The 56,596-nt window shown below is 62.0% G+C and carries 55 protein-coding genes (2 of these 55 only partly in view); 32 read left to right on the forward strand and 23 right to left on the reverse strand.

What is annotated here, in order from left to right; genetic code table 11:
* Positions 1-426, reverse strand: the 5' portion of a protein-coding gene (locus tag ACR0BA_RS12980; RefSeq protein WP_480728306.1) for an SDR family NAD(P)-dependent oxidoreductase. The gene continues 240 nt to the left of window position 1, outside the view; 426 of the gene's 666 nt are visible here — the first part of the coding sequence; its start codon is at positions 424-426; the stop codon falls past the left edge of the window.
* A 287-nt stretch (positions 427-713) separates the two neighbouring features.
* On the opposite strand from ACR0BA_RS12980, the gene ACR0BA_RS12985 reads away from it, so the two are divergent.
* The gene (locus ACR0BA_RS12985; RefSeq protein ID WP_480728308.1) at positions 714-2,285 is read left to right on the forward strand and encodes a 2-isopropylmalate synthase; all 1,572 of its coding nucleotides are present in this window, start codon (positions 714-716) and stop codon (positions 2,283-2,285) included.
* Between the two features lie 170 nt (positions 2,286-2,455).
* Here the strand turns inward: ACR0BA_RS12985 and ACR0BA_RS12990 are convergent, their stop codons facing one another.
* On the reverse strand, positions 2,456-3,241 hold the full coding sequence (locus ACR0BA_RS12990) for a 23S rRNA (adenine(2030)-N(6))-methyltransferase RlmJ (protein WP_170360211.1): 786 nt from the start codon (positions 3,239-3,241) through the stop codon (positions 2,456-2,458).
* A 156-nt stretch (positions 3,242-3,397) separates the two neighbouring features.
* Between ACR0BA_RS12990 and ACR0BA_RS12995 the strand changes: the two genes are divergently transcribed.
* The 6 genes from ACR0BA_RS12995 (at position 3,398) to ACR0BA_RS13020 (ending at position 9,964) form a co-directional block, all read left to right on the forward strand.
* Complete coding sequence (locus ACR0BA_RS12995) at positions 3,398-4,444, forward strand: rod shape-determining protein (RefSeq protein WP_093963423.1); 1,047 nt, start codon at positions 3,398-3,400, stop codon at positions 4,442-4,444.
* Between the two features lie 61 nt (positions 4,445-4,505).
* The gene (gene mreC / locus ACR0BA_RS13000; protein ID WP_093963424.1) at positions 4,506-5,408 is read left to right on the forward strand and encodes a rod shape-determining protein MreC; all 903 of its coding nucleotides are present in this window, start codon (positions 4,506-4,508) and stop codon (positions 5,406-5,408) included.
* Positions 5,401-5,937, forward strand: a complete 537-nt coding sequence (locus ACR0BA_RS13005) for a rod shape-determining protein MreD (RefSeq protein WP_480728311.1) — start codon at positions 5,401-5,403, stop codon at positions 5,935-5,937. Before mreC ends, ACR0BA_RS13005 begins: the two co-directional genes overlap by 8 nt.
* Positions 5,934-7,880 carry a penicillin-binding protein 2 gene (mrdA, locus tag ACR0BA_RS13010; RefSeq protein ID WP_170391925.1) on the forward strand — a complete coding sequence of 649 codons (1,947 nt, stop codon included), beginning with the start codon at positions 5,934-5,936 and terminating at the stop codon, positions 7,878-7,880. The genes ACR0BA_RS13005 and mrdA overlap by 4 nt, the downstream gene beginning before the upstream one ends.
* The gene (rodA, locus tag ACR0BA_RS13015; RefSeq protein ID WP_170343283.1) at positions 7,877-9,016 is read left to right on the forward strand and encodes a rod shape-determining protein RodA; all 1,140 of its coding nucleotides are present in this window, start codon (positions 7,877-7,879) and stop codon (positions 9,014-9,016) included. The genes mrdA and rodA overlap by 4 nt, the downstream gene beginning before the upstream one ends.
* A 15-nt stretch (positions 9,017-9,031) precedes the next feature.
* Positions 9,032-9,964 carry a 2-hydroxyacid dehydrogenase gene (locus ACR0BA_RS13020; RefSeq protein ID WP_480728313.1) on the forward strand — a complete coding sequence of 311 codons (933 nt, stop codon included), beginning with the start codon at positions 9,032-9,034 and terminating at the stop codon, positions 9,962-9,964.
* Between the two features lie 47 nt (positions 9,965-10,011).
* Here ACR0BA_RS13020 and ACR0BA_RS13025 read toward each other — a convergent pair whose 3' ends face one another.
* From ACR0BA_RS13025 to ACR0BA_RS13050, 6 genes are all read right to left on the reverse strand, one after another.
* The gene (locus ACR0BA_RS13025; protein WP_480728315.1) at positions 10,012-12,027 is read right to left on the reverse strand and encodes a M3 family metallopeptidase; all 2,016 of its coding nucleotides are present in this window, start codon (positions 12,025-12,027) and stop codon (positions 10,012-10,014) included.
* A gap of 59 nt (positions 12,028-12,086) precedes the next feature.
* Positions 12,087-13,133, reverse strand: a complete 1,047-nt coding sequence (locus ACR0BA_RS13030; protein WP_170373056.1) for a HesA/MoeB/ThiF family protein — start codon at positions 13,131-13,133, stop codon at positions 12,087-12,089.
* Positions 13,133-13,588 (reverse strand): dUTP diphosphatase, encoded by a 456-nt coding sequence (gene dut / locus ACR0BA_RS13035; protein ID WP_170373125.1) that lies wholly within the window; start codon positions 13,586-13,588, stop codon positions 13,133-13,135. Before dut ends, ACR0BA_RS13030 begins: the two co-directional genes overlap by 1 nt.
* 39 nt (positions 13,589-13,627) lie before the next feature.
* Positions 13,628-14,824 (reverse strand): bifunctional phosphopantothenoylcysteine decarboxylase/phosphopantothenate--cysteine ligase CoaBC, encoded by a 1,197-nt coding sequence (gene coaBC, locus ACR0BA_RS13040; protein ID WP_480728629.1) that lies wholly within the window; start codon positions 14,822-14,824, stop codon positions 13,628-13,630.
* Positions 14,825-14,888: 64 nt separating this feature from the next.
* Positions 14,889-15,713, reverse strand: a complete 825-nt coding sequence (locus ACR0BA_RS13045) for a ChaN family lipoprotein (RefSeq protein ID WP_170360199.1) — start codon at positions 15,711-15,713, stop codon at positions 14,889-14,891.
* Entirely contained in the window at positions 15,710-16,588 is an 879-nt protein-coding gene (locus tag ACR0BA_RS13050; RefSeq protein WP_093963433.1) for an RNA polymerase factor sigma-32, read from the reverse strand. Before ACR0BA_RS13050 ends, ACR0BA_RS13045 begins: the two co-directional genes overlap by 4 nt.
* A 101-nt stretch (positions 16,589-16,689) precedes the next feature.
* On the opposite strand from ACR0BA_RS13050, the gene cobU reads away from it, so the two are divergent.
* The 4 genes from cobU to ACR0BA_RS13070 all read left to right on the forward strand — a co-directional run bounded on the left by cobU (position 16,690) and on the right by ACR0BA_RS13070 (position 20,302).
* Entirely contained in the window at positions 16,690-17,211 is a 522-nt protein-coding gene (gene cobU, locus ACR0BA_RS13055) for a bifunctional adenosylcobinamide kinase/adenosylcobinamide-phosphate guanylyltransferase (protein WP_170360197.1), read from the forward strand.
* Positions 17,208-17,786, forward strand: a complete 579-nt coding sequence (locus ACR0BA_RS13060) for a histidine phosphatase family protein (RefSeq protein WP_170391915.1) — start codon at positions 17,208-17,210, stop codon at positions 17,784-17,786. The genes cobU and ACR0BA_RS13060 overlap by 4 nt, the downstream gene beginning before the upstream one ends.
* 58 nt (positions 17,787-17,844) lie before the next feature.
* Entirely contained in the window at positions 17,845-18,723 is an 879-nt protein-coding gene (locus tag ACR0BA_RS13065; RefSeq protein ID WP_480728318.1) for a glutathione S-transferase N-terminal domain-containing protein, read from the forward strand.
* A gap of 64 nt (positions 18,724-18,787) precedes the next feature.
* Positions 18,788-20,302, forward strand: a complete 1,515-nt coding sequence (locus ACR0BA_RS13070; RefSeq protein ID WP_480728319.1) for a YifB family Mg chelatase-like AAA ATPase — start codon at positions 18,788-18,790, stop codon at positions 20,300-20,302.
* On the opposite strand, the gene gshB is transcribed toward ACR0BA_RS13070, so the two are convergent.
* The 3 genes from gshB to rsmI form a co-directional block, all read right to left on the reverse strand.
* Complete coding sequence (gene gshB, locus ACR0BA_RS13075; RefSeq protein WP_480728321.1) at positions 20,299-21,231, reverse strand: glutathione synthase; 933 nt, start codon at positions 21,229-21,231, stop codon at positions 20,299-20,301. The genes ACR0BA_RS13070 and gshB overlap by 4 nt on opposite strands.
* Before the next feature lie 61 nt (positions 21,232-21,292).
* Positions 21,293-21,664 (reverse strand): YraN family protein, encoded by a 372-nt coding sequence (locus ACR0BA_RS13080; protein WP_480728323.1) that lies wholly within the window; start codon positions 21,662-21,664, stop codon positions 21,293-21,295.
* A gap of 1 nt (position 21,665) precedes the next feature.
* Positions 21,666-22,523, reverse strand: a complete 858-nt coding sequence (gene rsmI, locus ACR0BA_RS13085) for a 16S rRNA (cytidine(1402)-2'-O)-methyltransferase (protein ID WP_170360185.1) — start codon at positions 22,521-22,523, stop codon at positions 21,666-21,668.
* Positions 22,524-22,611: 88 nt separating this feature from the next.
* Between rsmI and ACR0BA_RS13090 the strand changes: the two genes are divergently transcribed.
* Genes ACR0BA_RS13090 through murJ form a run of 3 tightly spaced genes read left to right on the forward strand, consistent with a single transcriptional unit; the run spans position 22,612 to position 28,089 of the window.
* Positions 22,612-23,772 carry a penicillin-binding protein activator gene (locus tag ACR0BA_RS13090; protein WP_170360183.1) on the forward strand — a complete coding sequence of 387 codons (1,161 nt, stop codon included), beginning with the start codon at positions 22,612-22,614 and terminating at the stop codon, positions 23,770-23,772.
* Positions 23,732-26,551 carry a [protein-PII] uridylyltransferase gene (locus ACR0BA_RS13095; protein ID WP_480728325.1) on the forward strand — a complete coding sequence of 940 codons (2,820 nt, stop codon included), beginning with the start codon at positions 23,732-23,734 and terminating at the stop codon, positions 26,549-26,551. Before ACR0BA_RS13090 ends, ACR0BA_RS13095 begins: the two co-directional genes overlap by 41 nt.
* Entirely contained in the window at positions 26,548-28,089 is a 1,542-nt protein-coding gene (gene murJ / locus ACR0BA_RS13100) for a murein biosynthesis integral membrane protein MurJ (protein ID WP_480728326.1), read from the forward strand. The genes ACR0BA_RS13095 and murJ overlap by 4 nt, the downstream gene beginning before the upstream one ends.
* A gap of 5 nt (positions 28,090-28,094) precedes the next feature.
* On the opposite strand, the gene ACR0BA_RS13105 is transcribed toward murJ, so the two are convergent.
* Positions 28,095-28,781: a rhomboid family intramembrane serine protease gene (locus tag ACR0BA_RS13105; RefSeq protein ID WP_260064150.1), complete on the reverse strand. Its 687-nt coding sequence runs from the start codon at positions 28,779-28,781 to the stop codon at positions 28,095-28,097.
* A gap of 86 nt (positions 28,782-28,867) precedes the next feature.
* On the opposite strand from ACR0BA_RS13105, the gene trpS reads away from it, so the two are divergent.
* Entirely contained in the window at positions 28,868-29,896 is a 1,029-nt protein-coding gene (gene trpS / locus ACR0BA_RS13110) for a tryptophan--tRNA ligase (RefSeq protein ID WP_480728329.1), read from the forward strand.
* A 58-nt stretch (positions 29,897-29,954) separates the two neighbouring features.
* Here the strand turns inward: trpS and ACR0BA_RS13115 are convergent, their stop codons facing one another.
* Positions 29,955-31,004 (reverse strand): Glu/Leu/Phe/Val family dehydrogenase, encoded by a 1,050-nt coding sequence (locus ACR0BA_RS13115; RefSeq protein ID WP_170365352.1) that lies wholly within the window; start codon positions 31,002-31,004, stop codon positions 29,955-29,957.
* A gap of 129 nt (positions 31,005-31,133) precedes the next feature.
* Between ACR0BA_RS13115 and ACR0BA_RS13120 the strand changes: the two genes are divergently transcribed.
* From ACR0BA_RS13120 to ACR0BA_RS13185, 14 genes are all read left to right on the forward strand, one after another.
* Positions 31,134-31,595, forward strand: a complete 462-nt coding sequence (locus tag ACR0BA_RS13120) for an Lrp/AsnC family transcriptional regulator (protein WP_170360173.1) — start codon at positions 31,134-31,136, stop codon at positions 31,593-31,595.
* Positions 31,596-31,653: 58 nt separating this feature from the next.
* A complete protein-coding gene (locus ACR0BA_RS13125; RefSeq protein WP_170360171.1) occupies positions 31,654-32,517 on the forward strand; it encodes a branched-chain amino acid aminotransferase in 864 nt (287 codons plus the stop codon).
* Between the two features lie 75 nt (positions 32,518-32,592).
* The gene (locus ACR0BA_RS13130; protein ID WP_170342153.1) at positions 32,593-33,048 is read left to right on the forward strand and encodes a universal stress protein; all 456 of its coding nucleotides are present in this window, start codon (positions 32,593-32,595) and stop codon (positions 33,046-33,048) included.
* Positions 33,048-33,641 (forward strand): 2-hydroxychromene-2-carboxylate isomerase, encoded by a 594-nt coding sequence (locus ACR0BA_RS13135; protein WP_170373067.1) that lies wholly within the window; start codon positions 33,048-33,050, stop codon positions 33,639-33,641. The genes ACR0BA_RS13130 and ACR0BA_RS13135 overlap by 1 nt, the downstream gene beginning before the upstream one ends.
* Before the next feature lie 68 nt (positions 33,642-33,709).
* Positions 33,710-34,273 (forward strand): NifU family protein, encoded by a 564-nt coding sequence (locus ACR0BA_RS13140; protein WP_093963451.1) that lies wholly within the window; start codon positions 33,710-33,712, stop codon positions 34,271-34,273.
* Positions 34,263-34,853: a tRNA (adenosine(37)-N6)-threonylcarbamoyltransferase complex dimerization subunit type 1 TsaB gene (gene tsaB / locus ACR0BA_RS13145; RefSeq protein WP_480728331.1), complete on the forward strand. Its 591-nt coding sequence runs from the start codon at positions 34,263-34,265 to the stop codon at positions 34,851-34,853. Before ACR0BA_RS13140 ends, tsaB begins: the two co-directional genes overlap by 11 nt.
* Entirely contained in the window at positions 34,850-35,263 is a 414-nt protein-coding gene (locus ACR0BA_RS13150; protein ID WP_480728332.1) for a GNAT family N-acetyltransferase, read from the forward strand. Before tsaB ends, ACR0BA_RS13150 begins: the two co-directional genes overlap by 4 nt.
* Positions 35,264-35,422: 159 nt before the next feature.
* Positions 35,423-36,421: a BMP family lipoprotein gene (locus ACR0BA_RS13155; RefSeq protein WP_093963454.1), complete on the forward strand. Its 999-nt coding sequence runs from the start codon at positions 35,423-35,425 to the stop codon at positions 36,419-36,421.
* A gap of 112 nt (positions 36,422-36,533) precedes the next feature.
* Entirely contained in the window at positions 36,534-38,063 is a 1,530-nt protein-coding gene (locus tag ACR0BA_RS13160) for an ABC transporter ATP-binding protein (RefSeq protein ID WP_480728334.1), read from the forward strand.
* Position 38,064: 1 nt separating this feature from the next.
* Entirely contained in the window at positions 38,065-39,159 is a 1,095-nt protein-coding gene (locus tag ACR0BA_RS13165) for an ABC transporter permease (RefSeq protein WP_480728335.1), read from the forward strand.
* Positions 39,159-40,127: an ABC transporter permease gene (locus ACR0BA_RS13170; protein ID WP_170367643.1), complete on the forward strand. Its 969-nt coding sequence runs from the start codon at positions 39,159-39,161 to the stop codon at positions 40,125-40,127. Before ACR0BA_RS13165 ends, ACR0BA_RS13170 begins: the two co-directional genes overlap by 1 nt.
* Positions 40,128-40,217: 90 nt before the next feature.
* The gene (locus ACR0BA_RS13175) at positions 40,218-41,141 is read left to right on the forward strand and encodes a sulfite exporter TauE/SafE family protein (RefSeq protein ID WP_480728337.1); all 924 of its coding nucleotides are present in this window, start codon (positions 40,218-40,220) and stop codon (positions 41,139-41,141) included.
* A 121-nt stretch (positions 41,142-41,262) separates the two neighbouring features.
* Entirely contained in the window at positions 41,263-42,183 is a 921-nt protein-coding gene (locus tag ACR0BA_RS13180) for a sulfite exporter TauE/SafE family protein (protein WP_170343309.1), read from the forward strand.
* A 1-nt stretch (position 42,184) separates the two neighbouring features.
* Positions 42,185-42,949 (forward strand): TIGR02186 family protein, encoded by a 765-nt coding sequence (locus ACR0BA_RS13185; RefSeq protein WP_480728339.1) that lies wholly within the window; start codon positions 42,185-42,187, stop codon positions 42,947-42,949.
* A gap of 3 nt (positions 42,950-42,952) precedes the next feature.
* On the opposite strand, the gene ACR0BA_RS13190 is transcribed toward ACR0BA_RS13185, so the two are convergent.
* The 6 genes from ACR0BA_RS13190 to ACR0BA_RS13215 form a co-directional block, all read right to left on the reverse strand.
* Positions 42,953-43,681: an SDR family oxidoreductase gene (locus ACR0BA_RS13190; RefSeq protein WP_480728341.1), complete on the reverse strand. Its 729-nt coding sequence runs from the start codon at positions 43,679-43,681 to the stop codon at positions 42,953-42,955.
* Positions 43,678-45,210, reverse strand: coding sequence for an ATP-dependent DNA helicase (locus ACR0BA_RS13195; RefSeq protein WP_170406718.1), 1,533 nt, complete (start codon positions 45,208-45,210; stop codon positions 43,678-43,680). Before ACR0BA_RS13195 ends, ACR0BA_RS13190 begins: the two co-directional genes overlap by 4 nt.
* Before the next feature lie 51 nt (positions 45,211-45,261).
* The gene (locus ACR0BA_RS13200; RefSeq protein ID WP_480728342.1) at positions 45,262-45,900 is read right to left on the reverse strand and encodes an acyl-homoserine-lactone synthase; all 639 of its coding nucleotides are present in this window, start codon (positions 45,898-45,900) and stop codon (positions 45,262-45,264) included.
* 82 nt (positions 45,901-45,982) lie between these two features.
* Positions 45,983-46,702 (reverse strand): helix-turn-helix transcriptional regulator, encoded by a 720-nt coding sequence (locus ACR0BA_RS13205; protein WP_170342173.1) that lies wholly within the window; start codon positions 46,700-46,702, stop codon positions 45,983-45,985.
* Positions 46,703-47,064: 362 nt separating this feature from the next.
* On the reverse strand, positions 47,065-48,351 hold the full coding sequence (ccrA, locus tag ACR0BA_RS13210) for a crotonyl-CoA carboxylase/reductase (protein WP_093963466.1): 1,287 nt from the start codon (positions 48,349-48,351) through the stop codon (positions 47,065-47,067).
* A gap of 112 nt (positions 48,352-48,463) precedes the next feature.
* On the reverse strand, positions 48,464-49,849 hold the full coding sequence (locus ACR0BA_RS13215) for a 1-acyl-sn-glycerol-3-phosphate acyltransferase (RefSeq protein ID WP_480728344.1): 1,386 nt from the start codon (positions 49,847-49,849) through the stop codon (positions 48,464-48,466).
* Positions 49,850-49,995: 146 nt separating this feature from the next.
* On the opposite strand from ACR0BA_RS13215, the gene ACR0BA_RS13220 reads away from it, so the two are divergent.
* The 3 genes from ACR0BA_RS13220 (at position 49,996) to deoD (ending at position 53,123) form a co-directional block, all read left to right on the forward strand.
* Positions 49,996-51,963, forward strand: coding sequence for a protein meaA (locus ACR0BA_RS13220; RefSeq protein ID WP_480728345.1), 1,968 nt, complete (start codon positions 49,996-49,998; stop codon positions 51,961-51,963).
* A 114-nt stretch (positions 51,964-52,077) separates the two neighbouring features.
* A complete protein-coding gene (locus ACR0BA_RS13225) occupies positions 52,078-52,395 on the forward strand; it encodes an H-NS histone family protein (RefSeq protein WP_170342178.1) in 318 nt (105 codons plus the stop codon).
* Between the two features lie 17 nt (positions 52,396-52,412).
* Positions 52,413-53,123, forward strand: coding sequence for a purine-nucleoside phosphorylase (gene deoD, locus ACR0BA_RS13230; protein WP_093963470.1), 711 nt, complete (start codon positions 52,413-52,415; stop codon positions 53,121-53,123).
* A gap of 29 nt (positions 53,124-53,152) precedes the next feature.
* On the opposite strand, the gene ACR0BA_RS13235 is transcribed toward deoD, so the two are convergent.
* The 4 genes from ACR0BA_RS13235 to sdhA form a co-directional block, all read right to left on the reverse strand.
* The gene (locus ACR0BA_RS13235; protein WP_480728346.1) at positions 53,153-53,998 is read right to left on the reverse strand and encodes an urea carboxylase-associated family protein; all 846 of its coding nucleotides are present in this window, start codon (positions 53,996-53,998) and stop codon (positions 53,153-53,155) included.
* Positions 53,999-54,314: 316 nt separating this feature from the next.
* A complete protein-coding gene (locus ACR0BA_RS13240; RefSeq protein ID WP_170343320.1) occupies positions 54,315-54,455 on the reverse strand; it encodes a hypothetical protein in 141 nt (46 codons plus the stop codon).
* Positions 54,456-54,591: 136 nt separating this feature from the next.
* Positions 54,592-55,371, reverse strand: coding sequence for a succinate dehydrogenase iron-sulfur subunit (locus ACR0BA_RS13245; RefSeq protein WP_170343321.1), 780 nt, complete (start codon positions 55,369-55,371; stop codon positions 54,592-54,594).
* 12 nt (positions 55,372-55,383) lie between these two features.
* On the reverse strand, positions 55,384-56,596 hold the 3' portion of the coding sequence (sdhA, locus tag ACR0BA_RS13250; RefSeq protein WP_093963474.1) for a succinate dehydrogenase flavoprotein subunit. Its footprint extends 593 nt past the window's final position; 1,213 of the gene's 1,806 nt are visible here — the last part of the coding sequence; its start codon lies off the right edge, out of view; the stop codon is at positions 55,384-55,386.

Here is a 56,596-nt window from a genome sequence, read left to right on the forward strand (position 1 = left end):
CGCCTTGGCCGCGCGATAGCTGACCCAGCCGCCCAGACGGTTGTCCCCGATCGAGCCCACGCGCGCCGACAGCACCGCAAACACCGCCCGGCCATTGCGCGGCAACAGGCGATGCGCGTGTTTCAGAACCAGCGCCGGCCCCACTGCGTTCAGGGCGAACTGATCCATCATGGCGTTGGCCGAAACCGCCCGAATGGTCTTTTCCGGTTCCGCCCCGTCGATCTCGAGCGCGCCGGACGCGACCAGAACAAGGTCGAACGGCCCCTTGATCCGGCCCAGCATCTCGTCGGCCAGTTCCGGCTGCGTCAGATCCAGCCCGTTTTCCGACCGCGACAGACCAACCACATGGACCGACCGCGACAGAAGCTCGTTGCAGACGGCCCGGCCTATCCCGCCGCTTGCACCTATGACCAAAGCATTTCTCATCGCCCTCCAGCTAGCGGAGTTGCCCACGCAATCAATCCCCGTTTCCGATCCCTTCGCGAAATCGGACAACCGCGCATTTTCCTTCTTTTCATTCCCGGTTCGGGGTGTATAACCTCGGACCCATGATCAACCGCGCAGATATCCCTTTTGCTTTCGCCGCTTCCGCCGGCGCTGCCCTGCGTGGCCTACTGATCCTAATCCGCCTCTGAGCGTGCCATCCGGCGCGCCCGCTCAGAGGAGGACGCCTGCGCGCCAATGGCTTTAGGACAGACAAGAAAGTGACTCCCATGACCAACGTGACCGACCAAGACCGCGTCTTGATCTTTGACACCACTTTGCGCGACGGCGAGCAAAGCCCCGGCGCCACCATGACCCATGACGAAAAGCTGGAAATCGCCGAACTGCTGGACGACATGGGCGTCGACATCATCGAGGCCGGCTTTCCCATCGCTTCCGAGGGTGATTTCAAGGCCGTGTCGGAAATCGCGCAGCGCGCCAAGAATGCCCGCATCTGCGGCCTGGCCCGTGCGAATTTCGCCGATATCGACCGGTGCTGGGAGGCGGTGAAACACGCCGGAAAGAACCGGATCCACACCTTCATCGGCACCTCGCCGCTGCACCGGGCGATTCCGAACCTGACCCAGGACGAGATGGCCGAGAAGATCCACGAGACCGTCAGCCACGCCCGCAACCTGTGCGAAGACGTGCAATGGTCGCCGATGGATGCGACCCGGACCGAATGGGACTATCTGTGCCGCGTGATCGAGATTGCGATCAAGGCCGGCGCGACCACGATCAACATTCCCGATACGGTAGGCTACACCGCGCCGATTGAAAGCGCGGACCTGATCAAACGTCTGATCGAAACCGTTCCGGGCGCGGACGAAGTGATTTTCGCCACCCATTGCCACAACGACCTTGGAATGGCGACCGCCAACTCTCTGGCCGCCGTTGCAGGCGGGGCCCGGCAGATCGAATGCACGATCAACGGCCTGGGCGAACGCGCGGGCAATACCGCGCTGGAAGAGGTCGTGATGGCCCTGCGCACCCGCAACGACATCATGCCGTGGAAGACGGGCATCGACACCACCAAGATCATGCACATCTCGCGTCGGGTGGCGACGGTTTCGGGCTTTCCGGTGCAGTTCAACAAGGCGATCGTCGGCAAGAACGCCTTCGCGCATGAAAGCGGCATCCATCAGGATGGCATGCTGAAGAACCGCGAGAATTTCGAGATCATGCGCCCCGAGGATATCGGCCTTTCAGGCACCTCGCTTCCGTTGGGCAAGCATTCCGGCCGGGCCGCGCTGCGCGACAAACTGGAGACACTCGGCTATGAGATCGGGGACAACCAGCTCAAGGACATCTTCGTGCGGTTCAAGGATCTGGCCGACCGCAAGAAAGAGGTGTTCGACGACGACCTGATCGCGCTGATGAGTGCAGATGACGAGGCCAACGACCACCTGCAGCTGGTCTCGATGAAAGTCACCTGCGGCACCGGCGGTCAGGCCGAAGCGACGGTCGAACTGGAGGTCGACGGCAAGGATGTCATCGCCACCGAGCACGGCGACGGACCGGTCGACGCGACCTTCAAGGCGATCCGGGCCATCTACCCGAACAAGGCGCATCTGCAGCTCTACCAGGTGCATGCCGTCACCGAGGGCACCGACGCACAGGCCACTGTTTCCGTACGCCTGGAGGAAGACGGCATGATCGCCACGGGCCAAGCCGCGAACACGGATACCGTGGTGGCGTCGGCCAAGGCCTATATCAGCGCGCTGAACCGTCTGATCATGCGCCGCGAAAAGGCCGGCCCGGGCGCGGATGCGCGCGAGATCAGCTACAAGGATCTGACCTGATCAGACATGGCAGGCAGGGCTCCCGCGCCCGCGGCAGCCCGGCTTCGCCGCGCAGCCTGACGGACTTGGGCCCGGCACCGCGCCAAGGCGCGGTGCCGGGCCCAACACGTTTGGCGGCATCTTTGATGCTGTCAGACGGGGCGGGAGGCCTTCGCGCCCCCGAAGCGCCGTCAGATCTTTGCGAACAGGTCGGAAAGACGCGCCGCTTCGTCTTCGATCCCGAAGGGAGCGTTGACCACGAACATGCCCGAACCGATCATCCGGTGACCCTCACGCGCGGGCGGAAACCGAACTTCGTGCACGAACGTCTTGGGAAGATCCAAGCCTTTCAGTGCCGACACCATAGGAACGTGGCGATCGTCCGTCAGTATCGGGTACCACAGGGTAATGAGACCCACGTTCCACTTGCGGTGATACTTGGCGATCAGCCCCGGCAGGCGGCCATAGTCCGCCTTTACCTCGTAGCTAGGGTCAATCAGCATCATCCCGCGCCGAGGCGTGGGCGGCAGAACCGACTGAGCCAGCTCGAACCCGTCCTGTCTGTAGGTCTTGGCACCGCGCCCGGTCAGCGCATTTTTCAACGCTGCGTATTCCTGCGGATGAAGCTCGGCGAAATGCAGACTGTCCTGCGGACGCAGCAGGCTTGCCGCAATCATCGGCGAGCCCGGGTAGGCCGTTTCGCCAAACTGCGCCTGGACCGCGTGCAACGCGCGTGCCAGCGGGTGATCGTCGGCAAACCACCCGTTGCTCAGCGCGCGCCCGATCCCTGCCGCCGCCTCTCCGGTCTGCACGGCCTCGGCCGCATCGAGGTGGTACAGACCACGCCCCGAATGGGTCTCTAGATAGCTGATCGGCTTGTCCTTGCGGGTCATGTAGTCCAGCATCCATGCCAACAAAGCGTGCTTTTGCACGTCCGCCAGATTTCCCGCGTGGTAAATGTGTTGATATGAGAGCATGTTGCCTTCTAAAGTCCCTGTCAAAGAGGCGGAAAGGTGCTGATTTACGCGGAATCAGGCCTTTAACCGGGCGTCATGGCACCCTATAAGTCATCCGTCCCGGAACCGTCGAGTCGCGGGCAGTAGAAAACATCTGACAGACAGGATCAGGGGAATATGGGGATCTTTGACAGTTTGGGCGGCCTGTTCACAGCGGATATGGCCATCGACCTCGGGACGGCCAACACGCTGGTCTACGTCAAGGGGCGTGGCGTGATCCTGTCGGAACCCTCGGTTGTTGCCTACCATGTCAAGGATGGGGTCAAGAAGGTTCTGGCCGTGGGCGAGGACGCCAAGCTGATGCTGGGCCGCACCCCCGGCTCGATCGAGGCCATCCGCCCCATGCGCGAAGGGGTGATCGCCGATTTCGACACCGCGGAGGAGATGATCAAGCACTTCATCCGCAAGGTGCACAAGCGTTCGACCTTCTCGAAGCCCAAGATCATCGTCTGCGTTCCCCATGGGGCAACGCCGGTTGAAAAGCGCGCAATCCGTCAATCGGTTCTGTCAGCAGGCGCGCGGCGCGCGGGTCTGATCGCCGAGCCGATTGCCGCCGCCATCGGAGCCGGGATGCCGATCACCGATCCCACCGGCAACATGGTCGTGGATATCGGCGGCGGAACCACCGAAGTGGCTGTCCTGTCGCTGGGAGACATCGTCTATGCTCGCTCAGTCCGCGTGGGGGGCGACCGCATGGACGAGGCGATCATCTCGTACCTGCGTCGTCAGCAGAACCTGCTGGTGGGCGAATCCACCGCCGAGCGGATCAAGACCACCATCGGCACCGCCCGGATGCCCGATGACGGGCGCGGGCAGTCGATGCACATCCGCGGGCGCGACCTTCTGAACGGTGTTCCCAAAGAAATCGAGATCAGCCAGGCCCAGGTGGCCGAGGCGCTGTCGGAACCCGTCCAGCAGATCTGCGAGGCGGTGATGACCGCGCTGGAAACCACCCCGCCGGATCTGGCCGCGGACATCGTGGACCGGGGCGTGATGCTGACCGGTGGCGGCGCGCTGCTGGGTGATCTGGACCTGGCCCTGCGCGAACAGACCGGATTGGCCGTGTCGATTGCCGACGAGAGCCTGAATTGTGTGGCTTTGGGCACCGGCAAGGCACTGGAATACGAAAAACAGCTGCGCCACGCGATTGACTACGAAAGCTAAGGCGCGCACCCTCTGATCCGAGGGTTCAAGATCGGGCACGAGCAGCACGGGAAGGAGTCCTGTGGCAAAAGACCGAGCACAGCGCGACGACTACACCACCCCCCTGCGCCGCTTGTTCATGGGGATCGTTGTTCTGTGCCTGCTTGGCATATTCCTGATTTGGCGCATCGACAGCCCGCGGGTCGAAAGGTTCCGGGCCCAAGTGGTGGATGCCGTTGTGCCCTCGATGGAATGGGCGATGGTGCCGGTCACGGCCGCCATAAACCTTGTACGGGATTTCCAAAGCTACCAAAGGCTGAGCGAGCAGAACCAGGAACTGCGCAGTGAACTGCGCCGCATGCGCGCTTGGAAAGAGGCGGCCCTGCAGTTGGAGCAGGAAAACGCGCGGCTTCTGGACCTGAACAATGTTCGGTTGGATCCCCGTCTGACTTATATAACCGGGGTCGTCATGGCCGACAGCGGCTCGCCGTTTCGGCAATCTGTTTTGCTGAATGTCGGCGAGCGTGACGGGATCGTCGACGGATGGGCCGCCATGGACGGCATCGGGCTGGTGGGCCGGATTTCTGGCGTTGGTCCGGATACCGCGCGGGTCATCCTGTTGACCGACGCCTCCAGCGCCATTCCCGCCACCATCCAGCCCTCGGGCCAGACCGCGCTGATTACCGGTGACAATACCCCTGCCCCAGCCGTCGAGTTTCTTGAAAGCCGTGAACTGGTGCGACCCGGCGACCGTGTGGTGACCTCAGGCGACGGCGGCGTATTTCCTGCGGGCCTTCTGATCGGCCAGATCGCCGCCGATCCAGGGGGGCGTCTGCGCGTCCGACTGTCCGCGGATTTCGAGCGTTTGGAATTCCTGCGAGTCCTGCGCTACCACTCGGCCGCCCCGATCCGAGACCCGGGCGGCATCGTCGGACCTCCGCGCCCCGAGGCTCTTCTCCCGACCGAGGAGGCCGCCGATGGATAGTGCCACGTCAACTCTATGGCTGATGCGGGGCCTGTACCTGTTCCTCGCTCTGACGGTGATGTTCTTTCACCTGTTGCCTCTGAACACGCAACCGGGTCGTCTGCCCTTTCCTGACTTCCTGATCTGCCTGACCTTTGCATGGGTCCTCAGGCGGCCGGAATATGTACCGACACTCAGCATCGCGGCGGTCATGCTGATGGCCGACCTGCTGCTGCAACGGCCGCCGGGACTGCTGGCGGCATCCGTCGTCATCGGTTCTGCCTATCTGCGATCGGCAGGCCCCGGAATGCGCGACGTTGGATTCGTGGGCGAGTGGACGACGGTGGGCGTCGTCATCGCGGCGATCTTTACCTTCAATCGGACGGTTCTGGCCCTGCTGTCCGTCAGTCAGGCCAGCATTGGCCCGGTATTTGTCCAAGTGGTCTTCACGGTCCTCGCCTACCCGCTTGTCGTTGCATTCAGCCAAACCATATTTGGCGTCCGCAGGCCATCTGCGGTAGATGTTGCCACTGTGGGAACACGCTCATGAAACGCACACCCAAAACACAAGGTGCCGCATACAAAAGGCTGACCCGGCGCGCGCTGGTGCTGGGTGGCATGCAATTCGCATTCGTCGGCGGTCTGGCGGCCCGCATGCGTTACATGCAGGTCGATCAGGCCGACCAATATCGCCTGTTGGCCGAAGAAAACCGCATCAACATCCGGCTCATTCCGCCGACCCGAGGGCGCATTTATGACCGCAATGGTCAGATCATCGGGCAGAATGCGCCGTCCTACCGCATCGTGATCGTGCGCGAGGATGCGGGCGACGTCGACAAGGTCATTGCCAAACTGTCACAACTGATTCCGCTGAACGAAGACGAGATCGAGCGGGCCAAAGCCGAGATGAAACGTACAGCGCCGTTTCTGCCGGTTACGCTGGCCGACCAGGTCACCTGGGAAGATATCTCGAAGGTGGCGATCAATGCCCCCGCCCTTCCCGGCGTCACGCCCGAAGTCGGACTGACCCGCCAATATCCCCGCTACGAGGATTTCGCCCATGTGGTCGGGTATGTCGGACCTGTCAGCGACTATGACCTGAGCAAGATGGAAGACCCCGAGCCGGTTCTGATGATCCCGCGCTTTCAGATCGGCAAGGTCGGGCTTGAGGCCAAGAAGGAAGACCTGCTGCGCGGCAAGGCGGGCGCCAAGCGCGTCGAGGTCAACGCGACCGGCCGGGTGATGCGGGAACTTGACCGCCGCGAGGGCCAGCCCGGCGCCGACCTGCAATTGACCATCGACGCCGACCTGCAGGAATATGCGCAGGCCCGGCTGGCCGGCGAAAGCGCCGCCGTGGTCGTGATCGACTGTGAGACGGGCGATCTGCGGGCCATCAGTTCGACCCCCAGCTTCGACCCCAACCTGTTCGTGCGCGGGATATCGGTCGCGGATTACCAGGCTCTGACCCAGGACAACCACCGCCCGCTGGCCAACAAGACGGTTCAGGGCACCTACCCGCCCGGTTCGACCTTCAAGATGATCACCGCGCTGGCCGCGCTCGAGGCCGGCGTCGTCGGCCCGGGCAACACCGTCTATTGTCCCGGCTACCTGAAGGTGGGCAGCCGTCGATTCCACTGCTGGAAGCGCGGCGGGCACGGGATGGTCGATCTGGAGACTTCGTTGAAGCGCAGTTGCGACGTCTACTATTACGACGTGGCCCTTCGGGTCGGGATCGACAAGATTTCGGACATGGCGCGCAAGTTCGGCCTCGGCATCAAACACGACCTGCCGATGTCCGCCGTGGCGGCTGGCCTTGCACCGAACCAGGAATGGAAGCAGACCACCCACGGACAGGACTGGCTGGTCGGTGACACGGCAAATGCCTCGATTGGGCAGGGCTTCATGTTGGCCTCGCCGATGCAACTGGCCGTCATGACTGCACGCATCGCGACCGGCCGATCGGTGACACCGCGTCTGATCCGCAGTGTCGACGGGGTCGAACAGCCTTCGGGCGCGGGCGAGCCGCTGGACGTAAATCCGGCCAACTTGGAACAGGTGCGCAACGCGATGTACAAGGTCTCGAACGACCGTCGCGGCACCGCTTATCGCAGCCGGATCATCGCAGACGAATTCCGCATGGCCGGCAAGACGGGCACCAGCCAGGTGCGCAACATCACCAAGGCCGAACGGGCCGCCGGGGTCATCCGCAACGAAGACCTGCCCTGGGAACGGCGGGACCACGCGCTGTATGTCAGCTTTGCCCCTTACGACAATCCGAAATATGCGGTGGCCGTCGTGGTCGAACATGGCGGCGGCGGTTCGAAGGCTGCAGCCCCCGTGGCCCGGGACGTGATGCTGCAGGCTCTGTACAACGGCACCCCGCCGCTGGAAGCATATCCCGTGGCCGACCGCGACCGCATCAAGGAACAGCAGAAACGTCTGGAAGGTGATCGCCGCCCGAAAGCGCGCCCTGACGAAAAGGACCGCGCATGAGCTATCTTGAATATGCGGTCAAGACCACGCCGACGGGGATCCGCAAGGTTCTGTACATGAACTGGCCGCTGACGCTTTTGCTGATCAGCGTCGCAAGTGCCGGTTTTCTGATGCTGTATTCGGTGGCCGGCGGCTCGTGGTCGCCGTGGGCGGAACCACAGATGGAACGGTTTGGCCTGGGCCTGACGGTCATGTTCATCGTCGCATTGGTTCCGATCTGGTTCTGGCGCAACATGTCCGTCGTCGCCTATCTTGTTTCTTTGGGGCTTCTGCTGTTCGTCGAACTGTTCGGCACCATCGGCATGGGCGCGCAACGCTGGATCGACCTGGGGTTCATGCGCCTGCAGCCCTCCGAACTGGCAAAGGTGACTTTGGTCATGTTGCTGGCGGCCTACTACGATTGGCTTCCCTCCTACAAAACCTCGCGCCCGCTTTGGGTCTTGATCCCGGTTGTCCTGATCCTGATCCCGACCTTCATGGTGCTGCGCCAGCCCGATCTGGGAACCGCAATCCTGCTGTTGGCGGCCGGAGGAGGCCTGATGTTTCTGGCGGGCGTGCATTGGGCCTATTTCGCAGCGGTCATCGCGGCGGGTGTCGGCTTGGTTTCAACGGTGTTCAAAAGCCGTGGCACCGATTGGCAGTTGCTTAAGGACTATCAGTTCCGGCGCATCGACACATTCCTTGACCCCTCGACCGATCCGTTGGGCGCGGGGTATCACATCACCCAGTCCAAGATTGCCCTGGGATCCGGCGGCTGGAACGGTCGAGGCTTCATGCAAGGCACCCAGTCACGCCTGAACTTCCTGCCCGAAAAGCACACCGACTTCATCTTCACGACACTGGCCGAAGAGTTCGGTTTTGTCGGGGGCACAACCTTGTTGCTGCTTTACGGACTGATCCTGATCTTCTGCCTCGTCACGGCGCTGTCGACCAAGGACAGGTACTCGTCATTGGTGACACTGGGCATTTCGCTGAACTTCTTTCTGTTCTTCGCCGTCAACATGTCGATGGTCATGGGGCTGGCGCCGGTGGTCGGTGTTCCGTTGCCGATGGTCAGCTATGGGGGCTCGGCCATGTTGGTTCTGATGGCTGCCTTCGGCATCGTGCAGAGCGCGCATATTCACCGTCCTCGTTGATCCGAAAGGCCGACCATGTCCGTGAACGTCCTGTTTTCCGCCCGCCCGGCACTTTGGCCGGTTTACGAGCCCTTGCTGAACACCGGGCTGGCCGATGCAGGGATCAAAGCCACTATCGCAACCGACCTGCCGCCCGATCAGGTGGATTACATCGTCTATGCACCCAATGGCGGGCTGCTTGATTTCACGTCCTACACGCGCGCAAAGGCCGTGCTCAGCCTATGGGCCGGTGTCGAGAAGATAGCCTCGAACGACACGCTGACCGTGCCGTTGGCCCGGATGGTCGATCACGGTCTTACCCAGGGCATGACCGAATGGGTCGTGGGGCACGTTCTGCGCTACCATCTGGGCATGGATCGACACATCACGGTCCAGGATGGGGTATGGGCCCCGGATCCGCCTCCGCTCGCCACACAGCGATCGGTCTGCGTTTTGGGGCTTGGCGCCCTGGGTCAGGCTGCGGCACAGGCGCTGGCGGCGTTAAACTTCAACGTGACAGGGTGGAGCCGTTTGGCCAAGGACGTGTCTGGTGTCACGTGCCTGCACGGACCGGACGGGCTGCGCGTGGCCTTGAGCCAGGCTGAGTTACTCGTCCTGCTGCTGCCTGAAACGGCGGCCACGGAAAACACTCTGAACGCGGACACTCTGGCACTTCTGCCAAAAGGTGCGCGCATTCTGAACCCCGGCCGCGGCCCACTGATTGACGACGAAGCGCTGTTGCGGGCACTGAACACCGGCCAAGTGGGGCATGCCACGCTGGATGTGTTCCGCACCGAGCCGCTGCCCCCCGATCATCCGTACTGGGCGCATCCAAATGTGACCGTCACGCCGCATATCGCGTCGGAAACCCGGCCCGACACGGCTGCGCAGGTGATCTGCGAAAACATCCAGCGCAGCGAAGCCGGACGACCGCTGCTGCATCTCGTCGACCGCGCACTCGGGTACTAGGGCCATCGGGAGCTGCCGCCCCCGTCTTGCCGAGTGCAATTCGACCGCTACGCGTCCACCAGTCCCCGACCTTTCAGCAGGGCTTCGACACCCGGCAACCGGCCCCGGAACGCCAGATACAGATCCTCGGCCTCCTTCGAGCCTCCTTTGGACAGAATGTTGTCCTCCAGAGCCTGCGCCAGCTCGGGATCAAACGCGCCTCCCGCCTCTTCGAAGGCAGCAAATGCGTCGGCATCCATCACTTCGGACCACATGTAACTGTAGTAACCCGAGCTGTAGCCATCACCCGCAAACACGTGGGCGAAATGCGGCGTCGCGTGGCGCATGCCGATGGCATGCGGCATCCCGATCTCGGCCAGAACCTCAGCCTGCTTCGCCATGGGGTCAGCCGGGGCCGGACCGTCGTGGAAGGCCAGGTCGACCAGCGCCGAGGCGACGTATTCGACCGTCTGAAAACCCTGATCGAAATTGGCGGCACCCAGAACCTTGTCCAGCAGTTCCGGTGGCATCGGAGCTCCGGTTTCGGCATGAGTTGCAAACTCGGCCAGAACCTCCGGCACTTCCAGCCAATGCTCATACAGTTGGCTGGGCAGTTCCACGAAATCCCGCGCAACGCTGGTCCCCGAGATGCTGTCATAGGTCACATCCGACAGCATCTGGTGCAGCGCGTGCCCGAATTCATGAAACAGGGTCCGTGCGTCGTCATATGACAGCAGCGCCGGATCGCCCTTGGCAAAGTTGCAAACATTGATGACGATTGGCGTCTGGACCTTGGGAAACTTGGCCTGCGCCCGCATCGCGCTGCACCACGCACCCGACCGTTTCGATCCGCGCGCAAAATAATCTCCGATGAATACGGCAACATGTTTGCCGCGCCGGGTCACCTCCCAGGCTCGGCAATCCGGATGGTACAGCGGCACGTCCAACGGCGCGAACTCCAACCCGAACAAGCGGTTGGCGCAGGTAAAGGCAGCCTCGATCATGCGCTCCAGCTGCAGGTAGGGTTTGAGTTCTGCCTCATCCAGATCATGCTCGGCCTTGCGCCGTTTTGCGGCATAGTACCGCCAGTCCCAGGGTTCGAGCGGACCGTTGGCGCCGTCCTCCTGCATCATCCGCGTCAGGATCTCCGCGTCGGCCTCGGCCCGGGCCTTGGCGGGTGCCCAGACCTGCATCAGCAAGTCGCGCACCCGTTCGGGGGTTCGGGCCATCTCGGTCTCGAGCTTGAAGGCCGCAAAGCTGTCATAGCCCAACAGCTTGGCCCGTTCCTCGCGTAGCTGAAGGATTTCGGCGGCAATCGCGCGGTTGTCGGTCTCGCCTCCGTTTGCCCCGCGTGACGCCCAGGCGCGGTAAGCCTTTTCGCGCAGGTCGCGACGTGGCGAGAACTGCAGGAACGGCACGATCAGAGACCGCGACAGCGTGACAACCGGCCCCTTGGCCCCTTTTTCCCGACCGGCCGCGTGAGCCGCATCGACAACGAAACCCGGCAGTCCCGCCAGATCATCTTCGGTCAGCTCCATGAACCAGCCACGCTCGTCTGCCAGCAGGTTTTGCGTGAACGCGGTGCCCAATGACGCCAGACGCGCCTTGATCTCCTGCATCCGGGCATCCTCTGCCCCGTGCAGCGCTGCACCCGAGCGGACGAACCCGCGATGGGTGAGCATCAAAACCCGATCCTGTTCCTCGGTCAGCTCCAGCGTATCTCGTTTCGTCCAAAGGTCGTCCACACGCTGGAACAGCGCCTTGTTCGAGGAAATCGCGGCGAAATGGGCTGCAAGCTTGGGCGAAAACTCCCGTTGCAACGCTTCGCGCTCCGGGTTGCTGTCAGCGCCAGCGACCGTGAAGAAAACCGACAGGACCTTGTTCAAGGCCTCGCCCGCCGCTTCCAGCGCTTCGATCGTGTTGGCAAAACTCGCGGGCTGGGTATTCGTCGCGATGGTGTCGATCTCGTCGGCATGGGCCTGCAGAGCAGCTTCCAGTGCCGGGGCAAAATCGTCATCCGAGATTTCGGCAAAGGGCGCGATTTCAAACGGGGTCGTCCAGTCGGACAGGATCGGATTGGTCATTGGGGTCTCCTTCAAGCGTCAAGCTAGGAATGCAGGGCAAGATCGTCCAGTGGCCGCGATCAAACGGATTGCCCGCAAACCGGGCAATCGTCCCGCCGGGACAGGGTGATCTTGCGGCTTTCGCCATAAAGCGCGTCATAGATCAGCATCTCGCCACGCAAGGCCTGACCTGCACCCGTGACTACCTTGACCGCCTCAACCGCCATCATCGCCCCCACCACGCCCGGCAGTGGCCCGACCACCCCGGCCTCGGCACAGGAAGGCGCAAGACCCGGCGCAGGCGCTTCGGGAAAAATGCATTGGTAGCAAGGGGCGTTGTTGGCGGGGTCAAACACGCTCAACTGGCCTTCCCATTGGGACAGCGCGCCTGAGATTAGGGGCTTGCCCAAAGCCACGGCGGTGCGGTTGGCCAGATACCGGGTTTCGAAATTGTCGGTGCCGTCGAGGATAAGGTCATAATCCGCGAACAGGTCGGCCGCAATGTCGTCCGTCAGGCGGCGGTGATAGGGGCGAACGATGACATTAGGGTTCTGCGCCTCCATTGCTTGCTGCGCAGAAAAGACTTTGGGCATTCCGATGTCTGCATCCCGATGGATTACCTGCCGCTGCAGATTGGCATTCTCGACCATGTCATCGTCAATGACGCCAATCGTGCCCACGCCGGCGGCTGCAAGGTACTGCAGCGCCGGTGCGCCCAATCCACCTGCCCCGATCACCAATACCCGAGCAGTCTTCATCCGTTTCTGCCCGGGTCCACCAAGCTCGCGCAGGACGATGTGACGGGCATAGCGCTCCAGTTCGGCTTCGCTGAACTGGTCAGATGGGCTGTTCGGACGAATATCCGACGGTGGATTGGCCCGACGCCGCAGGGCTTTCACCACAGCGCCATAACCCATGGCAAGCAGAACGAAACCACCCAGGATCAGCCACATCGCGGCCGAGCCGCCTGTGGCCTCGCGCAGTGGGTTCCCGTCGGGCAAAACCAGATGAGACAGAACCACCCCTGCCAGCAACACCAATACCGACACCCAACGGGCTGTACGCGAGGCACCAGCGAGGTAGCCAAGCCCCCACAGCCCCGCTGCCAGTGCCAGTACCAGAACCATCAGGCGCGCCCCGTGGATCCGAACCCACCGGAACCGCGCTGCGACTCCTGCAGGCTGTCCGCCATCTCGAACCGCGCCTGGATCACCGGGGCCACGACAAGCTGCGCAATTCTGTCGCCATGTCCGATTTCAAAGGCTTCCTGACCCGCATTCAGCACGATCACCCCCAAGGGACCGCGATAGTCGCTGTCGATCGTGCCCGGTGCGTTCGGCAGCGTGATCCCGTGTTTCAACGCAAGTCCCGAGCGCGGACGCACCTGGATCTCATATCCATCCGGAATCTCTACCCGCAGGCCGGTCGGGACCAAGGCGCGCTCACCGGGTTGAACGGTGATCGACCCTCGATCAGGCAGGTTGGCCCGCACATCCGCGCCGGCTGCCCCGGCCGTTTCATAGGACGGCAATGCAATGGCCGGATCGGCCCCGTCTTCTCGGATCACCCGGATTGCCACCATCAGCGCATCCCAACCTTCATCTTCTGTCAAACAACCGCATCACAGCGCCAGCGCGGCCGCGATCTTTTCCGCCAGCCGTACGGCCACTGCGTCCTTGCCCATGCGCGGCCACTCCTCGGCACCCGCATCCGATATCAGCACGACCGCATTTTCGGCCCCACCCATGATGCCGGTCACCGGACTGACATCATTGGCCAGAATCCAATCGCACCCTTTGCGCGCCCGCTTGGCGGTTGCGTGGGCGATCACATCATCCGTCTCGGCGGCGAAACCCACGACCAAGCTAGGTCGGCCGGTCTCCAGATGCGAAATCCGTTTGAGGATGTCCGGGTTTTCGGCAAATTGCAGTGCAGGCATTCCGTCGCGGCTTTTCTTCAACTTGCGGTCTGATGCCCCGTCTACCCGCCAATCGGCCACGGCTGCGGCAAACACGCCCGCATCCACCGGCAGAGCCGCGTCCACCGCATCCGACATTTGTTGCGCAGTCTCAACCTGCACAACCTGGACGCCCTGGGGTGGTGGCACATCCGCGGGGCCGGTTACGAAAACGACTTCGGCCCCCAGGGCCGCCAAAGCGTTGGCAATCGCCGTCCCCTGCGCCCCCGAGGATCGGTTTGCGATGTACCGAACCGGATCAATCGGCTCATGCGTCGGCCCCGACGTCACGAGAATCCGCCTACCCTTCAGTGGGCCATCCGACAAGGCAGACTCGACCGCCGCCACGATTTCGAGAGGTTCTGACATGCGGCCGGGGCCGAACTCGCCACAAGCCATGTCACCGTCATTGGGTCCGACAAACCGGACGCCGTCCGCGATCAACTGCTTGTGGTTCCGGCGCGTTGCCGGATGGTTCCACATCCGCACGTTCATCGCCGGCGCACATAAAACAGGGGTATCCGTGGCCATCAACAGGGTCGATGCCAGATCATTGGCCAGACCCCCGGCCATCTTTCCCATCAAATCCGCAGTCGCCGGGGCCACGACGATCAGATCAGCCGAACGTGACAGCTGGATATGTCCCATCTCGGCCTCGTCCGTCAGGTCGAACAGATCACGATAAGCTTTTTCACCGGCAAGTGCAGACACGGACAAGGGGGTCACGAATTCCTCGGCAGCGCGGGTCAGGACCGGGGTCACCGCCGCCCCGCGCTCCTTCAACCTTCGGATCAGATCCAGCGATTTGTAGGCCGCGATCCCACCGCCAAGGATCAGGAGGATCCGTTTGGATGCCAGCATGTTCAGCCCTTCCCGGTCGTGCTCGGCCTCGACACTATGCAACCCATGCCCCGAGTTCCAGCGCTTAATTCTGGGACTCGAAGGCCTTGCAAGGGTCTTCGCGTTCGGCCGCGGGGCTGTCAATCACCGCGTCAAATTCACCGGTCACGACACCGTCTTCGGCCTGACCGAGAACAAAGACCTTCAGGCCCGGACGCAGGCGCGACAGAAAGGTCGGAATGCCCTGATCCTTGCGCGCGTGCCCGTTTCCGGTAATCACCGCCACCGGACCGCCGGTTTCATCAATTGCACGCAGAATGGCCCGGGTCAGAACAGCATCGCGCAGACGCTGGATCGCCACCAGTTGCGGCAAGGCTTCGGCGGGAAGTGCGTTGCAATGCGCTGCCAATTGCTCGGCCTCGCGCGCCGCCTGATCCTCGGGCGCCAACGGAATGTTCAACCCATATCGCGCCGCATCCGCGCCCAGGGTCGTTGCGGCACCGCGTTCCATCGCAGCTCGCGCAGCCGCGCGCGGCACCATCGCTCCGTATACCGGAGCCTCTGATGCTTGGAAAACAGGGTAATACATGCTGAGCGGTGGCCATCCCGTTTCGGCCCATCTCAGGATGCGTGACAACTCCTCGGGATTCGAGGCGGCAGTCTGCGCCAGTCTCTGAGCCCCTTCCTCGGTTACCATTTCCCAGACCATTGCAGACGGGTCAATGTCCGCAATCGCTTCGGTCTGGACCAGGTGGTGTAGGGGGTTGTCGTGAACCTCACCAAGGATCACTACATCGGCGTCCCTCATCTGCGCCAAAATATCGTCGGGGATAAGCTCCCCGGCCAGAACTGGCCGGGTCAAAAGTGTCAGCGACAGCACGGCCGTCGTCAGAATCGCAAGATGTCTCATGCGAAGAAGTGTTGCACCTCGCGCGATTGAGCTTCAAGGTTCTTGCGCATCTTCACGAACGCCGCTGCCTCAAGCTGTCGCACGCGTTCCTTGGACAAACCCAGTTCCTGACCCAGGCTCTCCAATGTGCGCGCCGGCTCACGCAGCTTGCGCTCGCGCACGATGAACCGTTCCCGATCGTTGAGCGCCTGCATCGCCGTGATCAACCATTCGCGCAATTGGCGGGTATCGTGGCTGTTCTCGACAGTTTCCGCAGCTTGCTCGCGATCATCCTCCAACGCGTCGATCCACTCGCGACCATCCTCGTCAGCCGATTGAACGGCGTTCAGGGAAAAGTCTGAGCCGGCCAACCGGCCGTGCATCATTTCCACATCGCGCAGCGGTACACCGATCTCGGCCGCAATCATCTGGTGCAGTTGATGGCGGTCCAATTCGACGCCATCGGTCGCGGCTTCGCGCTCCAGGCGGGCCTGCACGCGACGCATGTTGAAGAAAAGGGATTTCTGGGACGATGTCGAACCGGTCCGTACCATCGACCAGTTGCGCATCACGTAATCCTGAATGCTGGCCTTGATCCACCACACCGCATAGGTAGAAAAGCGGACTCCGCGATCCGGGTCGAATTTGTCAGCGGCCTTCATCAGGCCCAGCCCGGCCTCTTGGATCAGGTCATTCATCGGCGCGCCGTAGCGTTTGAACTTGGCCGCCATTGAAATGGCCAGACGCATATAGGCCGTTATCAACCGGTGAAGGGCCTGTTCGTCGCGCTCGTCTCGCCAGGCATAAGCTAGGCGCAATTCGGTTTCCGCATCCAGCAATTCGGCTTTCATAGCCTGCCGGGACATCGAGAAGTCGTTCGGGTTATCCAGTGCCATGCAGCTCTCCCATCTGTCGTAGGCGCCGCCGGTCTTGCCTTGCCGACGTATGGTCGATACGCAAGGGCGCACCGGGTGGATCACTGTAAAGGTAGTAAAAAATGCATCCCGATTTAACCTTTGTCCTGGGTGGCGCGGCATCGGGAAAATCTGCATTTGCCGAGCAACTCGTTGTTTCAACAGGTAAAACCCGCGTCTACCTGGCAACATCACAAGTGTTTGATGATGAGATGCGCCTAAAAATCAGGCGCCATGTGGACCAAAGAGGCGACGGCTGGGCCACGATCGAAGCCCCGATGGATCTGCGCCCGGCGCTGGCGGGGCTGAGCCGGGATCAGGTCTGTCTTATCGATTGCGCCACGATGTGGCTCAGCAATCACCTGCTGGCCGACAGTGATCTTGAACAGGAACAGGCCGCCCTTCTGGCCGCGCTACGGACCTGCCCCGCGCAGGTCATTATCGTCTCGAACGAAGTGGGGCACGGTATCGTCCCCGACAATGCGCTGGCCCGCAAGTTCCGCGAGGCGCAGGGGCGGTTGAACATCGCCCTCGCCGCCCAAGCCGGCCTTGTGGTTCAGGTCATCGCGGGACTACCGCAGGTTTTGAAAGGCCAGTTGCCGTGACCCGGTTGCACCTCGTCCGCCACGGCCCGACCCATGCCAAAACGATGGTGGGCTGGTCCGATATTCCCGCCGACCTGAGCGACCACGCGGCCCTCGCGCGCCTGCATGACCACCTGCCGCAGGATGCGCTGGTCATTTCGTCGGACCTGTCGCGCGCCGCGGATACGGCCACGGCCATTCAGGGCACGCGTCGCCGGCTGCCGCACCATCCCGACCTGCGCGAGATCCATTTCGGCACGTGGGAGATGCGCGCATTCGCCGAGATCGAGGCCGAAGACCCCGAACTGGCCTTTGCCTATTGGGACAGCCCCGGCGACGTGCGCCCGCCCAACGGCGAAAGCTGGAACGCGGTCCGCGCGCGGGTCGACGCGGCGATCGACGGGTTGATCGGTATGCATACAGGCGCCGATCTGGTGATCGTGGCCCATTTCGGCGTAATCCTGACCCAGGTACAGCGCGCCCTTGACATGGACGCGCAACGGACCTTTGCCCATCGCATCGACAACCTGTCGGTGACCGAGCTGGCCTTTGACGGCAGAACTTGGTCGGCCGGCCGGATCAATCATCTTCCGTGAACGCAACACGCACAAATCGGCGTTTTACTGATTCCAGAAGTTCGGCCATCCTCGGGCCATGACCTATGACCTTTTCATCGGGGACCGCCTGTTTTCCAGCTGGTCCATGCGCGGCTGGCTGATACTGGAAAAATTCGGCCTGCCCTACACGACCCACATGATCGGCCTGTATTCGGGCACGATGGCCCGGGACATGCAGCCGCTGGTCCCGGCCCGTCTGGTCCCCGCGCTGCGCCTGCCCGACGGCACGGTGGTCGGTGAAAGCCTCGCCATAGCCGAGACGCTCGCCGAACGCCACCCCGATGCGGGGCTTTGGCCGCGGAACGCCGCCGCCCGCGCAACCGCCCGTTGGCTGTGTGCCGAGATGGTCGCCGGGTTCCACGCGCTGCGGTCGGCCTGCCCCATGCAACTCAAACACCGCTGGAAAGGGTTCGAGCCGTCAGGCGAAACCCGCGCCGATCTGACCCGGATCGAGGCCCTGTGGGCGCATGCGCGCAAAATCTCAGGCACGGAGACCGGCCCATTGTTCGGCAGCTATTCCCTGGCCGATGTGTTCTATACGCCGGTCGCAGCCCGGATCATCGGCTACGGTCTGCCCGTGTCCGTGCAGAACCACGACTATTGCATGGAATTGTTGTCAGACCCGGCGGTTCGGCAATGGCGCGCGATGGGGCTGACGGTCGACTACGACCCGTTCCCCTATGACCAGCCGCTCGACGCCGAGCCCTGGCCGATCGGCGGAGCCTCGACGGCCCGCGTAGTTGAGGCGGCGTCATCGGTCAATGACCTCTGCCCTTATTCCGGCAAGCCGGTGACCGCATTTCTGGAGCTGGATGGCAAACGATGGGGCTTCTGCAACACCTTCTGCCGCGACAAAACCGTGGCCGACCCCGGCGCATGGCCGAAATTCACGCAAATGATCCGGCAGGCAGTGTGACCGTTAACCATTCCTAAACCGGCGCCATGGCAGCAAGGTCCTGTTAACCAAGAACAGGATCGCCATGGTCGCCCGCGCTCATACCGTTGCCTTTCAGGGGGTCGAGGCCCGCCCGGTCGAGGTGCAATGCGCCGTTTCCCCCGGGTTGCCCGCCTTTTCGATCGTCGGCCTGCCGGACAAGGCCGTGTCCGAGGCCCGCGAACGCGTGCGCAGCGCGCTTGGCGCGATGGCCATTGCGCTGCCCTCCAAACGCATCACGATCAACCTGTCGCCCGCTGACCTGCCCAAGGAGGGCAGCCATTTCGACCTGCCGATCGCGCTGGCCCTGCTCTGTGCCATCGACATCCTGCCCGCCGACGCCGCCGAAGGCACCATGGCTCTGGGCGAACTTTCGCTGGACGGCTCATTGGTGCCCGTGGCCGGCGCCCTGCCCGCCGCAATGACCGCCGCGGCCGAGGGCCGCACGCTGCTGTGTCCGCGCGCGTCAGGTGCCGAGGCGGCCTGGGTCGACGCGACCCAGGTGATCGGGGCCGCGTCCCTGGCCGACGTCGTGCGCCATTTCACCGGCCAGTCGCCCCTGCCGGTCGCCCAGCCCGGCGAGGTCAGGTTGGAGCCCTCGACCCGCGATCTGCGCGACGTAAAAGGGCAGGAACGGGCAAAACGCGCATTGGAAATCGCAGCGGCCGGCCGTCACCACATGATCATGATCGGCACGCCGGGATCGGGCAAATCCATGCTCGCCGCCCGCTTGCCCGGCATTCTGCCGCCGCTGACGCCCACCGAAGCGCTCGAGACCTCGATGATCCAATCGCTGTGCGGCATGCTGGACGAAGGCGGCATCAGCCGGACCCGCCCGTTCCGCGAACCGCATCATACGGCGTCGATGGCGGCGATCGTGGGCGGCGGAAAAGGCGCGAAACCCGGCGAGATTTCCCTGGCCCACAACGGCGTCCTGTTCATGGACGAATTCCCCGAATTTCCACGCACGGTTCTGGAAACCCTGCGCCAGCCCATCGAGACCGGCGAAGTCATGGTCGCCCGCGCCAACGCCCATGTAAAATACCCCTGCCGGTTCATGTTGGTGGCGGCGGCGAACCCCTGCAAATGCGGATATCTCAGCGACCCGTCCCGCGCCTGCTCGCGCGCAACCGTCTGCGGCGAGGACTATCTGGGCCGCATCTCGGGGCCGCTGATGGACCGGTTCGACCTGCGGATCGAAGTGCCGCCCGTGGGCTTTACCGACCTTGACCTGCCGCCATCCGGCGACAGCTCGGCCACCGTCGCCGCGCGGGTGCAACAGGCGCGCGGTGTTCAGGCCCGGCGCTTTCAGAACACGCCCGGGATTCGCCAGAACGCCGATATCGAGGGCAATCTGCTGGAAGAGGTCGCCGCACCAGATGCCGAGGGCAAGGACCTGCTGGTCAAGGCGGCCGAGCGGTTCGGCCTGTCGGCACGGGCTTACCACCGCATCCTGCGCGTGGCCCGCACCATTGCCGATCTGGAGGGCGCGCCCGATGTGCGTCGCCCCCACGTGGCCGAGGCGCTGAGCTATAGGATCAGCGCCCGGGTTGCGGCCTAGACCTTGGCCTCGATCGCCTGCCAGATCTTTTCGGCGATATTGGTTCCGTTGAACCGCTCCAATTCCTGGATTCCGGTGGGCGAGGTCACGTTGATTTCGGTCAGATAATCTCCGATCACGTCGATACCCACAAAGATCTGGCCCTTTTCCTTCAGCAGCGGGCCGATGGCCGCGCAGATTTCAAGATCGCGGTCGGTCAGCCCGATCTTTTCGGGACGGCCGCCCACATGCATGTTCGACCGGGTCTCACCCTCGGCCGGAACGCGGTTGATCGCGCCGACCGGTTCGCCATCGACCAGGATCACCCGCTTGTCGCCGTTGCGCACATCCGGAAGGAATTTCTGAACGATCAGCGGCTCTCGCGAGAAACCGGTGAACAACTCATGCAACGAAGTCAGGTTGCGGTCATCGGCATCCAGCCGGAACACGCCGGCCCCGCCATTGCCATAGAGCGGCTTGAGGATGATATCGCCGTGCTTTTCCTTGAACGCCTTGATGGTCTGCAGATCGCGGGCGATCGTGGTGGGCGGAGTCAGGTCGGGAAAATCCAGAACCAGCAGTTTTTCCGGGTAGTTGCGCACCCAGAACGGATCATTCACCACCAGCGCCTGACCGCGCAACCGATCCAGCAGGTGCGTTGAGGTAATATAGTGCATGTCAAACGGCGGGTCCTGCCGCAGCCAGACGACATCGAAATCCGCCAGATCAACCTCGCGCTCAGGCCCCAGAACCGCCGGCTGGTCCGCAACCCGCTGCACCGTCATATCGTTACCGCGGGCGGTGATGCGCCCCTCTTGATAGGCCAGCTGATCGGGTCCGTAATAAAACATTTGGTGCCCACGGGCCTGAGCTTCTTCGGCCAGCCGGAACGAGCTGTCGGCATTGATGTCAACGGCCCCGATCGGGTCCATCTGAAAGGCGATTTTCATGGCGTGTCCCTCGTAGTCACGCCAGATACATGGCCCAGCGGGGACGGGTGTTCAATGGCGATCAGCCCTGACCAAAGGCGTTTTCGACGATTTGCACTGCGCCCGTTGCATCCACCAGAGCCGCATCGAACCGGGCATTGGTCAGCTGCCCGCCCGGTTCCTGCGCCAAATACTGCGCCGCCGAGGCGTATATCCGGTCGATCTGACGCTTGCTGATCCGCGCGGCGGCGCGGTCAAAGCTTTGGCTCTTCTTGACCTCGACAAACACAAGGCCCTGCGCATCCCGGACGATCAGGTCGATCTCGCCCCCCGCGCCGCGCCAGCGCCTGTGACAGACCTTGAACCCTCGGCTTTCGTAATCGGCATCGACGCTGTGCTCGGCCGCCTGCCCGGCGTGATAGGAAACCGAGCCCTGGACCGACCGTCGCGCCATATCATCCCTTTCCTATCTTCAGGGCCTTCTGGTAGATCGGCCGCCGTGGTAAATCATACATCCTGGACACCAGATCCGCCGCATCCCGCACCGAGTGCGTTTCCAGAGCCTGTCGCAGCGCCTCTTCTACATCCGAATCGTTAACGGCTTGTGAATGGGCACGGTCCACCAGCAAGACGATCTCGCCCTTCACGGTGGCATCTCGATACTGTTCGGACAGCTCTGCAAGGCTAGCCCGCCGGATTTCTTCGAACTTCTTGGTCAGTTCACGACAGACCGCGGCCTGACGCTCGCCACCCAGAACCTGCGCCAGATCCGACAGGCACGCCCCCAAACGCTTGGGAGATTCGTAGAACACCAGCGTCCCGGGAACATCCCGCAACGCCTCGATCCGTGTTCGGCGGGCGCCGGACGCATTCGGCAGGAATCCGGCGAAAAAGAAGGCGTCCGTCGGCAAGCCCGCCAGGGTCAGCGCCGTAACGACGGCTGACGCTCCAGGGGCGCAGGTCACGCTGAACCCGGCCTCGGCCGCCTTCTTGCCCAGATCATAACCCGGGTCGGCGATCAGGGGCATGCCGGCCTCGGACGCGTAGGCCACGGACTTGCCCTGGGACAGTTCGGCAATCAGTTTTTCACGCGCAGCCGTGCCGCTGTGGTCGTGATAGGCCAGGATGCGCCGCCCTTCGAGGGGTACACCGTGAATCTCCATCAATCTGCGCAGGCTGCGTGTATCTTCCGCCGCGATCACATCAGCCGAGGCCAGAACGTCCAGCGCCCTGAGCGTAATGTCGCGCGCCGTTCCGATCGGAGTGGCAACAAAATACAGCCCCCCAGCCAATCTTACCTTTTGGAAATTCAAAGCTGGACCCTCGCAGCGTGACGTTTATTATCGCGGCGTGATAGAACAGCAGCGTTCTTTGCCGCCGGATCAGGGAGTTTTCATTTAGATGTTTACCGTTTGCAAGCCCGTTCGCAAACTGGCGAAATTCGCCATCGGCCTGACCGCGGCGGCATTTTTGGCCGCCTGCGAACCCGGCGCCACCGGGCGCGGACCGTCGATAGACACGTCAGAGCCGATCCCCGTTGCCCTGCTGGTGCCCAAATCGGGCGACGCCGCGTTGGCGCAAAGCCTTGAGAACGCTGCCCGGCTGGCCATGGCCGATCTGAACAACGTCAAGATCGATCTTCGCGTCTATGACACTGCCGGCAATCCGAACACGGCAGCCGCAGTTGCACAACAGGCCGTTGCCGACGGCGCAAAGGTCATTCTGGGGCCGGTCTACGCGCAGGCTGCAAATGCTGCCGGCCTTGCGGTTCTGAGCAAGAACGTGAACGTTCTGTCCTTCTCGAACAATACCAGCATTGCCGGCGGAAACGTGTTTGTCCTTGGCCCGACCTTCGACAACACGGCCAACCGGCTTGTCAGCTACGCCGGCAAACAGGGAAAGAAAAGCACCGTCATCGTGCACAGCAACGATGCGGCAGGCCAATTGGGCCAGGCGGCAATCTCGAACGCACTTGGCAACAGCCGTGTGGCGAATGCGGGTGTGGTCGGTTTTGATCGATCTCAGCAGGGCGTGATCGACGCCATTCCTGCGATCAAGGCAACTGTGGACTCGACGGGGGCGGATTCGCTCTTTTTGACCGCCACGACCGCCGGCGCGCTGCCGCTTTTCAGCCAGTTGCTGCCCGAGGCCGGTGTCTCACCGGCAACCGTGCAATATATTGGCCTGACACGCTGGGACATTCCGGCCCAGACGCTGGAACTGCCGGGCGTGCAGGGCGGATGGTTTGCCTTGCCTGACCCTGCCAAGGCCCAGGCCTATCGCGTGCGCTACAACGCGACCTATGGCGAGGCCCCGCATCCGATCAGCGGCCTGGCCTATGACGGCATCGCCGCCATCGGCGCTCTGGCCAGCCAAGGGAAGTCCAATGCCCTCTCCGCCGCGGCCCTGACCCAGAATGCCGGGTTCCAGGGTGTTGGCGGTATTTTCCGTCTGCGCCCGAACGGTACGAATGAACGAGGTCTGGCCGTGGCCACGATCCAGAACAAACAGGTAGTTGTGATTGACCCTGCCCCGCAAAGCTTCTCTGGCGCCGGTTTCTGATCAGCTTGTGACGATCCCCGCGCCGGCTGGCGCATTGATCTGCGACGCCAGCGAAATCTTCGATGGCGAAAAGGTCAACGCGCTGCTGTCGAAGGCCCTGAAAGACATTCCGGAAACGGCCGCAGCCCGAAACGAGGCCGTCCGGATCCTGCGGGACGCTCAGAAATCCGGGCGTCAGGCCATCGAAGAGGCGTTCGCCGCCCGGCCCTTTGACGCCCGGCCGTTGACGCGATCCTACACCTATCTGACCGATGGGCTGGTCTGCGCCGCGATGACCGTGGCCGGACAGCATCTGCATCCATTGGCCAACCCGACCCAGGGCGAGAAGATGGCGGTTTTGGCGGTGGGCGGCTATGGGCGCGGCGAGATGGCGCCGTTTTCGGATGTCGATCTGCTGTTTCTGACTCCTTACAAGATCACCGCCTGGGCCGAGAGCGTGATCGAGTCGATGCTGTACATTCTCTGGGATCTGCGGCTGAAAGTCGGGCATTCCTCGCGCACGATCCGTGATTGCCTGCGTCTGGGAGACGAGGATTTCACGATCCGGACAGCGATGCTGGAACAGCGCTATCTGGCCGGTGATCGGGACCTGGCCGATGAGCTGGAAAGCCGGCTGAAATCCGAGCTGTTCAAAGGAACCGAACGCGAGTTCATCGAAGCCAAACTGCATGAACGCGACGAACGCCACCATAAGCAGGGCGAGCGGTACATGGTCGAACCGAACGTGAAAGAGGGCAAGGGCGGCCTTCGCGACCTGCAGTCGCTGTATTGGATCGCCAAATACATCTACGGCGTTCACGACGTGGCTGAACTTGTCCCGCTGGGGCTTTTCACCCAGGACGAATTCAACACGTTCGTGCAAGCCGAAGACTTCCTTTGGGCCGTACGTTCGCATCTTCATCTGGTGACACGGCGCGCAACCGAACAGCTGACCTTTGATCTGCAGGTCGAGGTGGCCGACCGCATGGGATACGAAGACCGAGCAGGCCGCCGGGCCGTCGAAATCTTCATGCAGCGCTATTTCCGAGAAGCCACTCAAGTGGGCGAGCTGACACGGATCTTCCTGACCAAGCTTGAAGCGGCACATATGAAAAACGCGCCGTTGCTGGAACGCATCTTCAGCCGCAAGCCACGGGTCAAGGCGGGCTACAGGGTTGTTCATGGCCGGCTGGATGTGGCCGACCCCAAAAGCTTTCTGTCCGACAAGCTGAATCTACTGCGTCTGTTCGAGGAAGGTTTGCGCACGGGTATGCTGATCCATCCCGATGCGATGCGGCTGGTCACGGCCAACCTGCACCTGATCGATGACGAAATGCGCAACGACAAAGAGGCGAGGCGCATCTTTCTGGATCTGATGCTGAAACACGGCAATCCCGAACGCGCGCTGCGCCGCATGAACGAGTTGGGCGTTCTGTCGGCCTTCATCCCCGAGTTCGAGCCCATCGTGGCGATGATGCAGTTCAACATGTACCACAGCTACACGGTGGACGAGCACACGATCCAGTGCATCATCAACCTGGCGCAGATCGAACGGGGCGAACTTGTCGAAGCGCTGCCGCTGGCTTCGTCGATCCTCGAGGGCGGAGTGAACCGGCGTGTGCTTTACGTCGCTTTGCTGTTGCACGACATCGCCAAGGGCCGCCCCGAGGATCACTCGATCCTGGGGGCCAAGATCGCACGGACGGTCGCGCCTCGGCTGGGGCTGAACAAGAAAGAGTGCGAAACCGTCGAATGGCTGGTGCGCTATCACCTGCTGATGTCGGACATGGCACAGAAGCGCGACATCTCGGACCCGCGCACGGTGCGCGACTTTGCCAAGGCGGTTCAGACCGTCAAACGGCTGGATCTGCTGACTGTCCTGACAGTCTGCGACATCCGCGGCGTTGGGCCGAACACCTGGAACAACTGGAAGGCCACCCTGCTACGGGCCTTGCACGCGGAAACCAAGCGCGCGCTGGAAACCGGCATGGAGGACCTCAACCGTGCCAATCGTGGCGCCGAGGCCAAGAAAGCGCTGCGTGACGCGTTGTCTGCCTGGTCCAAGGCCGATCTCAAGACGGAAACCGGGCGGCACTATGATCCGTATTGGCAAGGGCTTAACCTCTCGACCCATGTCGAATTCGCTGAGATGTTGCGCGCACTGGAAGCCGACGGTGACCCCGGCGCGATGGAGATCCGCCTGCAACCAGACGAGGATCGCGACGCCACCCGCGCCTGCTTCGCGATGGCCGACCACCCAGGTATCTTTGCCCGAATCGCCGGCGCGCTGGCGCTCGTGGGCGCAAACGTGGTCGATGCCCGCAGCTATACCACCAAGGACGGCTACGTGACTGACGCGTTCTGGATCCAGGACGCTGACGGCCACCCGTTCGAACTGTCGCGTCTGCCGCGCCTGACCCAGATGATCCACCGCACCCTCAAGGGCGAAGTGGTGGCCCGCGAGGCACTCAAGTCCCGCGACAAGATCAAGAAGCGGGAAAAGGCGTTCAACGTCCCGACGCACATCACCTTCGACAATGAAGGGTCCGAGATCTACACGATCATCGAAGTCGACACCCGCGACCGGCCCGGCCTGCTCTACGATCTGGCCCGGACCCTTGCCGCCGCCAATGTCTATATCGCCAATGCCGTGATCGCGACCTATGGCGAGCAGGTGGTGGATACGTTCTACGTCAAGGACATGTTCGGGCTCAAATACCACTCGGAGGCCAAGCAGAGGACGCTGGAAGCCAAGCTGCGCACCGCGATCACCGAAGGCGCCGAGCGGGCGGCCTCATGAAGCAGATCCGCCTGTTCTCGGGCCTGTTCACGGTCGGGTTCTGGACCCTTGCCAGCCGTATTCTGGGCTTTCTGCGGGAAATCCTGCTGACAGCCTATATCGGGCCGGGGCCGGTCATGGATGCTTTCGTCGCAGCCTTCCGCCTGCCCAACATGTTCCGCCGGTTCTTCGCCGAGGGCGCTTTCAATGCGGCCTTCGTTCCGATGTTCTCGAAACGGCTGGAGGGCGGCGAAGACGCGCAAGGGTTTGCGCAGGATGCGTTCAACCTGCTGGCGGCGGCCGTTCTGGCGCTGGTCGGGCTGGCCATGGTGTTCATGCCGGGTCTGGTCTGGCTGACGGCCGAGGGGTTTTATGGCGACGAACGTTTCGATCTGGCGGTCGGGTACGGGTATGTCGTCTTTCCCTACATCCTGTTCATGTCCTTGGCCGCGCTGTTTTCCGGGGTTCTCAATGCCACGGGGCGCTTTGCCGCCGCTGCTGCGGCACCGGTCCTGCTGAACATCTTCGCCTGCACGGCACTGATCGTAGGCGCGGCAACCGGGGGCGAGGTCATCCGTTGGCTCATCGCAGTTATACCCATTGCCGGGGTTGTTCAACTGGCGCTGGTTTGGGTCGCCACCGAACGCGCCGGAATTCGCATCCGGTTCGGCCGGCCGAAGCTCAGCCCTGAAATGCGCAACATGGTTCGGATCGCGGTACCGGCGGCACTTGCCATGGGTGTGACGCAGGTGAATCTCGTTGTTGGGCAGTTGGTCGCATCAAAGACCGAAAAGGCCATCAGCTGGCTCTTTGCCGCCGACCGGTTGTATCAGCTGCCGTTGGGCGTGGTCGGCATCGCCGTGGGCATCGTACTGTTGCCCGACCTGTCACGCCGCCTGCGCGCAGGGGACGGCGATGGCGCGCGCAATGCCTTTTCCCGCGCCGGAGAGTTCACCCTACTGCTGACTATTCCGGCCACCGTGGCCTTCGTGCTTATCCCCGCGCCACTGGTCTCGGTCCTGTTCGAGCGTGGACAGTTCATACCTGAAGACACGGCTGCCACCGCTCTGGCCGTGGCGGTCTATGGCATCGGACTGCCGGCTTTCATGCTGCAAAAGCTGCTGCAACCGCTGTTCTTCGCGCGTGAGGATACCCGCTCGCCCTTCCGGTATGCCGTGGTGGCGATGGTCATCAACGCTGTTCTGGCCTTTGGGCTGTACCCGATCGTCGGCTGGATCGCCCCGGCCATCGCGGCCTCGGCCGCCGGGTGGGGCATGGTGGCGCAATTGGCACTGGGCGCTCGGCGCATGGGCGACGAAGCCCGTTTCGACGACCGGTTCAAGCGCCGCGCGCCCAGGATATTGGCCGCCTCAATAGGAATGGGCGTGGTGCTGATCGCGGCGATGCAGCTGTTCGGTTGGACGTTCGAGGTTCCGGGTTGGCGCTATCTGGCCTTGCTGGGCCTGATCGTGGTCGCCGCGGTATCTTACTTCCTTCTGGGCCACCTGCTGGGCGCATTCCGCCTGTCCGAGTTCCGGTCCGCCCTGCGAAGGTCCTGACCACCTCAGTCCCGCCGAATACGCCCCACCAGCCGCGCCCATCCGCCCGGCGCCACGAAAAACGACAGCCCGAACCCGGTCGCGAACCCACCCAGATCGGCCACCCAATCCGAGGTGCCGCCGAAGATCAGCCCGAACAGCAGTTGGATGCCCATCAGCACCGCGATCAACTGGAACGCCCGCGCCTGGTTCTCTCCGACCAGCGACAGCCTGCGCCATAGCAGCCAGGTGAACGCGCCGATCAGGCCGTAGACCGGCGGGAAGCCCCCGACCAGCGGATAGCGCGGGTCCAGCAGCACCGCATAGGCCAGCGCCCCGCCCACGCCGGACAGCACAAAGATCACCAGCATCGCAAAACCGCCAAAGACCTCACCCACCATCTTGCCCATCGCCAAAACAAAGACGCAGACAAATAGCGCCTGGGTAAAGCTGCCTGACACGAAGGGGTAGGTGAAAAACCGGATCATATGCTCGACCGGCCAACGCCCGTTCATCACCATCCAGTCGAAGATGTCCGCCGAGAAGGAATAGCGCTGAATCGCCTCCAGCCGCCAGCCTACCGCGCCCGGTCCGCCGACCAGGCCCCGCGTGCCGAGGGTGAAAGCCAGTTCGATCCCCATGATGAACAAGACCAGCGCCACCACCACGGGTGGCAGGGGGTTCACGGGGGGTGTGTAATGCTCGCTGCTCATTGGGCGGGCCTTTCGCGGCTGTTGACGTCCCTTTGCCTCATGGGTAAGCGACGGAGGCTTATTTTTCCAGACGGGAGTTCCCTTCCATGACCGAGACCAAGTTCACGCCGCGCGTGTTTTCCGGCATTCAGCCCTCGGGAAACCTGCATCTTGGCAACTACCTTGGTGCGCTCAAGCGTTTTGTGGATATGCAGGGGCCGGAGATGGAGACCGTGTACTGCATGGTCGATCTTCACGCGATCACCGTCTGGCAGGACCCCAAGGAACTGGCGCATTCCACGCGCGAGCTGTGCGCAGGCTTTATCGCCGCCGGCATCGACCCGGAACAGTCGATCCTGTTCAACCAGTCCCAGGTGCCCGAGCACGCGCAACTGGCCTGGATCTTCAACTGTGTCGCGCGCATGGGCTGGATGCAGCGCATGACCCAGTGGAAGGACAAGGCCGGCAAGAACCAGCAGAACGCCTCACTGGGCCTGTTCGCCTATCCCTCGCTGATGGCCGCCGACATTCTGGTCTATCACGCGACCCATGTGCCGGTGGGCGACGACCAGAAACAGCATCTTGAGTTGACCCGCGACATCGCCACCAAGTTCAACCACGACTATGACGTCGATTTCTTCCCGATCACCGAGCCGGTGATCGAGGGCGCGGCGACGCGCGTGATGAGCCTGCGCGACGGGGCCAAGAAGATGTCCAAGTCGGATCCGTCCGACATGAGCCGGATCAACATGACCGACGATGCCGACACCATCGCCAAGAAGATCCGCAAGGCCAAAACCGACCCCGACGCCCTGCCATCGGAAGTGGACGGGCTGGAAGACCGCCCCGAGGCGCGCAACCTGGTCAACATCTATGCCGCGCTCAGCGATCAGACGGTCGAGCAGGTTCTGGCCGAGGTCGGGGGCAAGCAGTTCGGTGAATTCAAGCCGATGCTGGCCGATCTGGCGGTCGCAAAGCTGTCGCCGATCTCGACCGAGATGGCGCGGCTGATGGGCGATCAGGCCGAGATCGACAGGATTCTGGACCGTGGCGCAGAACGGGCGCGGGAAATCGCGGCTCCGATCCTCAGCCGCACCTACGAGATCGTGGGGATGGTGGGCGCCGGCCGCGCCTGAGACCCAGACAGAAACTTCAGCGCCGCCCCTGATCCGGGGCGGCGTTTTTCGTTGCAGGTCAGGCGGCCTGCGGGTGCAGTTTTTCCTCGACGATGGATTCGGCCACCGCATGGGGGCTGACGCCATCGACCTTGGCGCGGGTCAGGATGCGGTCCATCGTCCGCTCCAGCGCCTCGAGCCGCTGACCGACCCAGGCTTCGCGGTCCTTGATCTTCAGGATCTCGGTCGCGACGTTCACGATCCCGCCGCCATTGGCCACGAAATCCGGAGCGTAGATGATGCCACGGTCATGCAGGCGCTGCGCGTCGGCATCGGTCGCCAGCTGGTTGTTGGCTCCACCGGCCACCGCGCCGACCTTCAGCAACGGAATGCTGGTTTCGTTCAGAATGCCGCCGATCGCGCAGGGCGCGAAAATATCCGCCTCGGCCGCATAGATCGCATCGGGCGCGACGGCCTGCGCCGCGAACCGGTCCGCCAACCGGGCGGTCTGGCCCGTATCGATGTCGGTGATCACCAGTTTCGCCCCGGCATCATTCAGCAGCGCGCACAGATGTTCGCCCACATGGCCCAGCCCCTGCACCGAGACGGTCTTGCCGCTCAGGTCCGCGGACCCGAACCGATGCCGCGCAGTCACGCGGATGGCGTTGAAGATCCCGCGGGCGGTGATGGGCGACGGGTCGCCGCTGGCGAACGGGCCATCGGGCAGACCGGCGACATATTCGGTTTCGGTGCCGATCTGGGCCATGTCGGCCGGGGTCATCCCCATGTCCTCGGCCGTCCAGTATTGGCCGCCGAGGCTTTGGACCACGCGGCCGAAGGCCTGCAGCAACCGGGGCGTCTTGTCCGCGCTCGGGTCGCCGATGATCACGGCCTTGCCCCCGCCCAGCGGCAGATCGGCCGCGGCGTTCTTGTAGGTCATGCCCCGCGACAGGCGCAGCGCATCGTCCAGCGCCTCGGACGGGTGGCCATAGGTGCGCATCCGCACGCCACCCGCTGCAGGCCCCAATTGCGTGGAGTGGATCGCCACAAAGCCCGAAAGCCCGCTGGCGGCGTCTTTGAATTCGACCACACGCTCGTGATCTGGCGCGTCAATCGTGGTTATTTCCATTTTGCTCCTCCGGAATGACAGATCGAGTCTGCCACATCCGACCGAGCGATTTTCGCCAATACGTGCTGGCCAACACATTGCTCTTGGCGATAATAATAATCCGAGCCGACAATTTTAGGGATTTTCCCCATGGATCAGATCGACCGCAAGATCGTGCGCGCGCTGCAGCAGGACGGGCGCATGACCGTTCTGGACCTGGCCGAAAAGGTGGGCCTGTCGCCCACACCCTGCGCGCGACGCCTGGACCGCCTGCGCCGCGACGGGGTGATCACCGGATATTCGGCCCAGGTCGACCCTGAGAAGCTGGGCTTTGGCGTCACGATTTTCGTGTCGGTCGAACTGGAGAAACAGGACCGCCACGCCATCGACGCCTTCGAACGCGCCATCCTGCGCTGCGATGAGGTTATGGAGTGTTACCTCATGACAGGCTCGCGCGACATCCTGCTGCGCGTCGTGGCGCGTGACCTGACCGCCTTTGATGCGTTTCTGGAAAACCGGCTGATGCAGATTCCGGGCATCCGCAACCTGCGCTCCAACTTCGCCCTGCGCGCGATGGTCAAGCGCGACGTGTTGCCATCGTCGGCCGGATAATCTGCTGGACCTCGGGCGCGCGCGCTCCTACGGTTCGGCGGAATTGACGGAGGGCACAATGGCAGTCGGCAAGAATATCCGCACTTATTTCGATGGCAAATGGCACGATGGCGATGCCCCGATCATGCGGGCTGCGGACCACGGGGCCTGGTTGGGTTCGTCGGTGTTTGACGGGGCCCGCCGATTTGATGGCATGACCCCTGATCTGGCCGCGCATTGCGACCGGGTGAACCGCTCGGCCGAGGCGCTGATGCTCACTCCGACCGTGACCACCGAACAAATGGTCGAACTGATCCGCGAAGGTCTGGAAGCATACCCGACCGAGGCCGCCGTCTACATTCGCCCGATGTACTGGGGGATCGACGGCGACGCGACCGCGATCGTACCGCAGGGTGACAGCACAGGTTTCGCCATCTGCCTCGAAGAGATCCCAATGGCACCCGAGGCGGCCTCGGTCACTCTGACGACCACCCGCTTCCGCCGCCCGGTTCTGGAAAGCGCGGTCGTCAACGCCAAGGCCGGGTGCCTGTATCCAAATAACGCCCGAATGCTGGCGGAAGCGCGATCCAAGGGGTTTTCAAACGCATTGGTGACCGACGCCATGGGCAACGTGGCAGAAACCGCAACGGCCAACATCTTCATGGCCAAGGATGGAGAGGTGTTTACTCCGGCACCGAACGGAACCTTCCTTGCAGGCATCACGCGCGCTCGGCACATCGACAACCTGCGTCGCGACGGGGTGACGGTTCACGAAACTGTTCTGACCTTCGACGATTTCCACGACGCGGACGAAGTGTTCATGTCCGGCAACATGAACAAGGTCACGCCCGTGACCGCACTGGACGACACGCAATATCAGATTGGCCCTATCACGCGCCGCACGCGCGCGCTCTACTGGGACTGGGCAGCCAGCAACCAATAAGCAACGGTCCGTCGCGGCCCGAGTTGCCAGACACCGAATGCTCGGGCATGATCCCGAAAACCGAAGAGGACATTCATGCGCAAGTTCCTTGTAGTTCTTGACGATAGCCGCGAGTGCCTGAACGCCATGCGTTTCGCCGCGATGCGTGCTGCGCATACGGGCGGGGGGGTGACCATCCTCTCGGTCATTCCTCCGGACGAGTTCAACCACTGGATCGGCGTGGCCGAAGTGATGCGGGAAGAAGCCCGCGAACGTATCCATGCGCATTTCGAGGTGTTTGCCAAATGGATGCGCGACAAGCAGGGGATCGAGCCTGAACTGGCGATCCGCGAGGGTGAACCCGTTCCGCAGATCATTGAGCATGTGCGCTCGGATCCCGAAATCGGCGTCCTTGTTCTGGGTGCAGGTACTGACAAGAAGGGCCCCGGTCCACTGGTCACTCAGTTGACGCGGAATTCCGGCAGCTTGCCGATTCCGATTACCATCGTTCCGGGCGACCTGAGCAAGGAGAAGCTCGAAGAGATCACCTGATGCCCGCCACCCTGCACTTCTGGTTCGATTTCGCCTCGACCTATTCCTACCTCAGCGCCATGCGGGTCGAACAGGACGCAGCAGCCTGTGGCGTGCAGGTGGACTGGCAGCCATTCCTTCTGGGTCCCATTTTTGCCGAACAGGGGTGGAAAACCTCACCGTTCAACATCTATCCGGCCAAGGGGCGGTACATGTGGCGCGACATGGAACGGCTGTGCCGGCAGCGTGACCTGCCCTTGACCCGACCTGCCGAGTTTCCGCAAAACAGCCTGAAGGCCGCACGCCTTGCGCTCGCCATCCCTCAACGTGAAGCGCGCGCTGCATTCTCCCGCGCCGTTTTTGCCGCGCAGTTTGGCCAAGGCCTGAACATTTCGGTAGAGCCAGTCCTGCGCAGCGCCCTGTCCGCCGCCGGCCTCCCCGAGGACATGATCGACCGAACCGCAGACTCTGACATCAAGAGTGCTCTGTTTGACCAGGTTGCCCGCGCCAAATCGCTGGGGATCTTCGGCGCCCCCAGTTTTGTCGTGGATGAGGAGCTTTACTGGGGCGATGACCGACTGGACATGGCCATCCGACAGGCTGCAGCGATTTAGAACCGTTCCAAATCTTGACTTCCCGGCCGCTGACGCGCATATCAGAGCCAACTGATACGGAGCGCGCCATGTTCATCCAGACCGAATCCACACCCAACCCGGCCACGCTGAAATTCCTGCCCGGTCAGACCGTGCTCGAGGCCGGTACAGCGGATTTCCCGACCGCCGAAGCCGCGCAGAACTCGCCGCTGGCGCAGCGCATCTTTGCGGTCAGCGGTGTGACCGGAGTTTTCTTCGGCAATGACTTCGTAACCGTCACCAAAGACGACGGCGTGCAGTGGGACCACATCAAACCCGCCATCCTGGGCGCTGTGATGGAGCACTACCAGTCCGGCCAGCCGGTGATGGGGGCCGGGGTGGAAACCGCGTCCGGCCATGCTGAACATTCGGGTGAGGACTCGGAAATCGTCAACCAGATCAAGGAATTGCTGGACAGCCGCGTACGCCCCGCCGTGGCGCAGGACGGCGGTGACATCACCTTCCACGGCTTTGACCGCGGCGTCGTCTACCTGCATATGCAAGGGGCCTGCGCAGGCTGCCCGTCCTCGACGCTGACCCTGAAAATGGGGATCGAGAACCTGCTCCGCCATTACATCCCCGAGGTGACCGAGGTTCGCCCCGTTGCCGTCTGATCAGACAATTCTGGCATTTGACACATCGGCCGCGCATTGCGCGGCCGCTTTGCTGCGCGGGCCAGACATCGTCGTGAGCCGCGCCGAAACCATGACCCGCGGCCAGGCGGAACGCCTGATGCCTTTGCTTCAGGACATCCTGGCAGAAGGCGGGGTTTCTTGGGCGGATATCGACGCGATCGGTGTCGGGACAGGTCCGGGCAATTTCACTGGAATTCGCATCTCGGTCTCTACCGCCCGAGGGCTGGCGCTTGGACTGAACAAGCCGGCAATCGGCGTTTCGGGCCTTGAAGCCCTTGCGGCTTTGGCACCTGAAGGGCGGATCCCAGCCATTCCAGCCCCCCGCGACCAAGTTTACCTGCAAATGCCCGACGGGACGCCGCAACTGATGACGCAGGAACAGGCAGAATCACTTGGCGCCCTTTTTTTGTGCGACGATGCGGATGCCGTCGTCCGGGCCATCGCCCGGATTGCATCCGAACGTGTTGACCTTGTGTCAGGTCCCCCGGCCCCCCTGTACGTTCGTGCCGCAGACGCCGCCCCGTCGCGCGATACGCCGCCGCCTTTGCTGGACCCATGACCCCACAGGAAATGGCCGAGACCCACGGCGCGGCTTTCACCCAGTCCCGCCCCTGGACCGCTGATGAATTCGCTGACCTGCTTGCCAACCGCTTCACCCATGTTGTTGGAAACAAATCAGCATTTGCCTTGATCCAGGTCATCGGCGACGAGGCCGAGCTGCTGACCATCGCGACGCATCCCGATTACCAGCGGCAGGGTCGGGGCCGCGCCTGCATGCAGGCTTGGCACGGTAGGGCTCACGATCTGGGTGCGCGCCGGGCATTTCTTGAGGTGGCATCGGACAACGCGGCCGCCATTGCACTCTACCAAAGTTGCGGCTATGCGCGCTGCGGTCTTCGGCCGGGATATTACCGGCGCGGCAAGGCTGACAAAGTAGATGCAATCTTGATGGAGCGCGCGCTACCCTGACGAAAGCCGGGCATTTCTGAGACCAAATGGTCAAAAAGCGGTTGACCATGGCTGTTTCAGACGGCCTTAATTGCCGCTATCACAGCAGTTCTGCTCGCTCTGAGCGGGGCTGGGCAAAAGCCCCTGCCCCGAAGCCATAAAAAACAACGGGAGTATATGATGACCCTGATGAAATCCTTGATGGGCGCGGCCGCCGCGTTTGCACTGACCGCAGGTGCGGCGCTGGCCGAACCGGCGATCATCTTCGATCTGGGCGGCAAGTTCGACAAATCGTTCAACGAAGCAGCCCATAACGGCGCCAAGCGCTGGGCCGACCAGACCGGCAAATCCTATCGCGAAATCGAGCTGCAGTCGGAAGCGCAGCGCGAACAAGCCCTGCGTCGTTTCGCTGAAGCCGGTGCAAACCCGATCATCACGATGGGCTTTGCGATGGCTGATCCGTTGGCCGCCGTCGCACCTGACTATCCCGATACCAAGTTCGTTGCCGTCGACGTCAGCTGGCTGGACGCGCCGAACATCCGCCAGGTCTCGTTCGCCGAGCATGAAGGCTCGTACCTGGTCGGCATGATGGCCGCGATGGCATCCAAGTCGGGTACCGTCGGCTTCATCGGTGGCATGGACATTCCGCTGATCCGGCACTTTGGCTGCGGCTACGCCCAGGGCGCCAAGGCCGTGAACCCTGACATCAACGTCGTCGCCAACATGACCGGCACCACCCCGGCTGCTTGGAACGACCCGGTGAAGGGCTCGGAACTGACCAAAGCTCAGATCAGCCAAGGCGCTGACGTGATCTACGCTGCCGCAGGCGGTACCGGCGTCGGTGTTCTGCAGACCGCGGCCGACGAAGGCATCCTGTCGATCGGCGTGGACAGCAACCAGAACCACCTGCACCCCGGCAAGGTTCTGACCTCGATGCTCAAGCGCGTGGACGTGGCCGTTTATGACGCCATGAAGGCAGGCGAAGATGTCGAGACCGGCAAGTTCACCATGGGTCTGGCACAGGACGGTGTCGGCGTTGCCATGGATGAAAACAACGCCTCGCTGGTGAGCGACGAGATGAAGGCCGCCGTCGAAAAGGCACGCCGCGACATCATCGACGGCAATGTCACCGTCGTCAGCTACTACGAGAACGACAGCTGCCCGGCACTGCAGTTCTGATATCGCGCGGGGCGGGGGAAACCTCCCGTCCCGCATCCACTCATGCAGCTGTTTCGCCACGACAGAATGATCGCGAAATCAGCGCAGCTTCTACGGCAATCGAGGACAAGACATGACAGTCCCCGCCATCGAGCTCAAAGGGATTTCCAAAGCCTTTGGGCCAGTTCAAGCGAACAAGGACATCTCGATCAGCGTCGCCCCCGGCACGATCCACGGGATCATCGGTGAAAACGGTGCGGGCAAATCCACGCTGATGAGCATTCTGTACGGCTTCTACAAGGCCGACAAAGGTGAAATCTGGATCAACGGCAAAAAGACCGACATCCCCGACAGCCAGGCCGCGATCGCCGCGGGCATCGGCATGGTCTTTCAGCATTTCAAGTTGGTCGAGAATTTCACCGTTCTGGAAAACATCGTTCTGGGCGCGGAAGATGGCGGGCTGCTGGCCCCATCGCTGGCCAAGGCCCGGAAAGAGCTGAAAGAGCTCGAGGAAGAATACGAGCTGTTCGTGGACCCCGACAAGCGCATCGACGAGATCGGCGTGGGCATGCAGCAGCGGGTCGAAATCCTCAAGGCGCTGTACCGCAAGGCGGAAATCCTGATTCTGGACGAACCCACCGGGGTGCTGACCCCGGCCGAGGCCGACCAGCTGTTCCGCATCCTCGACCGGCTGCGCGCAGAGGGGAAGACCATCATCCTGATCACCCACAAGCTGCGCGAGATCATGGAAGCCACCGACACCGTGTCGGTGATGCGCCGCGGCCAGATGACCGCCACGGTCAAGACCGCCGAGACCAACCCCGAGGAGTTGGCCGAGCTGATGGTCGGGCGCAAGGTTCTGCTGCGCGTCGACAAGGTGCCGGCCAAACCCGGCAAGCCCATCCTTGAAATCGAGAACCTGCGGGTGACGGATTCGGCGGGCGTCGAGCGCGTCAAAGGTATCGACCTGACCGTCCGCGCGGGTGAGATCGTGGGCATCGCGGGCGTCGCCGGCAACGGGCAGTCCGAGCTGCTCGAAGTATTGGGCGGCATGCGCCCGGGATCAGGCGTGATCAAACTGAATGGTACGCCACTGGCACTCAGCGGACCCGAGGCCGACGGTCAGGCGCGCCGCGCCCAAGGCATCGCGCATGTGCCCGAAGACCGGCAGCGCGAAGGTCTGATCATGGACTTCCACGCCTGGGAAAACGTTGCCTTCGGCTATCACCGCGACCCTGCCTACCAACGCGGGATTTTCATGAACAACGCCGCCCTGCGCGCCGACACAGAACGCAAGATCGAGAAATTCGACGTGCGTCCGCCCAATGGCTGGCTGTCGGCCAAGAACTTTTCGGGTGGAAACCAGCAGAAGATCGTGGTTGCTCGCGAAATCGAGCGGAACCCCGATTTGCTTTTGGTGGGCCAGCCGACCCGCGGCGTGGACATCGGCGCGATCGAGTTCATTCACAAGCAGATCGTCGCCCTGCGCGATCAGGGCAAGGCGATCCTGCTGGTCTCGGTCGAGTTGGAAGAGATCTTCTCTCTGTCCGACCGGATTGCAGTGATGTTCGACGGACATATCATGGGCGAGCGCCTGTCCCATGAAACGGATGAAAAAGAACTGGGCCTGTTGATGGCCGGTGTTGCGGGGGAGGCCGCGTAACATGGATAAGATGCCCAAATGGGCCGACGTCATTCTGATCCCGCTCATCAGTCTGGTCCTGGCCGCAATCCTGTCGACACTGGTCATTCTGGCCATTGGCGAAAACCCGATCGAGGCGGTGAACCTGATGGTCACCGGCGCGCTGGGGTCGACCTATGGCTGGGGCTACACCCTGTATTATGCCACCAACTTCATGTTCACCGGTTTGGCGGTCGCGGTGGCCTTCCACGCCCGTCTGTTCAACATCGGCGGCGAAGGTCAGGCCATGTTGGGCGGACTGGGCGTTGCCATGGTGTGCCTCTATGTGCCTTGGCCGCATTGGAGCATCGCTCTGCTGGCTGCGATGGCCGCCGGCATGCTGTTCGGCGCGGCCTGGGCGGCGATACCGGCCTATCTTCAGGCCAAGCGCGGCAGCCATATCGTGATCACCACGATCATGTTCAACTTCATCGCCGCGGCGCTGCTGAACTACATGCTGGTCAACGTGATGCGACCGGCCGGCTCGCAAGACCCGGCCACCGCCCGCTTTGCCGAGGCGGTACATCTGCCCACCCTGCACGAGATGCTGGCCCCGATCGGGATCACCTTCTCCAAGGCGGCTCCGGCCAACATCTCGCTGATCATCGCGGTCATCGCCTGCATCGTCGTCTGGGCGCTGATCTGGCGCACCCGCCTGGGCTATGAAATCCGGGCCTATGGGCATTCGGAAACCGGTGCGGTCTATGCCGGTATCTCGCCTGTGCGTATCACCATCGTGGCGATGCTGATCTCGGGCGCTTTGGCGGGCCTGATGGCTATCAACAACGTCATGGGTGAGGCCGAGCGGCTGGTTCTTAACTCGACCGAGGGCGCGGGTTTTATCGGCATCGCGGTGGCCCTGATGGGCCGCTCGCACCCGTTCGGCGTGTTCCTGGCGGCCATCCTGTTTGGTTTCCTCTATCAGGGGGGCGCGGAACTGGCCCTGTGGACGTCGATCCCGCGCGAGCTGATCGTGGTGATCCAGGCGCTGGTGATCCTGTTCACCGGAGCGCTGGACAACATGGTGCGCATGCCGCTTGAAAAGCTGTTCCTGGCTCTGCGGAAGGAGGCGAACTGATGGAGTTGTTCCTGACGATCGTCCAGGTTCTGGACTCGACCATTCGCCTGGCCACGCCGCTGCTTCTGGCCTGTCTGGCCGGCTTGTATTCGGAACGCGCTGGCATTTTCGACATCGGCCTGGAAGGCAAGATGCTGATGGCCGCATTCTTCTCGGCCGCCGTTGCCGCCGTCACCGGGTCGGTATGGCTGGGCCTGCTGGCCGGCATCGCATCGTCCTTGGTGCTGTCTGGCCTGCACGGGCTTGCCTCGATCACGTTCCGGGGGAACCAGCTGATTTCCGGTGTCGCCATCAACTTCCTGGCTGCCGGCTTGACAGTGCTGGTGGCCCAGGACTGGTTCCAGCAAGGCGGCCGCACTCCGTCGTTGTTCGGGGGTGGCCGGTTTGAGCCGATCAACTTCCCCTTCGCAGAAGCTTTGAGCGGTGTGCCGATCATCGGTCCCATCTACGCCGAACTGCTCTCAGGCCACTCGATTCTTGTCTACGTGGCATTCCTGATGGTGCCCGCCACCTGGTGGGTGCTGTTCCGCACCCGCTTTGGCCTGCGCCTGCGCGCCGTGGGTGAAAACCCGGCGGCAGTGGACACCGCAGGCGTCTCGGTGGTGGGGCTCCGCTACGCGGCCGTCGCCATCTGTGGCGTGCTGTGTGGCATCGCCGGGGCCTATTTGGCTACTGCGTTGCAGGCAGGGTTCGTCAAAGACATGACGGCCGGCCGGGGTTTCATCGCACTGGCTGCACTGATCTTTGCCAAGTGGCGGCCGTGGCACGCCATGTGGGCGTGTTTGCTGTTCGGGCTGCTGCAGGCTGTTGCTCTGCGGTTCCAGAATATCGACCTGGGCGGCATCATTATCCCCGTTCAAGTCATGGACGCACTGCCCTATATCCTGACCGTGGTGATCCTGGCAGGTTTCGTCGGCAAAGCGGTCCCGCCAAGGGCCGGTGGCGAGCCTTATGTGAAAGAGCGCTGATAAGGCCAGTTCAGGACTGCTTTTCAGTCCTGTTTGCTGCAAAGCGGCATGCAGAGTTGATTTTGCATGCCGCAAGCGCTCTAAGAGGGTATGCACGTCTACCTTCCCATAGCCGAAGTATCCGTTAGCCCGTTTGTCCTGCTGGCGATTGGTGTTTCCGTGGGCGTTCTGTCCGGCATGTTCGGAGTGGGAGGCGGCTTTTTGATCACGCCACTGCTGTTTCTGATCGGTATTCCACCTGCAGTCGCCGTGGCAACATCGGCCAACCAGGTCGTGGCATCCTCATTTTCGGGCCTGATGGCTCATCTCAAGCGCAGGACCGTAGACCTGAAGATGGGATCGGTTCTGCTGGGCGGCGGCCTGCTGGGCGCGACGCTGGGGATGCTCGTCTTCAACTATCTCAAGCATTTGGGGCAGGTCGATCTGGCGGTCCAGCTTTGCTACGTCGTGTTTCTTGGCCTCATCGGCACCTTGATGTTCATTGAGAGCCTGCGTGCAATTCGCCGGTCACGAGCGGCGGGCGGCACCGCACCGACCGCACGCCGCCAACGCACCTGGGTTCATGCACTGCCGTTCAAAATGCGGTTCCGCGAGTCAAACTTGTACATCTCGGTCATTCCACCCATCCTGGTCGGCTTTGGCGTCGGAATCCTGTCGGCCATCATGGGCGTTGGCGGCGGGTTCATCATGGTTCCGGCAATGATCTATATCCTGGGAATGCCGACAAAGGTGGTGATCGGAACCTCGCTGTTTCAGATCATTTTCGTGGCCGGGTTTACGACGATGATCCACGCTTCGACCAACTTCAGCGTGGACATCGTGCTGGCCTTGTTCCTGTTGATCGGAGGTGTCGTTGGGGCCCAGTTCGGCAGCATGGTCGGCGCCCGGCTGAAGGCTGAGCAGCTGCGGGTTTTGCTGGCGGTACTGGTCATGATCGTGGCCGGAAAAGTCGGGCTGGAACTGATCGTGGCTCCGACAGAAATCTATTCGCTTTCTGAATTGGCGGGGGTTTGATCGTGACCAGTTTATCCTTCGAAACCGCCATGTACCCACCAGTCCGTTTCTTCGCCCAACGCAACGCGCCCGCCTTTGATCGTTTTTACCAGTCCACCGCAGTACGGATCGGCTAGACCACATGCATATCTACCTGCCTATCGCCGAAGTTTCCGTAAACGCCTTTCTGCTGCTTGGCCTCGGCGGCATGGTGGGAATCCTGTCCGGCATGTTCGGTGTCGGTGGCGGCTTTTTGATGACCCCGCTGCTGTTCTTTATCGGCATCCCACCCGCCGTTGCCGTGGCAACCGAGGCGAACCAGATCGTTGCCTCGTCATTCTCGGGGGTGCTGGCGCATTTCCGAAGAAAGACGGTCGACCTGAAGATGGGCACGGTCCTTCTTGTGGGTGGTCTGATCGGCGCAGCCGTGGGCGTTGTCTTCTTCAACTATCTCAAAAGCCTGGGTCAGGTCGATCTGCTGGTCAAGCTCTGCTATGTCGTCTTTCTGGGCGTCATTGGCGGACTGATGTTCTTTGAAAGCCTCAATGCACTGCGCAGGTCCCGCAAGGCCGGTGGGGTCCCTGTCAAACGGCGCCAGAGGGGGTGGATCCACGCCCTGCCGTTCAAGATGCGGTTCCGGACCTCGGGGCTGTATATCTCGGTCATTCCGCCGGTGCTTGTCGGGCTGTTCGTCGGCGTGTTGTCGGCGATCATGGGTGTGGGCGGCGGGTTCATCATGGTGCCCGCCATGATCTATCTGCTGGGAATGCCAACCAAAGTGGTTGTGGGGACATCCCTTTTCCAGATTATTTTCGTCACTGGCTTCACCACCATGCTGCACGCCACGACCAACTTTACGGTCGATATCGTGCTGGCCGTCCTACTGTTGGTTGGCGGGGTGATCGGGGCTCAGATCGGGACCGTGCTGGGGGCACGCATCCCGGCCGAGCAGCTGCGCGTCCTGCTAGCCGCTCTTGTCTTGGCGGTTTGCGGAAAGCTGGCCCTGGATCTGTTGTTGCAACCGGCCGAGCTGTACTCGCTTGGCACCGATGGGGGGCATTGACGTGTTGCGCTGGTTCATCGCCCTTGTGTTCCTGACTCTCCCCGTCCATGCTGCGGATGAGCAGGTCGTTCTTGGCCTCAGCCAGGATCGCGTGGCCATCACCGCCGATTTCGACGGATCCGAGATTCTGATCTTTGGCGCCGTCAAGCGCGAAGCGCCGATCCCGCCCGGCCCTCCGCTGGAGGTGATCGTGGCAGTCGCAGGCCCGTCCGAGCCGGTCATGGTGCGGCGCAAGGAAAAGAAATTCGGCATCTGGGTGAATACCGACAACGTTCTGGTCGATTCCGCACCCAGCTTCTACGCAGTCGCCACAAGCGCACCGTTCACTGACATCATCACCGACACCGAAGATCTGCGCTATCGCATCTCGATCCGGCGCGCGATCCGGTCCGTCGGGGCAGCCATGCATATTCGGGAGGCTCAGGATTTCGCCCGGGCCGTCGTCAGGATCCGCGAGGATGAGGGCCTGTACTCGATCCGGGAGAACACGGTTGCCGTAGATGAGCAAACGCTATTCCGCACCTCCATCGAGATGCCGGCCGACCTGACCGAAGGCGACTACCTGACCCGCATCTTCCTGATGCGGAACGGCGAAGTCATTTCGCAGTTCGAGACGGTTATCGACGTTCGGAAAGTCGGGCTCGAGCGGTTTCTCTACAACATGTCGCGTCAACAGCCGGTCTGGTACGGGTTGATGTCCCTTGTCATTGCCATCGCAGCAGGCTGGGGCGCTTCGACGGCTTTCCGACTGTTGCGCGAAAACTGACGGCTACCCGCGCCCGATATACGGCATCGTCGTTGCCATCACGGTCATGAACTGGACGTTGGCTTCGGGCGGCAGGCTGGCCATGTGCAGGACCGAGCGCGCGGCATCTTCGACCGCCATCGTCGGATCAGGCTCTCGCCCTTCAGCAACCGCCGTATCGACCAGGTTCTGCACCATCTGGGTTCTGGCATTTCCGATGTCGATCTGCCCACAGGCGATCCCATGGGCGCGGCCGTCAAGCGACAGGCTTCGTGTCAGCTCGGTAATCGCGTGTTTGGTGGCGGTGTAGTGAACCGAATTCGGGCGCGGTACATGCGCCGCGATCGAGCCGTTGTTGATGATGCGGCCCCCCTGAGGCACCTGCCTGCGCATCAAGCCAAAGGCTGCGCGAGCGCACAGAAACATCCCGTTCAGGTTCACCTTGACGCTCTGATACCAGTCGTCCAGCGCGATCTCGTCGATCGTCCCGGCAGGGGCAAAGATCCCCGCGTTGTTGAACAGAACATCCAACCGTCCGGCCTGCGTCTGAAATTCATCAAACGCCGCCGAAACCGCTTGAGGATCGGTCACGTCGGCCACCAGTGGAATGGCGTTTTCGCGCGTCGCGGCCATCTGGCTCAGCTTGTCCGCATTGCGTGCCAGCAGGCCGACCTTCCAACCCTGGTCCAGAAACAGCTCGGCTGTGGCTCGCCCGATGCCCGAACTTGCCCCGGTCACGATGATCGTCTTCATGTCTCCTCCGCCTCCAGCGTCAGTTTTGCGGCCGGGACCGCGCGCAGATCGTCAACCCGCAACGGATGGCTTGGTTTGGACAGCCGGTTGCGCACCACCCAGATCAGCCGCTCTTGCGCGCGGGTGATGGCCACATAGGCCAGCCGTTTCCACAGGGGTTGACCGGCCTCGGTCCGGCCCATGCGGGCGGCGGCATAAAGGTCAGGGGCAAAGACCTGCACCGTGTCCCATTGCGAGCCTTGCGCCTTGTGGATCGTCACGGCGGCCCCATGCAGAAACGTGGCCCCCATGCGCGCGGCAAAGGGGATGAAGGGCTCTTCTTCGTCCGGTTTTTCGATCTGCACGATCGACGCGGCGCTGACCTGCGGGTCTTCGGCCCCCATGACATGCAGCCGCGAGAACCCCGGCTTGCGCCCCGGCCCCAGATAGATCACCTGCGCGCCCTTGATCAGCCCGCGCGCCTCGAGGTCCAGCCGCTTCTTGCGGTGCTTCAGCGGCAGCTCGATCCCGTCGCAGATCAACGGTTCGCCTTCCAACAGCTCGGTCTCGGGAGCGCCATGCACCTGACGGAAGGCCTGGATCAGCCGGATACGCGTCGCATTCCGCCAGACCAGAACCGGGCTACGGGCCATCAGGTCGACCTCGACCCGCTGGCCCCAGACCACGCGGTCATCAGTGCGGGCGGTCTGCTCGACAAGACGTTCAAAATCCTCGAACCCCATGGCCGGATCGGCCAGCGCATGGGCCAGATCCAGAATGGGGTTGTCGGCCTCCTGCCGGTGCACACGGTGCAGGATCAGCTTGCGCGGTTCGGGCAGAGCATCGAACACCATCGACCCGGACTGGTTCACCGGTGCCAACTGCGCCGGATCACCGAACAACAACAAGGTGGGAAAGATCTCCTTGAGATCCTCGAACTGGCGGTCGTCCAGCATCGACGCCTCATCGACGAACCCGATATCCAACGGCTCGTCGCGCCGTTTCCAGCCGGTGATGAAATCCGATCCGCGCAGGCCGGCGGCGGCCAAGGCACCTGGGATGGACTTGTTGTTGGCGTAGAACGCGGCCGCGCGGTCCAGCGCCTCGTCGGTCAGGCCTTCGATCTCGGGGCGGTCGTCGTTGCCCGCCAGCCACTCGGCGATCCGTTCGTATTCCGGATCATAGACCGGCGTGTACAGAATGCGGTGAATGGTGGTGGCCGGAACACCGCGCAACCGCAACACGCTGGCGGCCTTGTTGGTCGGGGCCAGAATGGCAAGGCTGCGCTTGTCCTTCGATTTGCGGCTTTCATAGTCGCCCGAGACGATCTGAACTCCGGTCTCGGCCAGCGCCTTGTAGAGTTCGGCCAACAGCAGGGTCTTGCCCGACCCGGCCTTGCCGATCACCGCCATCACGCCCGATTCGCCCTGGCCGGGCAGCTTGAGCAGCGCATCATCTTCCAGGTCGACGCCAGCGGATTTCAGCATCTGGGCAATGCTGTCGAACGCGGCGGCCTGATCTTCGGAAAAAGTAACCTTGGGCAGAGACATGGCGCGACCCTACAGGGCCGCGCCAACCTGCGCCAGATGCGGAATTCAACGTCAGGCAGACAGTGCGAACCGATGCCGCGCGGCGGACCCGAACGCCGTCTTGAACCACAATCGCGACAGCTCGCGCGGGATGCCCGCCCGCTCGGCCACGCGGTTGCAATCGTCAGCGGAATAGGGCCAAAGACCGACCGAAATCTGGTCACGGCCCGCCCCCTCCGAGCCCAAGACCACCGGCGAGGAACCGATTAGCCGATAGATACGGATCATCCTTGCATCAAAGACCCCGGCGATGTGGGTCAGACCGAAGCCTTCCATGATCTCCCCCCCGCTCAGCATGATTGCCCCGGCCGTGTGTGGATGAGCGGTGCGGGACAGGCAGAACCGCGTCACTTCCCAGATCAGCGGGCTGCGGATTGGGCTGCCGCCGGTCAGATGCCCGAACACCTCATTTACCATGACAGGGCCAGTCGTGGGCAATACCCGCATCGATCCGCCGTGACTGCCGTCTAGCTCTTCCCAGATGACATACAGCGGGTTCAGATCATCATACTGATCCCGTTCCTCTCCTTTGGAATTGACATGAACATCCCATCCGAGGCGGGTTTTGAATTGATCGGCGCGGTCGCGAAACATCCCCTCGGCCAATTTTGGAAATTTATGAAGCTCGTCAGCGTAAACATAACGCAGCATGACTTTTCCCCTTGTCGTCCAGTGCTGGAACGAAGGGGGTACAAAGTCGTGGTTAATTTCCCGTGTGGCCCTCGCGCGGGCCTTAAACCACTATTAATCCTCTGCTGAGGGCAGTGGCGATGGCATGGGTTGTATTCAGAGCACCCAGCTTGGACCGGGCGCTTTCGATATAGACACGCAATGTGTGCTCGGAAATAGACAGGGAGTGCGCGACCTGCGCCCGGCTGTAGCCCAAGGCCAGTAGCGTCATCGCGTCGATCTCGCGCGGAGAGAGACCGCGCGCGGATTCAGGTCTGCGGTCCTGCTCGAAATCCAAAGCTTTGCGGTTGAAGTAGTGGGCGAGCAGTATCAACTCGCGGCTGTAGGTCACGATGAAGGCACCCCAAGCCTCGTCGCTGCAACTGTGATTGACCGTAAAAAGCGCGAACTGGCCATTCGGCCCACGAATTGGGATCGAATAGCCCTGATTGCCGACACCATGATCCAAAGCATCTTGCAGAAAGGCTTTTGCGACCTTGCCGGACCAGTTCAGAGATTTCCAGTTGACCGGATGAAACCGCTGGAAGCAGCCCAGGATTACGGGATCTATTCGGTGATAGTTGCGTTCACGGTATCGGTCGGCCCAGGCATCCGGATAGGTGGTGTAGCCATATTGATCGCCGGCGCCATCGACCCAGTGATAGACGATGTGATCGACCTTCAGTTTGTCCCTGATGCGGACAGCAACCGCACCCAGCTCGTCAAGCGTGCTGGTGTTTTCCAAATCCTCCAGGACCTGGCTCAAATCGAACTGTGTTCCCATTCGACGGCGCTTTTGCCTCATCGTTCAGGGACGCAATTTCGGCCGCGGCGATCAGCCTGGTGTCGTCAAGCTGCTCGGCCAGCGCGGTCAACCCATTCGCAACGGCGAAGGCGTTGAGGTCCGACAATACGTCCAGTATCCACTCATTTCGCGCCATCATGGTCTCTCCGAAATAGTTAACGAAGGGTTAAAACAACCATAACATGTACGTTGTTTTCTTGCCTATTCACTGCTTTCTACTCCCCAAAAACAGCGGGTCCCGAATTTGCATGGCATTGAAAAACAATATCCCATCTTCTGAACGCAAAACGCCCGCGAACCGTCTGAACGATTCGCGGGCGCTTGCTTTCAAAGCGCGGTGATCAACCGCGGGCGTCCAGAACCTCTTCCAAGGTCCGCATGCCCGTACGCGGGGCCTGAACCAAGACAGACATGTTGCCCGGCTTGTGCTCGTTCCGCATCATTTTCATGTGCGCCTCGGGCAGTTCTTTCCAAGTGAACACTTCGGACATGCAGGGATCGAGACGCCGCTCCAGCATCAGCCGGTTTGCAGCGGACGCCTGCTTGAGATGCGCGAAATGCGAACCCTGCAGACGCTTCTGGTGCATCCACATGTACCGAACGTCAAAGGTCAGGTTGTAGCCGGTGGTCCCGGCGCAGATCACGACCATGCCGCCTTTTTTGACGACGAAGGTCGAGACCGGGAAGGTGCTCTCGCCGGGGTGTTCGAACACCATGTCGACGTTCACGCCCTTGCCCGTGATGTCCCAGATCGCCTTTCCGAATTTGCGGGCTTCCTTGAACCACTCGGCATATTCAGGCGTGTTGACCGTGGGCAACTGGCCCCAGCAGTTGAAGTCCTTGCGGTTGATGACGCCCTTGGCGCCCAAGCCCATGACGAAGTCGCGCTTGCTTTCGTCCGAGATCACGCCGATCGCGTTGGCGCCGGCCGTGTTGATCAGCTGGATCGCATAGGAGCCCAGACCCCCCGACGCGCCCCAGACCAGAACGTTCTGACCCGGCTTCAGGTCATGCGGCTCATGCCCGAACAGCATCCGATAGGCAGTGGCCAGCGTAAGCGTATAGCAGGCACTTTCTTCCCAAGTCAGGTGCTTGGGGCGCGGCATCAGCTGTTGCGCCTGCACGTTGGTGAATTGCGCAAATGACCCATCGGGCGTTTCATAGCCCCAGATGCGCTGGCTGGGCGAATACATCGGGTCACCGCCGTTGCACTCTTCATCGTCGCCGTCGTCCTGGTTGCAGTGGATCACGACCTCGTCGCCGACCTTCCAGCGTTTCACCTTGTCGCCCACCGCCCAGACGATGCCAGACGCATCCGATCCGGCGATGTGATACGGGGCTTGGTGACCATCGAAGGGGCTGATCGGCTTGCCGAGCGAGGCCCAAACACCGTTGTAGTTGACACCCGCCGCCATCACCAGAACCAGCACTTCGTGGCTGTCCAACTTGGGCACATCGACCACTTCCAACTGCATCGCAGTGTCGGGCTCGCCGTGGCGCTCTTTGCGGATGGCCCACGCATACATCTGTTTGGGCACATATCCCATCGGAGGGATTTCACCCATCTCGTAGAGGTCTTTTTCCGGTGCCTCGTAGGACGCGATGCCGCCGTCGGTGTCCAAAGCCATTGTGGCCTCCTCTGTCAAACATGTTCGCCGCGACGCAGAATCGCGTGCTTCATAGGCTGGAATATTGGCCCGCGAGTAATTTTGCAACCTATTTTGGATCATTATTGTAATTTTATGACCCAGCAGCCGCAGAAATTTCTTTTGCAGCCGCAGAACCATCCGGATCTTCGCTGATGGGCGCTGAGGCCGCATAATACTGCATCAGATCCAGCCGCTCGACCGATGGCGACAGCATACCGTTGTTTCTGCTCAGTATTCGCCGTTCGACCAGTTGTTCGATCGCTGGCGGGATGGCCTTCAGGTCTTCGTCCGTGGCGCCCTCCCGCCGCATCAGCTCGGCGATCCGTGACTGAACGTCAGACTCGGAGATGGTGCCGTTTTCGCGAACGAGCCAGCACGCGGCGGGCGCTGGGACCAAAGGAATCGCCCGCCCAATCCGGCGCATCAGTTCTCGGGCCAGATCCGTCATCAGGTCCGGGCCGGCTTGTTCGCGGAACTCTTGCAGCGAAATGGGCAGGCCGTATCGAACCGAGGCAAGACCGAACCGTTTGTAGCGCCCGATGATACGGCGCCATATCTGTTTCAGGCTCCACCTTGTGATCACGCCGATCCGCGCGCGGAAACGCCGTTCGCTGCCCGAGGCGGCGGTGGTCAGAATCGTATCCTCCAGCACCCGGTCATAGTTCAGCGCAACCGGCACGAACACGACGTCGCGACCATCGGGACTGGTGCCGTCGATGATGTATTTCAGCAGTCCCAGTTTGGGTCGTCCCAAAGACCCGGTGAGGCTCAGACCGCCCTCGGGGAACATCGCCTGCGTCACACCGGCATTGGTGGCCAGGCGCACATAGCTGGCCAGAACCTGCCGGTAGAGTTCGCTGCCGGACTTGCGCCGGATGAAATAGGCCCCCATCGCGCGGATCAACCGGCTGAGCGGCCAGACCCGTGCCCACTCGCCCACCGCATAGGACAGCGCCGACTGTTGCGCGGCCAAATAGGTCACCAGAACATAATCCATGTTGCTCCGGTGATTCATCACAAAGACCACGGTTGCTTTGGGATCGATCTCCTTCAATGCGGCCTCGTCCTCGTGGCTGAGGCGGACATTGTAGAACGCGTTGCTCAACCATCGAGCCAACCGAATGGCAAAGCTGAAATACATGAAGGCCGAAAACGACGGGACGATTTCCCGGGCGTAGCGCCGTGCCTGCTCGAACGCGACCGCTTCGGGGATGCCATTCTCTTCGGCGTGGTGCTGAACAGCCTGACCAACCTGCGGGTCATAGATCAGGCGTTGGATCATGTCATGACGCTCGGCCAGTTTGAACGGCTGGATCGGCCGTTGCAGGCGCTGGTTCAAGCGTTCAACAGCCCGTTCAAGCCGGCGGCGAAAGAACCAGCGCACCGACGGGAACAGGAAATGCGAAGCAAAAGTGACCGCGGCAAACACCACGATCAGAACAAACAGCCAAATCGGTAACTCAACGGTCTGCGTCATGCCCGCACAGTGCCATCAAACCGCCGCTGTCACAATCGGCAGCACGCCGTACATGCCGCAACGCAGCGAATTGACATGTGCTGAAAATTGCGCTTTAGAACCCATGAGAGAAATATTGTTACCCATCGACGCATGAGGCTCTGACCATGACGCAGACGCAGAAAGACCGCCCCTGGCTCATCCGAACCTATGCCGGTCATTCCACGGCCAAAGCCTCGAACGCGCTTTACAGATCCAACCTGGCCAAAGGGCAGACCGGCCTGTCGGTGGCTTTCGACCTGCCGACGCAGACCGGGTACGACAGCGATCACACCCTGGCCCGGGGCGAGGTCGGAAAGGTCGGCGTGCCGGTCTGCCACCTGGGCGACATGCGGGTGCTGTTCGACCAGATCCCGCTGGAGCAGATGAACACCTCGATGACGATCAACGCGACTGCCCCCTGGCTGCTGGCGCTGTATATCGCGGTGGCCGAGGAACAAGGCGCCGATGTGTCCAAGCTGCAGGGCACGGTACAGAATGACCTGATCAAGGAATACCTGAGCCGCGGCACTTATGTCTGCCCGCCCAAACCTTCGCTGAAGATGATCGCGGATGTGGCCGAGTACTGTTATTCGAACGTACCGAAATGGAACCCGATGAACGTGTGTTCCTACCACCTGCAAGAGGCCGGCGCGACGCCCGAGCAGGAGCTGGCCTATGCGCTGGCCACCGCCATCGCCGTGCTGGACGAGCTGCGCCCCCGTGTTCCGGCCGAGGATTTTCCGGCACTGTGCGGCCGCATCTCGTTTTTCGTGAATGCGGGCATCCGGTTTGTCACCGAAATGTGCAAAATGCGAGCTTTCGTCGATCTTTGGGATGAAATCCTGCAACAGCGCTATGGCGTGGAAAACCCCAAGTTCCGCCGATTCCGCTATGGCGTTCAGGTCAACTCGCTGGGCCTGACCGAGCAGCAGCCCGAAAACAACGTCTATCGCATCCTGATCGAGATGCTGGCCGTGACCCTGTCGAAAAAGGCGCGCGCCCGGGCGGTGCAACTGCCAGCGTGGAATGAGGCCTTGGGCCTGCCGCGCCCCTGGGACCAGCAATGGTCGATGCGGATGCAGCAGATCCTGGCTTATGAGACCGACCTGCTGGAATACGACGACCTGTTCGATGGCAACCCGGTGATCGACGCCAAGGTCGAGGAACTGAAGCAGGGCGCCCGGGCCGAACTGGCCAATCTGGACTCGATGGGTGGTGCGGTTGCGGCGATCGACTACATGAAATCGCGGCTGGTGGATTCCAACGCCGAGCGTCTCAACCGGATCGAGCGCAATGAAACCATCGTCGTCGGCGTGAACCGCTGGACCGAGGGCGAACCCTCGCCCCTGCAGACCGAGGATGGCGGGATCATGGTCGTCGATCCGGCGGTCGAACAGGAACAGATCGCGCGCCTGAACGACTGGCGTGCCGCCCGCGATGACGCCGCCGTGGTCGCGGCGCTGGCCGATCTGCGCGCCGCCGCGCAATCGGGCGCCAACATCATGGAGCCCTCGATCGCCGCGGCCAAGGCCGGTGTCACCACCGGCGAATGGGCAGAAGAGATGCGCCGCGTCTTTGGCACCTATCGCGGCCCGACGGGCGTTTCGGGGTCGGTCTCGAACAAGACCGAAGGCTTGGACGACCTGCGGGCGGCGGTGGATGCGGTCAGCGACCGCCTGGGGCGTCGCCTGAAATTCCTGGTCGGCAAGCCGGGTCTGGACGGTCATTCCAACGGCGCCGAACAGATCGCCTTCCGCGCCCGCGATTGCGGCATGGACATCACCTATGACGGCATCCGCCTGACCCCCGACGAAATCGTCGCTTCGGCCATCGAGCAGCAAGCCCATGTGATCGGCCTGTCGATCCTGTCGGGCAGCCACCTGCCGCTGGTTCAAGAAGTGATGACACGCCTTCGAGACGCAGGTCTGGGTGATATTCCAGTTGTCGTCGGAGGCATCATCCCGGACGAGGATGCGGATCGCCTCCAATCGATGGGTGTTGCCAAAGTCTATACGCCCAAGAATTTCGAGCTGAATGCCATCATGGGGGATATCGTTTTGTTGGCCGATCCAAAAACGATGGCCGCGGAATAATCGCCCAGAATTAATTCCATTGCCCATTTAGTTAAAAGAATGGCCATTGATTGGGATTCTCCGTAACGTTGCCTGATGAGTAAAAAATGAATCAGGTGGGTACGGAGAACGACAATGGGCATAAATCTGGACAAGCTGTCGCGTAAGGAATTGCTTGAATTGCGCGATCAGGTCGATAAGGCGCTGGAAAACGCTGAGGCCAGAGAGCGTCAGGAAGCATTGATGGCCGCTGAAAAAGCAGCTGCCGCTTATGGGTTTTCCTTGTCCGACTTGGCATCTCAGCCCACTCGGTCCGGCAAGGGATCGAAAGCCAAAGCAAAATATCGCAATCCGGCCGATCCGGCGCAAACCTGGACGGGGCGTGGGCGTAAACCAAAATGGGTCCACGAAGCGCTGAAAGCCGGTGCAGATATTTCCGATCTGGAAATCTGAACGGGAAAAGTATCAAAATGACAATTCACATTGGCGCCGAAAAAGGTGAAATCGCCGAAACCGTGCTTTTGCCGGGTGATCCGTATCGTGCGAAATGGGCCGCCGAAACTTTTCTGAGCAATGTGCGGCAAGTCAACGATGTCCGCGGGATGCTGGGTTTCACCGGCGAGTGGAAAGGAAATCCGGTCACCATTCAGGGCAGCGGAATGGGAATGCCGTCGCTGTCCATTTACGTAAATGAATTGATCCGGGACTACGGTGCAGAAACCCTGATCCGCATCGGGTCTTGCGGCAGTATGCAGGAAAACGTGAAGGTCCGGGATGTAATCCTGGCCATGACGTCAACGACGCTCAGCACCCCGTCCCGGGGCATCATGAAAGAGCTCAACTTTGCGCCTTGTGCGGATTGGGGCCTGCTGCAGGCGGCCGCCAAGGCAGCCGAGGCCAAGGACACTGCAACCCATATCGGCGGCATCTATTCGTCTGACGTGTTCTATGACGAACGCCCCGACCTGAACGAACAGATGGTGCGCCACGGAATCCTGGGTGTCGAAATGGAGGCAGCCGAGCTGTATATCCTGGCCGCGAGGCACAAATGCCGGGCTCTGGCGGTTCTGACCGTGTCCGATCACCTTCTGACCGGCGAGGCCCTGCCCTCATCCGAGCGCCAGAGCAGCTTTGGTGACATGGTGGAAATTGCGCTGCAGGCGGCGTTCCCGAACGCCTGACACAAAACGGCCCGGGTCACCCCCGGGCCTCAGCACCCATGCGTACGGTCATAGCCATTGGGCGCCGGACTTTGCCAGCCGCTCAGCGTGCCTTCGGCAGGTGCAAAAACCTCGACCAACAGCGGGTGACAGGCGGCCGTATCCGACGAGTGTTCGGACGAGCAATCCCCACCCGGACAGGCGCTGAGGTCACCCAGAAGGTCGATTTCCGCGAAAAACTCCAAATAGTCACCCGGTCGAACCGGTGAAGCCTTCATAAAATACTGCCCCGTATCGCGGGTAAAGCCGGTGCACATGAATACGTTCAACACGTCGTGCACCAAACGCTCGGCTACTGGTATTTCCAGACCAGTATGGTCAGCCAGCGCCCGGGTCAGGTTGGAGTGGCAGCAATGGTGGTATTGAGTGCCCGACAGCAGGTTTCCAGTATACGGATCGCAACGCGTTCCGATCACGTCATGCACCGACCCACCGTATTGATCGATTCCGTACCAGTCCAAGGTGTCCGCAACGATCGTGGCCATCGGGCGCAGAAAGGGAAAGCTGGACCATAGCCGCTCGCCGGTCGTGACATGGGTGCCATGCAATGCACGCGTCTTGCCCGAATAGAAACGTTCGTTCAGATCGTGCAGGTTCCACAGGTTCAGGTCGCCGACCTGCGGGCCTTCGACCGAGGTGATCCGAAAGAAGTGTCCGGCCGGCACCTCAAAGCAGCGGGCATCACGTGGCGGCACCAGAACTTCGACTGTCTTTCGCGCGCTCTTTCGGGCGTCCAGCAGCAGGTCAAGGTCAACGCTGGGCAGGGTGTCATTTGGGTAGCAAATGACCGGAGCGATCCCGCGGCGGGCGGCGGCATCCGAAGGAGGATTTGTCATTCTGCATCTTTCCGCTGTTTTGCGCAGATTGACCCAGAACGAACTTTGGGAAAACCCCGTTTCCCTCAGACAATAGGGCTTACCTTCGTTCGCACCGCGTGGGCTGCGTCTCGGAGACGGAAACCGCCCCGCAATACGCGCAACTCCACGTGCCGGCCTGCCTGTGCTGCCGCCACCGGCAGTCGCGGGTCAAAGAAGACGTGCGTGACCGCCAGACGAAATAGGCGAACACGCCGGCGCCGAGCAGAAGCAGAAGAACAGGCATTCCCCTGCTTCGCGCAATATGCGCCGGGACTCAAGACTTGGCTTGGTAAACTCAGGCCGCGTTGGCGTATTCAAACAGCTCCGGCTCTGCATCCTTTGCAGGCTTGACCGGCTCAGGCTCGTAGTAGGCCCAGGCTTGCTCAAGATATTCCAAGGCTTTGGCTGCGTCTGTTTTTTTGGATTCGTTCTTCATCGGAGTGATCCTGTTTCCAATCCGTCACTCCTCCCCGATACCCAACATAGTCTTGGCCGGGGCGGCCCACATCCAATGATTTCGCATGTGGGCCATGCACTTGCCGCAACACGCCAAGCACGTTGGTCGTCATCGGTCAAACTGCGCGTTCGACCATCATCTTCTTGATCTCGGCAATCGCCTTGGCCGGGTTCAGACCCTTGGGGCAGGTCTTTGCGCAGTTCATGATCGTATGGCACCGATACAGCTTGAACGGATCCTCAAGCTGATCCAGACGCTCGCCCGTGGCCTCGTCGCGGCTGTCGATGATCCAGCGATAGGCGTGCAGCAGCGCGGCGGGGCCAAGGTACCGGTCGCCATTCCACCAATAGCTGGGGCACGAGGTCGAGCAGCTGGCGCACATGACGCATTCGTACAGACCATCCAGTTTTTTCCGGTCTTCGATCGACTGCTTCCATTCTTTTGCAGGGCGGTTGGTCTTGGTCTCCAGCCACGGCATGATCGAAGCGTGCTGCGCATAGAAATGTGTCAGATCCGGGATCAGGTCCTTGACCACCGGCATGTGCGGCAGCGGGTAGATCTTCACGTCGCCCTTGATCTCGTCCATGCCGTAGATGCAGGCCAACGTGTTGATCCCGTCGATGTTCATCGCGCAGGAACCGCAGATCCCCTCGCGGCACGACCGGCGGAAGGTCAGGGTCGGGTCGACCTTGTTCTTGATGTAGATCAGCGCATCCAGAACCATCGGCCCGCAATCGTCCATGTCGACGAAATAGGTGTCGACCCGAGGGTTCTGCCCGTCATCCGGATTCCAGCGGTAGATCTGGAACTTACGCACGTTGCTCGCGCCTTCCGGTTTCGGCCAGGTTTTGCCCGTCGTAATCCGGGAATTCGTAGGGAGGGTCAGTTGGACCATGTGTTCCTCTCCTCAGAATGTCCGCGCCTTGGGCGCGATCTTTTCAAGGCTGATACCGCCTTCAGCCTCGGTGCTCAGCGGATCGACGATGACCGGGCGATAGCTGAGTTCGACCTTGTTCCCGTCAACCCGGGACACGGTGTGAACACGCCAGTTTTCGTCATCGCGCTCAGTGAAGTCTTCGTGTGCATGAGCGCCGCGGGATTCCTTCCGCGCCTCGGCGCCGACGATTGTGGCAAGCGCGTTGGGCATCAGGTTGGTCAGTTCCAGCGTCTCCATCAAGTCGCTGTTCCAGATCAGGCTGCGATCCGTGACCTTGATGTCCTCCATCTTGGCCGCGATTGCAGTCATCTTCTCGACCCCTTCGGCCAGGGTCTTGGCCGTCCGGAACACCGCAGCATCCGCCTGCATGGTTTTCTGCATCTCAAGCCGCAGATCGGCCGTCGGGATTGCACCGCTGGCATTGCGCACCGCATCGAACCGATCAAACGCCTTGTCGACCGAGGCCTGGTTCAGGACCGGGTTGGGCGTTTCGGGGTCGACGACCTTGCCTGCCCGGATCGCCGCCGCACGGCCAAAGACCACGAGGTCGATCAACGAGTTCGACCCCAACCGGTTCGCTCCGTGAACCGACGCGCAACCGGCTTCGCCGACGGCCATCAGGCCGGGCACGACGGCGTTCGGATCGTCGGCGGTCGGGTTCAACACCTCGCCCCAATAGTTGGTCGGAATACCGCCCATGTTGTAGTGCACGGTCGGAAGAACCGGGATCGGCTCCTTAGTGACATCCACGCCGGCGAAAATCTTTGCGCTTTCCGAGATGCCCGGCAAACGCTCGTGCAGGGCTTCGGCCGGAAGATGGCTCAGGTTCAGGTGAATATGGTCGCCTTCGGGACCGACGCCGCGCCCTTCGCGGATTTCCATGGTCATCGAACGCGAGACATAGTCGCGCGGTGCGAGGTCCTTGTATTGGGGCGCGTAGCGCTCCATGAACCGTTCACCTTCCGAGTTGGTCAGATATCCGCCTTCGCCGCGGGCGCCTTCGGTGATCAGGCAGCCCGAGCCGTAGATGCCGGTCGGGTGAAACTGCACGAATTCCATGTCCTGCAAGGCCAGGCCGGCACGGGCCACCATGCCGCCGCCGTCGCCGGTGCAGGTGTGGGCCGAGGTCGCGCTGAAATAGGCGCGGCCGTAACCGCCCGTGGCCAGAACCACCATCTTGGCG

The sequence above is a fragment of the Ruegeria sp. CI5 genome (assembly GCF_056536885.1).

Coding starts and splice junctions, on each gene's coding strand:
- ACR0BA_RS12985 (WP_480728308.1), top strand. CDS start 714: ATGACCAACGTGACCGACCAAGACCGCGTCTTGATCTTTGACACCACT.
- ACR0BA_RS12990 (WP_170360211.1), bottom strand. CDS start 3,241: ATGCTCTCATATCAACACATTTACCACGCGGGAAATCTGGCGGACGTG.
- ACR0BA_RS12995 (WP_093963423.1), top strand. CDS start 3,398: ATGGGGATCTTTGACAGTTTGGGCGGCCTGTTCACAGCGGATATGGCC.
- ACR0BA_RS13005 (WP_480728311.1), top strand. CDS start 5,401: ATGGATAGTGCCACGTCAACTCTATGGCTGATGCGGGGCCTGTACCTG.
- mrdA (WP_170391925.1), top strand. CDS start 5,934: ATGAAACGCACACCCAAAACACAAGGTGCCGCATACAAAAGGCTGACC.
- rodA (WP_170343283.1), top strand. CDS start 7,877: ATGAGCTATCTTGAATATGCGGTCAAGACCACGCCGACGGGGATCCGC.
- ACR0BA_RS13020 (WP_480728313.1), top strand. CDS start 9,032: ATGTCCGTGAACGTCCTGTTTTCCGCCCGCCCGGCACTTTGGCCGGTT.
- ACR0BA_RS13025 (WP_480728315.1), bottom strand. CDS start 12,027: ATGACCAATCCGATCCTGTCCGACTGGACGACCCCGTTTGAAATCGCG.
- ACR0BA_RS13030 (WP_170373056.1), bottom strand. CDS start 13,133: ATGGTTCTGGTACTGGCACTGGCAGCGGGGCTGTGGGGGCTTGGCTAC.
- dut (WP_170373125.1), bottom strand. CDS start 13,588: ATGGTGGCAATCCGGGTGATCCGAGAAGACGGGGCCGATCCGGCCATT.
- coaBC (WP_480728629.1), bottom strand. CDS start 14,824: ATGCTGGCATCCAAACGGATCCTCCTGATCCTTGGCGGTGGGATCGCG.
- ACR0BA_RS13045 (WP_170360199.1), bottom strand. CDS start 15,713: ATGAGACATCTTGCGATTCTGACGACGGCCGTGCTGTCGCTGACACTT.
- ACR0BA_RS13050 (WP_093963433.1), bottom strand. CDS start 16,588: ATGGCACTGGATAACCCGAACGACTTCTCGATGTCCCGGCAGGCTATG.
- cobU (WP_170360197.1), top strand. CDS start 16,690: ATGCATCCCGATTTAACCTTTGTCCTGGGTGGCGCGGCATCGGGAAAA.
- ACR0BA_RS13065 (WP_480728318.1), top strand. CDS start 17,845: ATGACCTATGACCTTTTCATCGGGGACCGCCTGTTTTCCAGCTGGTCC.
- ACR0BA_RS13070 (WP_480728319.1), top strand. CDS start 18,788: ATGGTCGCCCGCGCTCATACCGTTGCCTTTCAGGGGGTCGAGGCCCGC.
- gshB (WP_480728321.1), bottom strand. CDS start 21,231: ATGAAAATCGCCTTTCAGATGGACCCGATCGGGGCCGTTGACATCAAT.
- ACR0BA_RS13080 (WP_480728323.1), bottom strand. CDS start 21,664: ATGGCGCGACGGTCGGTCCAGGGCTCGGTTTCCTATCACGCCGGGCAG.
- ACR0BA_RS13090 (WP_170360183.1), top strand. CDS start 22,612: ATGTTTACCGTTTGCAAGCCCGTTCGCAAACTGGCGAAATTCGCCATC.
- murJ (WP_480728326.1), top strand. CDS start 26,548: ATGAAGCAGATCCGCCTGTTCTCGGGCCTGTTCACGGTCGGGTTCTGG.
- ACR0BA_RS13105 (WP_260064150.1), bottom strand. CDS start 28,781: ATGAGCAGCGAGCATTACACACCCCCCGTGAACCCCCTGCCACCCGTG.
- trpS (WP_480728329.1), top strand. CDS start 28,868: ATGACCGAGACCAAGTTCACGCCGCGCGTGTTTTCCGGCATTCAGCCC.
- ACR0BA_RS13115 (WP_170365352.1), bottom strand. CDS start 31,004: ATGGAAATAACCACGATTGACGCGCCAGATCACGAGCGTGTGGTCGAA.
- ACR0BA_RS13120 (WP_170360173.1), top strand. CDS start 31,134: ATGGATCAGATCGACCGCAAGATCGTGCGCGCGCTGCAGCAGGACGGG.
- ACR0BA_RS13125 (WP_170360171.1), top strand. CDS start 31,654: ATGGCAGTCGGCAAGAATATCCGCACTTATTTCGATGGCAAATGGCAC.
- ACR0BA_RS13130 (WP_170342153.1), top strand. CDS start 32,593: ATGCGCAAGTTCCTTGTAGTTCTTGACGATAGCCGCGAGTGCCTGAAC.
- ACR0BA_RS13135 (WP_170373067.1), top strand. CDS start 33,048: ATGCCCGCCACCCTGCACTTCTGGTTCGATTTCGCCTCGACCTATTCC.
- ACR0BA_RS13140 (WP_093963451.1), top strand. CDS start 33,710: ATGTTCATCCAGACCGAATCCACACCCAACCCGGCCACGCTGAAATTC.
- ACR0BA_RS13150 (WP_480728332.1), top strand. CDS start 34,850: ATGACCCCACAGGAAATGGCCGAGACCCACGGCGCGGCTTTCACCCAG.
- ACR0BA_RS13155 (WP_093963454.1), top strand. CDS start 35,423: ATGACCCTGATGAAATCCTTGATGGGCGCGGCCGCCGCGTTTGCACTG.
- ACR0BA_RS13160 (WP_480728334.1), top strand. CDS start 36,534: ATGACAGTCCCCGCCATCGAGCTCAAAGGGATTTCCAAAGCCTTTGGG.
- ACR0BA_RS13165 (WP_480728335.1), top strand. CDS start 38,065: ATGGATAAGATGCCCAAATGGGCCGACGTCATTCTGATCCCGCTCATC.
- ACR0BA_RS13170 (WP_170367643.1), top strand. CDS start 39,159: ATGGAGTTGTTCCTGACGATCGTCCAGGTTCTGGACTCGACCATTCGC.
- ACR0BA_RS13175 (WP_480728337.1), top strand. CDS start 40,218: ATGCACGTCTACCTTCCCATAGCCGAAGTATCCGTTAGCCCGTTTGTC.
- ACR0BA_RS13180 (WP_170343309.1), top strand. CDS start 41,263: ATGCATATCTACCTGCCTATCGCCGAAGTTTCCGTAAACGCCTTTCTG.
- ACR0BA_RS13190 (WP_480728341.1), bottom strand. CDS start 43,681: ATGAAGACGATCATCGTGACCGGGGCAAGTTCGGGCATCGGGCGAGCC.
- ACR0BA_RS13195 (WP_170406718.1), bottom strand. CDS start 45,210: ATGTCTCTGCCCAAGGTTACTTTTTCCGAAGATCAGGCCGCCGCGTTC.
- ACR0BA_RS13200 (WP_480728342.1), bottom strand. CDS start 45,900: ATGCTGCGTTATGTTTACGCTGACGAGCTTCATAAATTTCCAAAATTG.
- ACR0BA_RS13205 (WP_170342173.1), bottom strand. CDS start 46,702: ATGGGAACACAGTTCGATTTGAGCCAGGTCCTGGAGGATTTGGAAAAC.
- ccrA (WP_093963466.1), bottom strand. CDS start 48,351: ATGGCTTTGGACACCGACGGCGGCATCGCGTCCTACGAGGCACCGGAA.
- ACR0BA_RS13215 (WP_480728344.1), bottom strand. CDS start 49,849: ATGACGCAGACCGTTGAGTTACCGATTTGGCTGTTTGTTCTGATCGTG.
- ACR0BA_RS13220 (WP_480728345.1), top strand. CDS start 49,996: ATGACGCAGACGCAGAAAGACCGCCCCTGGCTCATCCGAACCTATGCC.
- ACR0BA_RS13225 (WP_170342178.1), top strand. CDS start 52,078: ATGGGCATAAATCTGGACAAGCTGTCGCGTAAGGAATTGCTTGAATTG.
- deoD (WP_093963470.1), top strand. CDS start 52,413: ATGACAATTCACATTGGCGCCGAAAAAGGTGAAATCGCCGAAACCGTG.
- ACR0BA_RS13235 (WP_480728346.1), bottom strand. CDS start 53,998: ATGACAAATCCTCCTTCGGATGCCGCCGCCCGCCGCGGGATCGCTCCG.
- ACR0BA_RS13240 (WP_170343320.1), bottom strand. CDS start 54,455: ATGAAGAACGAATCCAAAAAAACAGACGCAGCCAAAGCCTTGGAATAT.
- ACR0BA_RS13245 (WP_170343321.1), bottom strand. CDS start 55,371: ATGGTCCAACTGACCCTCCCTACGAATTCCCGGATTACGACGGGCAAA.